General features: G+C 45.9%; 47 protein-coding genes (1 of these 47 running past the window's edge). 20 read left to right on the forward strand and 27 right to left on the reverse strand.

The window, feature by feature from the left end:
- Together QUA34_RS00005 and QUA34_RS00010 are read left to right on the forward strand one after the other, a co-directional pair.
- Positions 1-1106: calcium-binding protein (locus QUA34_RS00005; RefSeq protein WP_333332621.1), on the forward strand; the 1106-nt coding region annotated here is incomplete at its 5' end.
- 635 nt (positions 1107-1741) lie between these two features.
- Entirely contained in the window at positions 1742-4249 is a 2508-nt protein-coding gene (locus tag QUA34_RS00010; RefSeq protein ID WP_333332619.1) for a heavy metal translocating P-type ATPase, read from the forward strand.
- 197 nt (positions 4250-4446) lie between these two features.
- Here QUA34_RS00010 and QUA34_RS00015 read toward each other — a convergent pair whose 3' ends face one another.
- Entirely contained in the window at positions 4447-4794 is a 348-nt protein-coding gene (locus tag QUA34_RS00015; protein WP_333066630.1) for a hypothetical protein, read from the reverse strand.
- 105 nt (positions 4795-4899) lie between these two features.
- Here QUA34_RS00015 and tmk point away from each other — a divergent pair, with 105 nt between their 5' ends.
- The 4 genes from tmk to QUA34_RS00035 all read left to right on the forward strand — a co-directional run bounded on the left by tmk (position 4900) and on the right by QUA34_RS00035 (position 8809).
- Complete coding sequence (gene tmk / locus QUA34_RS00020) at positions 4900-5568, forward strand: dTMP kinase (protein WP_333383077.1); 669 nt, start codon at positions 4900-4902, stop codon at positions 5566-5568.
- A gap of 373 nt (positions 5569-5941) precedes the next feature.
- Positions 5942-6904 carry a DNA polymerase III subunit delta' gene (locus tag QUA34_RS00025; RefSeq protein ID WP_333332627.1) on the forward strand — a complete coding sequence of 321 codons (963 nt, stop codon included), beginning with the start codon at positions 5942-5944 and terminating at the stop codon, positions 6902-6904.
- A gap of 39 nt (positions 6905-6943) precedes the next feature.
- A complete protein-coding gene (gene msrA, locus QUA34_RS00030) occupies positions 6944-7417 on the forward strand; it encodes a peptide-methionine (S)-S-oxide reductase MsrA (RefSeq protein ID WP_333383080.1) in 474 nt (157 codons plus the stop codon).
- Between the two features lie 555 nt (positions 7418-7972).
- Entirely contained in the window at positions 7973-8809 is an 837-nt protein-coding gene (locus tag QUA34_RS00035; protein WP_333323997.1) for a metallophosphoesterase, read from the forward strand.
- A 94-nt stretch (positions 8810-8903) separates the two neighbouring features.
- Here QUA34_RS00035 and rppA read toward each other — a convergent pair whose 3' ends face one another.
- The 3 genes from rppA to QUA34_RS00050 all read right to left on the reverse strand — a co-directional run bounded on the left by rppA (position 8904) and on the right by QUA34_RS00050 (position 10683).
- Positions 8904-9590, reverse strand: a complete 687-nt coding sequence (gene rppA, locus QUA34_RS00040; RefSeq protein WP_333323995.1) for a two-component system response regulator RppA — start codon at positions 9588-9590, stop codon at positions 8904-8906.
- Between the two features lie 52 nt (positions 9591-9642).
- Positions 9643-10293, reverse strand: a complete 651-nt coding sequence (locus QUA34_RS00045; RefSeq protein ID WP_333323993.1) for a glutathione S-transferase family protein — start codon at positions 10291-10293, stop codon at positions 9643-9645.
- Between the two features lie 132 nt (positions 10294-10425).
- On the reverse strand, positions 10426-10683 hold the full coding sequence (locus QUA34_RS00050) for a hypothetical protein (protein ID WP_333323991.1): 258 nt from the start codon (positions 10681-10683) through the stop codon (positions 10426-10428).
- Between the two features lie 198 nt (positions 10684-10881).
- Here QUA34_RS00050 and hisG point away from each other — a divergent pair, with 198 nt between their 5' ends.
- Complete coding sequence (gene hisG, locus QUA34_RS00055; RefSeq protein WP_333076539.1) at positions 10882-11526, forward strand: ATP phosphoribosyltransferase; 645 nt, start codon at positions 10882-10884, stop codon at positions 11524-11526.
- A gap of 401 nt (positions 11527-11927) precedes the next feature.
- Here the strand turns inward: hisG and QUA34_RS00060 are convergent, their stop codons facing one another.
- The 3 genes from QUA34_RS00060 to QUA34_RS00070 form a co-directional block, all read right to left on the reverse strand.
- Positions 11928-13385, reverse strand: coding sequence for a response regulator (locus QUA34_RS00060; protein ID WP_333323986.1), 1458 nt, complete (start codon positions 13383-13385; stop codon positions 11928-11930).
- A gap of 226 nt (positions 13386-13611) precedes the next feature.
- Positions 13612-15825 (reverse strand): ATP-binding protein, encoded by a 2214-nt coding sequence (locus QUA34_RS00065; protein ID WP_333383084.1) that lies wholly within the window; start codon positions 15823-15825, stop codon positions 13612-13614.
- An 841-nt stretch (positions 15826-16666) separates the two neighbouring features.
- Positions 16667-17380 (reverse strand): DUF1997 domain-containing protein, encoded by a 714-nt coding sequence (locus QUA34_RS00070; protein ID WP_333383087.1) that lies wholly within the window; start codon positions 17378-17380, stop codon positions 16667-16669.
- Positions 17381-17501: 121 nt separating this feature from the next.
- Between QUA34_RS00070 and QUA34_RS00075 the strand changes: the two genes are divergently transcribed.
- Positions 17502-18161 carry an NAD(P)H-binding protein gene (locus QUA34_RS00075; protein WP_333053110.1) on the forward strand — a complete coding sequence of 220 codons (660 nt, stop codon included), beginning with the start codon at positions 17502-17504 and terminating at the stop codon, positions 18159-18161.
- A gap of 297 nt (positions 18162-18458) precedes the next feature.
- On the forward strand, positions 18459-19745 hold the full coding sequence (locus QUA34_RS00080) for a glycoside hydrolase family protein (protein ID WP_333323978.1): 1287 nt from the start codon (positions 18459-18461) through the stop codon (positions 19743-19745).
- Positions 19746-19995: 250 nt separating this feature from the next.
- On the opposite strand, the gene QUA34_RS00085 is transcribed toward QUA34_RS00080, so the two are convergent.
- On the reverse strand, positions 19996-20388 hold the full coding sequence (locus tag QUA34_RS00085) for a hypothetical protein (protein ID WP_333383090.1): 393 nt from the start codon (positions 20386-20388) through the stop codon (positions 19996-19998).
- 265 nt (positions 20389-20653) lie between these two features.
- Here QUA34_RS00085 and QUA34_RS00090 point away from each other — a divergent pair, with 265 nt between their 5' ends.
- Complete coding sequence (locus QUA34_RS00090; RefSeq protein WP_333081539.1) at positions 20654-20854, forward strand: hypothetical protein; 201 nt, start codon at positions 20654-20656, stop codon at positions 20852-20854.
- 254 nt (positions 20855-21108) lie between these two features.
- Here the strand turns inward: QUA34_RS00090 and QUA34_RS00095 are convergent, their stop codons facing one another.
- Both QUA34_RS00095 and QUA34_RS00100 read right to left on the reverse strand, forming a co-directional pair.
- Positions 21109-21357 carry a hypothetical protein gene (locus QUA34_RS00095; protein ID WP_333213079.1) on the reverse strand — a complete coding sequence of 83 codons (249 nt, stop codon included), beginning with the start codon at positions 21355-21357 and terminating at the stop codon, positions 21109-21111.
- 171 nt (positions 21358-21528) lie between these two features.
- Positions 21529-21873, reverse strand: coding sequence for a hypothetical protein (locus tag QUA34_RS00100; RefSeq protein WP_015174589.1), 345 nt, complete (start codon positions 21871-21873; stop codon positions 21529-21531).
- 207 nt (positions 21874-22080) lie between these two features.
- On the opposite strand from QUA34_RS00100, the gene QUA34_RS00105 reads away from it, so the two are divergent.
- On the forward strand, positions 22081-23589 hold the full coding sequence (locus QUA34_RS00105) for an SGNH/GDSL hydrolase family protein (protein WP_333323974.1): 1509 nt from the start codon (positions 22081-22083) through the stop codon (positions 23587-23589).
- Positions 23590-23895: 306 nt separating this feature from the next.
- Here the strand turns inward: QUA34_RS00105 and QUA34_RS00110 are convergent, their stop codons facing one another.
- From QUA34_RS00110 to QUA34_RS00130, 5 genes are all read right to left on the reverse strand, one after another.
- Complete coding sequence (locus QUA34_RS00110) at positions 23896-24708, reverse strand: MlaE family lipid ABC transporter permease subunit (protein WP_333323973.1); 813 nt, start codon at positions 24706-24708, stop codon at positions 23896-23898.
- 225 nt (positions 24709-24933) lie between these two features.
- Positions 24934-25968 carry a patatin-like phospholipase family protein gene (locus QUA34_RS00115; protein ID WP_333323972.1) on the reverse strand — a complete coding sequence of 345 codons (1035 nt, stop codon included), beginning with the start codon at positions 25966-25968 and terminating at the stop codon, positions 24934-24936.
- 93 nt (positions 25969-26061) lie between these two features.
- Positions 26062-26682 (reverse strand): methylthioribulose 1-phosphate dehydratase, encoded by a 621-nt coding sequence (gene mtnB, locus QUA34_RS00120; protein ID WP_333323970.1) that lies wholly within the window; start codon positions 26680-26682, stop codon positions 26062-26064.
- Positions 26683-26931: 249 nt separating this feature from the next.
- A complete protein-coding gene (locus QUA34_RS00125) occupies positions 26932-27600 on the reverse strand; it encodes an HAD-IB family phosphatase (RefSeq protein WP_333323968.1) in 669 nt (222 codons plus the stop codon).
- A 133-nt stretch (positions 27601-27733) separates the two neighbouring features.
- The gene (locus QUA34_RS00130; protein WP_445242779.1) at positions 27734-28564 is read right to left on the reverse strand and encodes a Crp/Fnr family transcriptional regulator; all 831 of its coding nucleotides are present in this window, start codon (positions 28562-28564) and stop codon (positions 27734-27736) included.
- A gap of 363 nt (positions 28565-28927) precedes the next feature.
- On the opposite strand from QUA34_RS00130, the gene QUA34_RS00135 reads away from it, so the two are divergent.
- A complete protein-coding gene (locus QUA34_RS00135; RefSeq protein ID WP_333383095.1) occupies positions 28928-29908 on the forward strand; it encodes a DALR anticodon-binding domain-containing protein in 981 nt (326 codons plus the stop codon).
- 33 nt (positions 29909-29941) lie between these two features.
- Here QUA34_RS00135 and QUA34_RS00140 read toward each other — a convergent pair whose 3' ends face one another.
- Positions 29942-30088, reverse strand: a complete 147-nt coding sequence (locus QUA34_RS00140) for a hypothetical protein (RefSeq protein ID WP_333383097.1) — start codon at positions 30086-30088, stop codon at positions 29942-29944.
- A 192-nt stretch (positions 30089-30280) separates the two neighbouring features.
- Between QUA34_RS00140 and QUA34_RS00145 the strand changes: the two genes are divergently transcribed.
- Positions 30281-31816 (forward strand): MFS transporter, encoded by a 1536-nt coding sequence (locus QUA34_RS00145; RefSeq protein ID WP_333323962.1) that lies wholly within the window; start codon positions 30281-30283, stop codon positions 31814-31816.
- A 405-nt stretch (positions 31817-32221) separates the two neighbouring features.
- Here the strand turns inward: QUA34_RS00145 and QUA34_RS00150 are convergent, their stop codons facing one another.
- From QUA34_RS00150 to QUA34_RS00160, 3 genes are all read right to left on the reverse strand, one after another.
- Complete coding sequence (locus QUA34_RS00150; RefSeq protein WP_333383100.1) at positions 32222-33382, reverse strand: ATP-binding protein; 1161 nt, start codon at positions 33380-33382, stop codon at positions 32222-32224.
- Entirely contained in the window at positions 33379-33750 is a 372-nt protein-coding gene (locus tag QUA34_RS00155; protein WP_333081550.1) for a response regulator, read from the reverse strand. Before QUA34_RS00155 ends, QUA34_RS00150 begins: the two co-directional genes overlap by 4 nt.
- A 435-nt stretch (positions 33751-34185) precedes the next feature.
- Positions 34186-35649, reverse strand: a complete 1464-nt coding sequence (locus QUA34_RS00160; RefSeq protein WP_333081552.1) for an ATPase domain-containing protein — start codon at positions 35647-35649, stop codon at positions 34186-34188.
- A gap of 97 nt (positions 35650-35746) precedes the next feature.
- Between QUA34_RS00160 and QUA34_RS00165 the strand changes: the two genes are divergently transcribed.
- The 4 genes from QUA34_RS00165 to QUA34_RS00180 all read left to right on the forward strand — a co-directional run bounded on the left by QUA34_RS00165 (position 35747) and on the right by QUA34_RS00180 (position 40458).
- Positions 35747-37195: an FAD-binding oxidoreductase gene (locus QUA34_RS00165; RefSeq protein ID WP_333383102.1), complete on the forward strand. Its 1449-nt coding sequence runs from the start codon at positions 35747-35749 to the stop codon at positions 37193-37195.
- Positions 37196-37274: 79 nt separating this feature from the next.
- A complete protein-coding gene (locus tag QUA34_RS00170; protein ID WP_333216702.1) occupies positions 37275-38567 on the forward strand; it encodes a transposase in 1293 nt (430 codons plus the stop codon).
- Positions 38568-38764: 197 nt separating this feature from the next.
- A complete protein-coding gene (locus tag QUA34_RS00175; RefSeq protein WP_333383104.1) occupies positions 38765-40174 on the forward strand; it encodes a heterodisulfide reductase-related iron-sulfur binding cluster in 1410 nt (469 codons plus the stop codon).
- A gap of 65 nt (positions 40175-40239) precedes the next feature.
- Positions 40240-40458 carry a hypothetical protein gene (locus QUA34_RS00180; protein WP_333323952.1) on the forward strand — a complete coding sequence of 73 codons (219 nt, stop codon included), beginning with the start codon at positions 40240-40242 and terminating at the stop codon, positions 40456-40458.
- An 84-nt stretch (positions 40459-40542) separates the two neighbouring features.
- Here the strand turns inward: QUA34_RS00180 and QUA34_RS00185 are convergent, their stop codons facing one another.
- Positions 40543-42783, reverse strand: coding sequence for a hypothetical protein (locus QUA34_RS00185; RefSeq protein ID WP_333383421.1), 2241 nt, complete (start codon positions 42781-42783; stop codon positions 40543-40545).
- Between the two features lie 696 nt (positions 42784-43479).
- Here QUA34_RS00185 and QUA34_RS00190 point away from each other — a divergent pair.
- Positions 43480-43995: a phycobiliprotein lyase gene (locus QUA34_RS00190; protein WP_333383107.1), complete on the forward strand. Its 516-nt coding sequence runs from the start codon at positions 43480-43482 to the stop codon at positions 43993-43995.
- A 111-nt stretch (positions 43996-44106) separates the two neighbouring features.
- Here QUA34_RS00190 and QUA34_RS00195 read toward each other — a convergent pair whose 3' ends face one another.
- The 4 genes from QUA34_RS00195 to QUA34_RS00210 all read right to left on the reverse strand — a co-directional run bounded on the left by QUA34_RS00195 (position 44107) and on the right by QUA34_RS00210 (position 49887).
- Positions 44107-44778, reverse strand: coding sequence for a hypothetical protein (locus tag QUA34_RS00195; protein WP_333323948.1), 672 nt, complete (start codon positions 44776-44778; stop codon positions 44107-44109).
- A 118-nt stretch (positions 44779-44896) separates the two neighbouring features.
- Positions 44897-47428: a DUF3769 domain-containing protein gene (locus QUA34_RS00200; RefSeq protein ID WP_333323946.1), complete on the reverse strand. Its 2532-nt coding sequence runs from the start codon at positions 47426-47428 to the stop codon at positions 44897-44899.
- 299 nt (positions 47429-47727) lie between these two features.
- Entirely contained in the window at positions 47728-47844 is a 117-nt protein-coding gene (locus QUA34_RS00205; protein WP_106151135.1) for a photosystem II reaction center protein I, read from the reverse strand.
- A 78-nt stretch (positions 47845-47922) separates the two neighbouring features.
- Entirely contained in the window at positions 47923-49887 is a 1965-nt protein-coding gene (locus QUA34_RS00210; protein WP_333383110.1) for a hypothetical protein, read from the reverse strand.
- A gap of 182 nt (positions 49888-50069) precedes the next feature.
- Here QUA34_RS00210 and QUA34_RS00215 point away from each other — a divergent pair, with 182 nt between their 5' ends.
- Positions 50070-53810: an alpha-mannosidase gene (locus QUA34_RS00215; RefSeq protein WP_333383114.1), complete on the forward strand. Its 3741-nt coding sequence runs from the start codon at positions 50070-50072 to the stop codon at positions 53808-53810.
- Between the two features lie 57 nt (positions 53811-53867).
- Here QUA34_RS00215 and QUA34_RS00220 read toward each other — a convergent pair whose 3' ends face one another.
- The 3 genes from QUA34_RS00220 to QUA34_RS00230 form a co-directional block, all read right to left on the reverse strand.
- Positions 53868-55052 (reverse strand): anion transporter, encoded by a 1185-nt coding sequence (locus tag QUA34_RS00220; RefSeq protein ID WP_333383117.1) that lies wholly within the window; start codon positions 55050-55052, stop codon positions 53868-53870.
- Positions 55053-55232: 180 nt separating this feature from the next.
- Entirely contained in the window at positions 55233-55823 is a 591-nt protein-coding gene (locus QUA34_RS00225) for a cytochrome b (RefSeq protein WP_333383119.1), read from the reverse strand.
- 128 nt (positions 55824-55951) lie between these two features.
- On the reverse strand, positions 55952-56164 hold the full coding sequence (locus tag QUA34_RS00230; RefSeq protein ID WP_333383122.1) for a hypothetical protein: 213 nt from the start codon (positions 56162-56164) through the stop codon (positions 55952-55954).
- Positions 56165-56460: 296 nt separating this feature from the next.
- On the opposite strand from QUA34_RS00230, the gene QUA34_RS00235 reads away from it, so the two are divergent.
- A protein-coding gene (locus tag QUA34_RS00235; protein ID WP_333383125.1) for a PAS domain S-box protein crosses the window boundary here: on the forward strand, positions 56461-57671 show its 5' end (the start). It continues 2743 nt past the right edge of the window; 1211 of the gene's 3954 nt are visible here — the first part of the coding sequence; its start codon is at positions 56461-56463; its stop codon lies beyond the right edge, outside the window.

Below are 57671 nucleotides of genomic sequence, written 5' to 3' on the forward strand. Positions count from 1 at the left end.
CGACACCAGAGGTAACACCAACTCCCACGCCAATTTCGACACCAGAGGTAACACCAACTCCCACGCCAATTTCGACACCAGAGGTAACACCAACTCCCACGCCAATTTCGACAGCAACTCCTACACCAGAGGTAACATCAACTCCCACTCCAATTCCTATAACAACTCCTACACCTACACCGACACAGACGCCAATTCCTCTAGCAGATCCGACACCAATTCCTACAGCAACTCCTACCCCAGAGGTAACACCACCTCCCACACCTACACCAGCGGTAACGCCTGACTCAACTTGTTTTTGCGATCGCATTCCTCGCCCCGATCTCAATCAACCCAATGCCACCGATAATGTAATTAATGGCAATCCTAATATCCGAATAGGCACTAACCAAAATGATGCTTATTATGGCAACAATTCCTCTAGCTTTTTTGATGCTTTGCCAGGGGATGATAACTTATTTGCTGATGACGAAGGCGACACACTGAATGGCAATGAAGGTAATGATTTTATTGTCGGTGGTACTGGCAATGATTACCTCTTGGGTGGCAAAGATAATGATATTATTCTCGGTGGACAAGGGGAAGATGTAATTCGGGGAAATCAAGGGAATGATTCTCTGAATGGGCGAGAAGGAAATGACCTGATTTATGGCGATGCTGGTAATGATTTTATTCAGGGTGGCAAAGAAAATGATACCTTATACGGGGGCAAAGACAATGATATTCTACTGGGGGAACAAGCACAGGATTTATTGTTAGGACAAGAGGGAAATGATACCCTGTGTGGAGGCAGTGAGAATGATACACTCCTTGGAGGCAAAGGAAATGATATTTTGTCTGGGGTTGGTGGATTTGATAGTTTACTAGGGGGGGTAGGAAATGATATATTTGTCTTGTGTCCTGAAGTGGAATTTAATCTAATTGCAGATTTTACTAAGGGGGAAGATGCGATCGGATTGTCAGGAGGATTCACGTTTGAGCAGTTGCAGATTACACAGGGAAATGATGGAACATTGCTGACGATTAAGCAAAGTGGAAGAACACTTGCGAATCTTGTGGGTGTTAATGCTTCGCTAATTACTGCTCAAGATTTTCTCTTAGTTTAAGATAGCGAATTCTAAGGCTCGCGAATTAAATAATTTACACAAGGAAAGTGGGGTGTCCTGCCCGCCCTTTTTGGACGGGCGGGACGCCCATCCCACAATCACAATTAAAATGGTAAGTTATTTAATTCACGATCCTTAAGTTAGTAATTCATTAGACCTTTGGCAAAAATAATTAGGACGGGCAAGATGCCCATCCCACAAGAAAAAATAACTCTTGTGGGATGGGCCGGAGAGCCCGTCCCATCAATTGATGAAAAGGATTTTTGCAAGAGGTCTACTATCTAAAATTTGGAGATGTTCCAATTCCCCATTAAAACCCCAGAAATCATTTTCGGCTCCCCTCTCGTATTTTTGCCCGTATCATACCCTAATTCAGCAACGCCATTATATCAAGTAGGGAAACGGCACTGCCGTGTCCAAGGCGTGTCTTAGCATTAAACCCGCAGTCCCCGATTAATTTCAACCCCTGCCAAAATGCGGAATTAACCGCCTGCAACTAATAAGAATTAAAAAAAACTAACACTTTTGGAAGATGCCACAATATTTATCTATGATCAAAATATAGACATTTGTCTAAACAGGGCATTAAACCATTTCATAAGTGGCGAAATATTCTAATCAATACCAAAAAAACCATGCAATTTTTGCCCAAAACACTCCCCGAAATTCAACCTGAAATCCTACCAGTTAACGAATCACCGCCAGAACTTGTTACTTTCGATGTCGGCGGGATGAAATGTGCCGGCTGCGCTAAAGCTGTGGAACGCCAACTCATGCAGTATTCAGGCGTAATTTCAGCTTGCGTTAACTTGGCCGTAGAAGTCGCGACTGTTGAGTGTCAACCGGGGACTGTCGATGCAGAGGCTTTAGCGAAAAAGTTGACTGATAATGGATTTCCCTCTCAGTCTCGTTCTGGTGAAAATCAGCAGGAAGCAGAAGCGGCAACAATTGAACGGCGGGGGCAAGAAATTCGACAGCAAATCAAGCAATTGACGATCGCCCTAATCCTAATTATTCTATCCGGTTTAGGTCACGTACTCGGCACACAAGCCCCAATTCTCAGCAATATTTGGTTTCACTGGGGACTCGCCACCCTAGCTTTGGTGGTACCTGGCCGCCCGATTATCGTTGACGGGTGCCGCAGTTTGTGGCGAAATGCACCCAACATGAATACTTTGGTAGCTTTAGGCGCTGTCACAGCTTACACCGCTAGCAACGCGGCGCTGCTGTTTCCAAGGATGGGATGGGAGTGCTTTTTTGACGAACCGGTGATGCTTCTGGGCTTTATTTTGTTGGGCAAAACTCTCGAACAGCAAGCCAGACGCCGCGCTGCATCTGCTTTGCAAGCTTTAATCGCATTGCAACCGGCGAAAGCCCGCTTAGTTGATTTTAAACTTTCGACTTTAGATGTGCGATCGGAAGAATTGCCTTTAAACTCGACATCAGAGGTATACGATCCACAATACATTGAAATTCCTGCCGATCGCGTCCGAGTCGGAGAATGGCTGCAAGTTTTACCAGGGGAAAAAATTCCGGTAGACGGTGAAATTAGCGAAGGCAAAACAACGATAGATGAGTCGATGCTGACTGGCGAATCGATGCCGGTTTTGAAGCAACCAGGAGATACAGTTGCCGCCGGAACTATCAATAAATCCGGGGCAGTTGTGATGCGCGCAACTCGCACCGGTAAGGAAACAACTGTAGCTCAAATGGTGGCTTTGGTGCAGGCAGCCCAAACTCGCAAAGCGCCGATTCAAAATTTAGCTGATACTGTGGCGGGATATTTTGTCTATGGGGTAATGGCGATATCGGTTTTAACTTTCCTATTTTGGTATTTTGCCGGGACTCATATTTGGCCTTCTGTGCTTTTAGGACACGGGGCAATGGATATGGGACACGGGGCAATGAATATGGGAAATGAATTGCCTATTATCCATTATCAATCGCCTTTGCTCTTAAGTTTGAAATTGGCGATCGCAGTTTTAGTTATTGCTTGTCCTTGCGCTTTGGGACTGGCTACCCCAACTGCAATTTTAGTTGGTTCTGGCATCGGGGCGGAGCGCGGGCTTTTAATTCGCGGTGGTGATGTTTTAGAACGGGTGCATCAATTAGATACGGTGGTTTTTGACAAGACTGGCACTCTGACAACCGGAAATCTCACACTCACAGATTATTTGCCAGTTTTCCAGAATTTGGAGTGGGATTTGAACTCAGATATTCATGTTGGCAACAAACAAGATGTTTGTTCCACAATTGATGGAGTTTCTGGCACAGTTGACTCAAAACTGCTGCAAATTGCGGCGGCGGTGGAAAGGGGCGCTTGTCATCCCATCGCCGCAGCGATTTTGCAGGAAGCTCAACAGCAAGGTTTGCCGCTGCTAGCTGCTGAGGATTTCTGCACGGAACCGGGATTCGGGGTTTCGGCTTTGGTGGAGGGCCGGCGGGTGTTCGCAGGCAATGCTGAGTGGATGAAGCAGCAGGGGGTCGCTGTGGCGACGGAATTGTCGGAGTCTTTGCAAGGCAAAACGGCGGTTTACGTGGCTTCTGGGGGCGTTTTGCTGGGGGTAATCGGGCTAAAAGATACTCTGAGGCCGGATGCTAAGGCTGCGGTGGAACGTTTGCGGGGCATGGGATTGCGGGTGATGATGCTGACGGGGGATACGGCGTCTGCGGCGGCGGTGACGGCGCAGCAGCTAGGTTTGGCGGCGGCTGATGTTTTGGCCGAGGTGCGGCCGGAGGGGAAGGCGAGGGCGATCGCAAGTTTGCAAGCTCAAGGCTGTAAAGTGGCTGTGGTGGGGGATGGCATCAATGATGCGCCGGCTTTGGCTCAAGCTGATGTCGGTATCGGTTTGCACTGTGGCACTGATGTCGCTGTTGAGACTGCTCAAATTGTGTTGATGCGAAATGCTTTGATGGATGTTGTTGAGTCGATCGAGCTGGGGCGCGCTACTTTTAATAAGATTCGCCAAAATTTATTTTGGGCTTTTGGTTACAATACTCTGGGAATTCCCGTTGCAGCGGGTATCTTGCTGCCTGCAACCGGAATTCTACTCAGTCCTGCGGCGGCGGGAGCATTTATGGCGTTTAGTTCTGTTAGCGTTGTGACAAATTCTTTGTTTTTGCGTCGGGGATTTCGAGCTTAAATTTAGGGATGACAGATAAATGTCGGAGGTCATCGGTCATTAGTTAGTAATTAATGACTGATGACCTCATACCAAGAGGGAAACAAACCCCTCACACCAGGAGTCGAGAGCCAAGAAGTTTCCACGTTAGTTAGAACCCCCTGATTCATCTGTAGAGTCAAGCGAAAATCTCACACCTCAAATTGACTGACTGATGGCTACAGTGCCATACTTTCCAAAAGTCGCCAGTTATTGTTGTTCATAATTGAACGACTCACTAGCTCGAACATTTGACGGCAGTGGTTGTTGGTTTGCAGGGGCAGTTCTTCGTTTTTAATCACGAAGTTCATGCGAACCTCTGAGTCGCTGGCCGTGTTTTTCTCAATTAGGACTTCTGCGGTGACAAGTTTGGCAAGGGAAACTTGACCGGGAAGTTCGCGAGCCATGACGGAATCTCCTGTATTGTAGATAATATCAAGATTGCATGACTCTAAAATTTCAATCAGGGATTGACGGAGACGGTCGATCGGAACGGCAACGATAAAAAAACCAGTATAGCGAGCCATAGACAACTCCAGCCGTGAGGCATTTAGACTTTATTATCATACCGAACATAGAACAGATGAACAGAACAATATGGATTTATTTTATTCAGGTGGAAAGTTAGGGCAATGAAGGGCAAACTTATCGTGTTTGAGGGGGTTGAAGGTGCCGGTAAAACTACGCAAATGCAGCGCTTGATACAGTTCCTGCAAGCAAGTTGCTTTCTGAGTGTCCGCTTGGTGGCTACTCGCGAACCGGGGGGTACTGAGCTGGGAAGGGGACTGCGACATTTGTTGCTGAAACAAGATGGGGGCGAATCTGTATCCGATCGAGCAGAATTACTCATGTATGCTGCCGATCGCGCTCAACACGTCGAAACTGTTCTCAAACCAGAGTTATTGAAAGGAACGATTGTTTTATGCGATCGCTTTACTGACTCTACGATTGCTTATCAGGGCTACGGCCGCGGTCTTAAGCTTAATTTAATTAAGCAGTTGAATGACATTGCCACCGGAGGCTTGGAAAGCGATCTGACTTTGTGGCTGGATATTAATGTGGAGGCGGGTTTGGCGCGGGTAAGGGCCCGGGGAGGGTGCGATCGGATCGAGCAAGCTGATTTGAAGTTTCACCGCCTTGTGCAGCAAGGTTTTGCGGAGTTAGCCGAGGCAAATAAATCTCGAATTGTCCGGATAAATGCCGATCGGCCTGAATATGAAGTCGCTCAGGAAATTCAAACTATTGTAACTCGCAGGTTAGAAGCTTGGGGATATTTAAATAATATCAATTCTGAAAAGTAAGCTTACATAGATAGCCAGAAACCGGGTTTTTTACGAAATATTTGCTAAAAATCCTCAAGTTCGAGGAAAAACCCGGTTTCTTCGTTGTAAGTAACTCACCATAGGGTAGCGAGCAGGGCAAAATTCTTGAATAGGTAGTCATTACATTCAGCGCCCCTGACAAGCGAATTTCAAAGGTGGTACCCGCCACGTGATTTATCCGTAGAATCAATCCCAAATCTCAAATCGAAAATCCTCAAGCCCCCGCATTTATCCGTGGGGTCGCCTCTAAAATCTAAAATCTAAAATCTCAAATCGATTGACGCACCCTACAATAACTTCCTTCTGTCAACTGTCAACTGTCAACTGTCAACTGTCAACTGTCAACTGTCACATGAATTATTTCACATCCTTAATCGGACAAGAGCGACCAGTAGAATTGCTAACACAAGCAGTCGAGCGAAACCGAATTGCTCCTGGTTATTTATTTGTCGGCTCTAACGGCATCGGCAAAAGTTTAGCTGCTCAATGTTTCATCGAGCTTTTATTCTCAGCCAATCTTCCCGAAACCAGACTCATAGCCTCGGTACAAAATCGCGTGCAGCAGCGAAATCATCCAGACTTACTTTGGGTAGAACCCACTTACATGAACCAAGGCAAACGGCTTACACCAAAGGAAGCAGAGGAAGCCGGTTTAAAGCGGAAAGCACCACCACAAATTCGTTTAGAACAAGTTCGAGAAATCGGTGATTTTCTCAGCCGACCGCCGCTAGAAGCTGCGCGTTCTGTCGTAGTTTTGGAACAAGCAGAAACAATGGGCGAGGGAGCCGCTAACGGCTTGTTGAAGACATTGGAAGAACCGGGAAAAGCAGCCCTAATCTTAATTGCTCCGACAGTGGAAGCTTTGCTGCCAACTTTGATTTCCCGTTGCCAAAAAATCCAGTTTTCTAGGCTGAATGGCGAAGCAATGGCACAAGTTTTGCAGCAAGCGGGATTCTCGCAGATTTTGGATCATTCCGAGGTACTGGGGATGGCTCAGGGTAGTCCTGGGGAGGCAATTGCTATTTGGCAGCAACTGCAATCAATACCCGAGGATTTGCTGCAAAAGGTGAAGCAGTTGCCTCAAAATCTGCGGTCTGCTTTGGAATTGGCCAAGGAAATTGATAAAACTTTAGATACTGAATCTCAGTTGTGGCTAATCGATTATTTACAACACTGTTACTGGCAGCAATTTTTGGCAGGGGGAATTAGTCGATCGCCCTTAGAACCCTTGGAGAAAGCACGACAATATTTGCTAAACTACGTACAGCCGCGATTAGTTTGGGAATGCACACTGATGGGAATATGTCAAGCATAATTTATTGCCAAGTTTGAACCCAATACGATGAGTAACACGATGGAAAAAGCCACATTTGCCGCCGGTTGTTTTTGGGGAGTTGAACACAAGTTTCGCGCCGTTGCGGGTGTCGTCTCAACGGCTGCGGGCTATACAGGAGGTCACTGGCCCAATCCTTGCTACCTCGATGTTTGCGCCAGAGTGACTGGTCACGCTGAATCTGTGCTGATAGAGTACGATCGATCGCAGGTGAGTTACGAAGCACTGCTAGATGTATTCTGGAACTGTCACGATCCTACCCAAATCAATCGCCAAGGCCCCGACAGAGGCGAACAGTACAGGTCTGTGATTTTTTATCACAATTCCGAACAAGAAAAAGCCGCTCGTCTCTCCAAAAACAAATTGCAAAGTTCCGGTAAATACGACAAAGATATTGCCACCGAAATCAAACCTGCTAGTGAATTTTATATGGCAGAGGATTACCACCAGCAATATATTGAGAAGAAGCGGCTTTCGTCAGAAGTTATTAGTTAACAAGTAGGCAGACGCGACAAAAAAATAAAATATCTTAGGGGCGGGTAAGGCAATAATATATACTAGCCACAGTTTATTATTAATGCAAAACTCGGCTTCCCCCACGCCATGTTTATTTCCACCTACTCAATAATAAATCATTAGTAATGAGATAGTGTTTGGTAGGATTAATCCCCCTGTGGTAAGCCGATGCGATGGGGATCGGCACCAATCTCAGCTTTGACAATTGCTAAAAGAATATAGATGCGGGGCGGGGAATGCCAGTCTGAAGAGAATTGATCGCGTTTTAAACAGCTTGTTACGGAAGTCATAATTTTATAATAAAAATGCTGTATTAGTTGGGCGGGTAATACCGAAACAATTTTGCAAGAAAGTCTAACTAAAAATTGGGCATTTCTGTTTGAATTCTCTTGAGGAAATTCCACTTTTTGCGTCCCGGACTGTAGTCATTAGTCAGAGGATATAAGGAAAAGGGAAGAATATCTAGTTTTGCAGTCTTGCCTGTTTATTTGCTAAGCTAGAGGTGGCGCTCTGTAACCAATAAACCTTAGATTTATGCACAGGTTATTAACTGGAAAACTGCGAGTAGAGTATTTAACAATACCCATCGCCAATCTTCCAGCAAATCTATCCGGTACTAAAATTGTACAGCTTACAGACTTTCACTATGACGGGGTGCGACTGTCGGAATGGTTGCTAGAAGAGGCGATTGCAGCAGCCAATGAAGCCGAACCAGACCTGATTTTTTTAACTGGTGACTTTATTAGCTATGACCCCGCACCTATTTACGGCTTAGTGCAGCGATTGAAAAACTTGCAAAGTCGGGTGGGAATTTACGCGGTTTTGGGCAATCATGACCACTATTGGCCGGAGGCAAAAAGAGAGGTTACTAAGGCTTTAAATAGCGTCGGAATTCGGGTTTTGTACAACGAAGCAATCTATCCTTTGGGCTCTGAATTGGCTTTAGTTGGGTTAGCAGATTTTTGGTCGGGCGATTTTGCGCCTAAACCTGTAATGACATCCCTAAATCCCGCGATTCCTCGGATTGTTTTGTCTCACAATCCTGATACTGCTGAAAAGCTGCAAAATTGGCGGATTGATTTGCAGTTTTCTGGGCACACTCACGGTGGTCAAATTGTTATTCCTGGTATCGGCCCTTTGTACGCTTGGGTCAGAAAAATTGGCTATTTTATTCCTAAACGAATCCGAAAGTTCATTCCTTTTGTGTCGGCTTGGGATCGAGTAGTTACTCACTGGGAATGGGCTAGCGGTTTGCATCGGGTTGGGAGTAATTTGCTGTACGTGAATCGCGGTTTGGGGACTTATGCGCCGGGAAGGCTATTTTGTCCGCCGGAGGTGACAGTAATTACTTTGGTTTGTCAAGATACGTAAAGGCTTGTGTAGGGTGCATACTTTCCCGATAAAGGAAGAAGGAAGAGGGAAGAGGGAAGAGGGAAGAAGGATTTTTGTACAATTTCTATGATTTTTAATTGGCTTCTCCAAAGCGATAGCCTCTGCCGTAGACTGTGTGAATTAGCACCGATTCGCCCGGGGCTTCTATTTTGCGGCGCAGCAGGCGAATTTGAGCGGCTAATACATTGCTGCTGGGTTTTTCTGTTTCACTCCACAAATACTGGTGGATTTGTTCGTGTGTTAGCAATTGACCGGTATGGCGCATTAAGTATTCTAATAACTGACATTCTTTTTCTGATAAGTCAATTGTACGATCACCCCGATAAGCTAATTGATTGTCGTAGTCTAGCTGTAAATCTGCAACTTGCAGCCGCCCGACAGCAACCTCGGCATCAAAAGTAGGAGGCCGCCGCAGCAAGGCGCGGACTCTGGCTAGCAGTTCTCGCAGTTCAAAAGGTTTGACTAAATAGTCGTCTGCACCGGCGTCGAGTCCTTGTACGCGATCGTCTACGGTATCTTTGGCGGTGAGAAATAGCACTGGCGTACTCCTTCCTTGCGATCGCAACTTCTGGCAAATTGCCAGTCCGGTTTGTCTCGGCAGCATCCAATCCAAAATTAGCAAATCGTAATTGCCCTGCATTGCTAAATTGCTGCCACTTGCTCCGTCAAATGCCACATCAACTGTATAACCTTCGCGGCTTAAGACTCGACTCAAAGGGTCAGTTAACTCAACTTCATCATCAACTAAAAGAATCCGCATCCTGATTTCAAATTTGAGATTTGAGATTTTAGGTTAAGTAAACTGATTTTTCCTAGATTTTAATGTGTGGAATACTTTCCGTTTCGCTGTAAGCTGCTGCTACCCATTCCTGGATGGCAGGCAAGAACAAAATCGCATCCGCATAAGCTTTTGTTACTGAATCTAATTTAACTCCGTAGGTGACAAAACGCATCACAACGGGGGCAAACATAGCGTCAACAATTGTGAATTTTCCGAACAGCATATTACCACCTGTTCCGAATTTTTGACGGCATTCGCGCCAAATGGAAAAGATGCGATCGATCTCTGCTTCTACACCGGGAGTCATCCCTTCTCCCGGATAGCGGTTGCGGCAGTCCATCGGCATATTTTCGCGCAAATTTGAGAAGCCCGCGTGCATTTCGGCGCAGATGGAACGGGCGATCGCCCGTTGGGCTACATCTGTGGGCCACAAATCATGTGCAAAGCGTTCTGCAACGTATTCGCAAATTGCTAAAGATTCCCACACTTTCAGATCGCCGTCGATTAAAACTGGCACTTTTCCCGAAGGAGAATAGCGCCGAATTTCCTCATGCGTTGTCGGCCAGTCTAAGGGGATTCTCACCTCGGCAAATTCCAGTCCAGCTTGTTTCATCGCCAGCCAAGCGCGCAGCGACCAAGAGGAATAATTTTTGTTGCCGATTACCAGAGTCAATTTGGTCATAATGTAGCTGTTAGCTATTTCCGATCGCCCGTGCAATTTTAAGTTTTAGAGTTGAATATACAAAAGCGTGACACACAATGGCGATCAGGCGATCGGCTCGTTGTCTGCACCAGTCTCTGCAAGCATTTTACATTAACAGCCTCCCAGCGTTCCGCGTTTTTCTGCAAACTGCGATCGGGGGGCGCGATCGAACACGCTGGATTTCATATGAGATGAGAAGCCTCTGTCCCTGGGGATTCTGGCGTGGTTAGCGCTAGGTACAGCTACTGTATAGTCCATTTCGTCCCTCTCTACACCACCGCCTGAGAGGATTTCATCTACTGTAATCTTTTTCAGGGAATCGGGGTCTACACTGTGAAAATTCCCGTCAAATTCTTGATTGTTTTCCATACCGACCGCCCTTGAAAAACGTGACGAAATAAAAACTTACTAAATATAATATATACCCAAACAAAGGATAGAGCAATACCCGAAATTTATTTTTCCCTAGGAACTCTATGTGTTATTCTGAGTTTGGTAAAAGCTGTTTATGCTTAGGCCGCGCTCTCCCCCTTCCAAAATTAAGAAATTTACCCTCTAAAAATTGACATGATTACTGTTGCACTTCCCAAAGGCGGATTGTTAGGAGATAGCATTCGGCTGTTTAAATCGGTTGGATTAGACTTCAGTGCTTTTCTCGATTCATCTAACCGACAACTTCAAATATATGACCCGACAGGCACTGCCAAAGCTTTGCTAGTAAGGACGCATGACGTGCCGGTTTATGTGGAATACGGTCAAGCGGATTTGGGGATTGCTGGCTATGATGTTTTGCGGGAAAAAAAGCCGAAAGTTGCTAATTTAATTGATTTAAAGTTTGGCAAATGTCGGCTGTCGGTGGCGGTGAAGGAATCTAGTTCTTATCGACGAACTGTGGATTTGCCTCCTCACGGTAGAGTTGCTTCTAAGTTCGTACACTGTGCCAGGGAATATTTCCACAATTTGAATTTGCCGGTGGAAATTGTGCCGCTTTACGGTTCTGTGGAATTGGGGCCGATTACGGGTATGTCGGAGGCAATTGTGGATTTGGTTTCGACTGGCAAAACTTTGCGGGAAAATGGTTTGGTGGAAATTGATGTTTTGTTTGAAAGTTCCGCTTATTTGATCGGTCATCCTCTGAGTTACCGTTTGAATGCGGGGGGGGTGAATGAGTTGATCGGGAAGTTGAGAGAGCAAGTTTTGACGACTGTTTGATGCGAACTCCAATTACAGTAGACTTATTGCATAAATCCTTCATTGATAGGGAAACCATAGACGCAACGCAGGATAGTGGGGGACTTTTGCAATAAGTCTAAACTATTGTAGGGTGGGCTTGTAGCTGGGAGCATCTCATATTTGTAAAAACACTTCTTCTGGCTCCTTCTTTCTTCCTTCTTCCTCTTTCCTCCTGATATCATTTCCGGTTACACTCATACATGATGTTGACGGTTGACGGTTGACAGTGGACAGTGAACAGTCAACCGTCAACAGTGAACAGCGAACTTGAATTTACTATTCCGATGCTAACGGATTTGATATGACTCCTAACTCCAATTTCTAGCTTAGCTGCTTTCATTGAGATACTCCCCTTGTAGCCCGCTCTAAAAGTTAAATCTTTATGAAGTGCTATTTGCAGGTAGTAAACCTAGTTTTTCCTGGCAGCGATTTATATAAAAACGGACGACTGTATCAGCAGGGTTTTGTTCGATTAGTTGCTGAAAATATCCCAAGGCTGCGACAAATCTTTCGGATTGCCATCCTTGAATTCCTTTGTCAAATAAACCCTGGGTAAGCTGCTTTGCCTCCGAGTCGGGACAGGAGGCTGCCCAGATTTCGTAGATTTCAATAGCTTGCTGCTTGCCGCGCGGGGTTACTCGATCGATCCAGCGATAATAATAATTGTTGCTGGGCAAATGGCTGTCAGCAGCAGTCGCCCCAGAAGTAGAAATAATACTCTCCTGTGTTTCCACTTCTAAGTCGCACTTTAATAATAGACTTTCTTTTGAGTAGGAGTTGGAACTTATGCCATTTAGAAATTCTCTCGCACGAACGATCGCATTTTCGCTAACAATAATTTGGCAACCGTATATTTTAGTTAAATTTTCTAACCGAGAAGCTGTATTTACCACATCACCGATGACTGTAGAGTCCATGCGGCGATCGGAACCCAAAGTGCCGATCATGCCGATACCTGTGTTAATTCCCGTACCAATATTGACGGGAGATTCTAAATTGTATTTATGGCGACTGGCATTAAATTCTTGCAAAGTTTCTTGCATTGCTACTGCGGCTTCGATCGCATTCATGGCGTGAGAATGAGGCTTGTCAAATACTGCCATGATTGCATCGCCTAGGTATTTGTCAATAAACCCGCCGTGAGACGTTATGCACTCGTTCATTTTAGTAAAAAAAGCGTTCAACCATTCAAAAGTCTCGCGAGCTTGTTGAGATTCGGCGATCGTAGTAAACCCGCGAATGTCGCAAAATAAAACAGTCAGCTCTTCTTCTGTGACATTGCCCAACTGAATAGATTCTATTCCTTGCGGCGCAATTCGTCCGAGAAGTTGCTCTGGCACAAATAGCTGAAATTTTTCTGAAAGATATTCGTTGGCTTCCCAAGCTGCGGCGATTTGGCGTTTGCTTTGCTCTTTTACCTGCTGGTGGAATTGGGAAGATACAGCTTGCGATCGCATTTGACTCAACTGCAAAATATTTTCAACTTTTGCCAGCAACAAACGACTGTTAAAAGGTTTTGTCAAATAATCATCGGCCATCATTTCTAACCCTTTGATGCGAGACATATCGTCATCGAGGGCAGTTAAAAAAATCACCGGTACAGTTTGCAATGCCGTATCCTTACGCAGGCTCTCGCACACATCAAAACCGTTCATCTCCGGCATCATAATATCTAATAAAATTAAATCGGGTCGAGATGCGCGGGCAAGGGAGAGGGCTTCAGCGCCAGATAGCGCTGATACTGTAGCGTATCCTTTCATGAGCAATAACTCTTCCAGTAAAATCAGATTAGCTGGCTCGTCATCAACCAACATGATGCAGGGCGACTTGTTTGACATGGAATATGATATAATATATTGAATTTAGCTCGGGAGTTGCGCGTGGGGAAGCTCGAAAACTGGTTGATTCCTATATTTCTCCTTACTAAACTCGATATTTTTGGTAGGAACCGGATTTCGGAGGCAAGTGCGGGCAAGTCATATAGATATTTATCTACTATTGAGTTTAACCTTTCTTGTTATCAATTATCATAAAGGGCAGTGCTGGAACTGCAAATAATTATTGTTAGCCAAGAAAAGAACGGACTGTAGCGATCGTCAAATTCAAATCCAGTGGCTTACTCAAATAAGCAGAAGCGCCAGCTTCCAAACATCGCTCACTGTCACCGGGCATCGCCATCGCCGTCACCGCAATCATCGGTACCGAATCCCAGACAGGATCTGCTTTCACTCGGCGCATCAACTCAAAGCCGTCAACATCCGGCAACTGAATGTCCATCAAAATTAGATCCGGCAGCAACTCCGGGGCTGCTGAGGCGGCGAGAATACGATCGGCCATCGCCTTCCCATCCGCGAGTATCTCTACCCCGTACCCCTCCAATTCCATCACCTCAGAAATTAACATTTGGTTAAAAGGCTGGTCTTCGACAACCAAAATCCGCTTCCTGGCAATTGGTAAAGCAATCGCAGAAGCAGGAACTAACTTGGTATCCAAAGCACAAGAAGCAAAGTTTCCCAACTGTTGACGCATCTCCGTCAAGGGCAGCCAAACGCGGAAAAGACTTCCCCGATCGCAAACAGATTGAAAAGAAACAGTTCCCCCGTGCAATTCTGCCAGACGCTTAGTCAAAGCCAAACCCAAACCTGTACCTTCGTGCCGCCTAGTCAGCGAAGAATCCACCTGTTGAAAAGGTCGAAATAGCAAGTGCCAGCGGTCTTGAGGAATGCCGATGCCGGAGTCTTTAACCTCAAAACAAAAATAAGGAGTGCTGGCATTTACAGGAGAACAATCCGGCCGGTAGTCGCCGTTTATTTCACTGCCGTAGACCAGACGCCCGCTGAGTTTAACTTGTCCCTGTTCAGGGGTAAATTTGATGGCATTGGAAAGTAAATTAATTAGAATTTGTCGCACTCGCCGTTCGTCGAGCAAAACGTTAGTAATGCGGTAGTCGAGTTCTAAAGACAAACTGATCCGCTTTTTGTCTGCCCGTGGCTGCATCATTTTCATACAGTCTGTCGCAAGTTCTTGAACGCGAACAGGCTGTAAGTTTAGTTCTACTTTCCCGGCTTCAATTTTAGAAAGATCGAGAATATCGTTGATTAGCTGCAACAAGTGCTGGCCACTTTTTTCGATCAGTTCTACATAGTTGATTTGTCGATCGCTCAACTGTCCGGCCGTTTGCCGCAGCAGCAAGTCAGAAAAGCCGAGAATGCTGTTGAGAGGCGTCCGCAGTTCGTGGGACATTGAGGCTAAAAACTCGGATTTCAACTGAGAAGAATACTCTAATTCTTCGTTAACTTGGCGCAGGTTCTCTTGTGTCTGAGCCCGCTCGATCGCCGCCCCCAGAGTCCGGCAAGCAGCCTCCAGCACTTCTTGGTGGACGGCGGCTTGCAGTTTTTTGATGTTGCGGGACTCCAGCGTCAGCACTCCGATGATCGTGCCGTTGGTAGCTGCGATCGGAAAAATGCCGAGTTGTCCGATTCCCGGATGCCGAAATTCCGGCACGGCATTGGGATGTTGGGCATAATCCTCGACAAACACAGGTTTACCAGTTTTCACCACTTCCCACAGCAAACCGATGCCGTAGGGAATGCCTTGGTCGAGCAATTCTTGCATTCCTGCGACTACGGGTTCCCCGTAAGTAGCCAAAAATTGACTAGAAACTTGGTTGGAAATCGCCGACGCTTGGCGATCGTTTCCTTTGCCGTTAATCACCTTAACATCTCCGAAAGCTGCATTCATTGCCTCAACTAAATAGGTGAGGGCAAACTGACCTATTTCTTGCAAACTGTCAGACTTTTGCAGGCGTTCGGTTAAACCTAAAAGAAAGCTCAGCCGCCTGACTTCTGCGTTCAAGCTAGCTTGGGAGTTTCGGTATACCGTAACGTCTCTAAAGGTAAACAGCCGTCCGCCGCTGTTGGTAATCGTGGCGCACACCTCCAAACAAACCGCATTGGATTGCTCGAAATAAAATGATAAACTTTCATGCTGAGATTTTTCGAGTGCTTGCTGAAACTCTTGCCACTGTTGAACAGACAAATAACCCCGATCGACAATTTCCGCAAACAGTAAGTGGCACTTCGGCTTTGTTTCCAGCCATTCTGGGGACAGTCCCCAGATTCCCGCCAATTTTTTGTTAAACAAAACTAAGCAGTCAGACGAGTCGAACAGAGCGATCGCATTGTCTACTTGGTTGAGAATCAGTTCTTGGTCTGCCCTCAACTGGTGCAAGTCTCTCTCCATTTTCTCTGTGTGTGTAGCTCTTAGTTTCGTTGTCATAACTTTCTAGGGATATGGCAAGAGTTATTTTATAACCCCTTACTTAAGGTGACATAATTTTAGGTTTTTGGGCAGTGAGGGCGATCGATCTGCCTTGTGATCTGAGACACTTGCTGGTTTCGGAGGGCGATCGGAACCCGCTTTGAACTGCGTCGGCTACATTGCTTAATCATGAGGAAATAAGGAGGGAAAGCATTATGACAGAAGCAGAATCTTTTAATAACAATGCTCTCGAACTTGATGGCATCTGACTTGAAACTATTGTGTCTAACTCTGTGCTAAATTGACCCATAATAAAAACTAATTCCGGTGATAAGAAATCAGCATATAGCAATTGTAAATCATTTGTGAGTTTCTTACGGACTCCCAGCGGGTTCGGGGAGGGTTGGAGTGGGTAAAAAAAATACGACTCCTGCAAGGATTGCTATATGTCAAATGCAATCATGACCTTACCCTTAAATTTTATTAGCAATAACTTGATGATAGGGATTAACTGCTCAAGCAAGTATTGGATTCAAAAACATAGGCATAAGGCGCCCCCTAAGCATCCGGAGACAGTGATATCAGTTTCAAAAAAGCAACTGTAGACTCGTGATCCCAACCATACACAATCAGTTATTCCCAATAATTTAATCTACAATTGTGCGAGTGAAAGTTCACGCAGAAGTCTAACTTATGAGTAGTGTGTGCAGTGCAGACCCTACAAATGTGAGTTAAGCTAATCCGCATTTAAATTGCAGAGTAAAATAAATCTTTACTCTTGTGGGGAGTAGGGGTTGGGCAGGAGATCCCGCACTTAACATACAATTTAAATGCAGTACAGCTTAGAGCGTAAGTCTCGTTAATGTTTCTTAGGATTTTTCGGAAAAGGAATGCCCAAACTTTCGTGAAAAACAACCTGAGTTTTATAAGTCAAGCGCCGGTTAACTTGTTTGATGATTTTTTCCAAAAGCGCATCGCCGGTTTTTTCTATTAAAGGTTGAGACATCGATCGAATAAACTTAGGAAAGCAAACTCCCACAGCCAAATCCAGCTTCCACGTAGTAATGGTAATCGCAGGCGGCAGCTTAGCACGTTCCGAGCTCGGCCAATCGGCGGCAAATTCCTGAGACGGTATCTCCACTAGCTTCATTGCCGATCGAAAATCCACTTCATACCCAGGCGAGGTATAATCCGGAACCGGAATAGTCTTAATCAAATAGCAGCCTTCAGCATCCGGCGGCAGCAACTCTAAACCAATTCTCGCTTCCACACGGTAGCCGAAAGCCCCAAAACGCCCGATTAATAAATCATAGCCGTTTTCTCCGAGCGGCTCGGCCTTCATCGGCGAAGCGCACTGGCAAAACCAAGTCTTGTGGTTGTTCAAATGCTGCGCCACCGTCTCCGCATCGGCGTACATCTCCATGCTGTCTTCAAAATGCGTGTGAAACCAAATCGGCTCAACTTCCTCTGCGGCATCCGCGCTTCCACTTTCCGGCTGTTGGAAACTCCCATCTGGGTAGTAATTTTCGTCAGAAGCTTCAACAGTTTGATATTCAGCGGAATCCTGCTTCATCGTATGCTCTCCTGTTATACACGCCAATCAATCTGGTTGGGGATGTGTTAAGGAAGTTTCCTCCCTACAATTGAGAAATTGATAGTAACAAAACTTACCCTAGTTCAGCATAACTCGACTTATGAAAGCATTTGTAGCAGGAGCCACAGGTCAGACTGGCCGCCGTATCGTCGCAGAATTGGTGAAGCGAGGTATTCCCGTGCGCGCCTTAGTCCGAAATCTAGACACAGCGAGACAAATTTTACCACCGGAGGCTGAGTTAGTTACTGGTGATGTATTAAATGCGACTTCCCTGGGCGATGCTATCGGCGATAGTACGGTATTGCTGTGTGCGACAGGGGCGGCCCCTGGTTTTGACCCGACAGCGCCTTACAAGGTGGATTTTGAAGGTACTAAAAATTTGGTGGATGCAGCTAAGGCTAAGGGCATTGAGCATTTTGTGCTTGTGACTTCTCTGTGCGTCTCTCAGTTTTTTCACCCACTGAATTTGTTCTGGCTGATTCTGGTTTGGAAGAAGCAAGCCGAGGAATATTTGCAAAAAAGCGGCTTGACTTATACGATCGTCCGTCCGGGCGGTCTCAAAAATGAGGATAATTCAGATGCGATCGTCATGACTGGTGCCGACAAAATGTTTGAGAGCAGCATTCCCCGCACCAAGGTAGCCCAAGTGTGCGTGGAGGCGCTGTTTCAGCCCACTTCTCGCAACAAGGTTGTGGAAATTGTGGCGAAGTCGGAGGCTCCGCAAAAGAGTTTTGAGGAGTTGTTTGCCAGTGTGATTTGATTGAATTAGCCTCGCTTGGGTTCGGTGCGTCAGACCAAAAACACTTTGATTTGGATCTGAGATGTTGCACCATTGTCAAGAACAGGCTTTCCGGCCTGTTCCACAAAAAGTGCATTTTCTTGTGGGGAGTAGGGGTTGGGCATCCTGCCCGCCCAAAAAAGGCTTATCGAGAATGGTGCAAGATGTGAGTTGGGTCAAAGATTGGGGCTGACGCACCCTACAACAATTTTCCGATCGCCAAATCTGGCAAAATCTTAATAGTTTTACGATTCGCCGTTAAAATTTCCCTCTCTCAGCATGAAAACTCTCAAGTGGCCAGCTTGGTTCCCCTATCCGATTTCGTGGTTAAGGGCATTTGCTCTCGCTCAGAGTTTTAGTTTTGTCCTTCGCCGGGGCATTCCTTTTGTCAGCGACTATATCGGCTTTCTGACTCTACTGCTGGCGGCTTGGCTGATTCAGTTGCCTTTGTTTTTTGTGTTTCATTTGTTCGCCGTCAAAATATTAAATCCCTTACTAATTATGCTGCCGGGGCGCTTTCGCGTGGCGCGCAAGTTCAAGCGCCGGCATACGGGTATTCGATCGCACTTGCGAGAAGGCTTGAATGCTGTTGTAGTGATTTTTTTTGCCTTTAATCTGTCGCTGTTGGTGCAACTTGCGATTTTTTATTGGCCAGCGCGATCGATCGATCCGGCCCAGTTGCTAACAGGAATATCTACTCTGACCAATGTTGCCGTAGCGGGTGAATTAGATTTCTGGTTGAGCAAATTGGCGGGGGTTTTATCGAGTCTAACGCTGGTAGCCGCGCCGCTATATCAATACGATTTTCGGGTGCGCCGGATGCGGGCGGCGCGAAAATGGGTCGAAATTTCGGAAATGGAAATGACTTTGCTGGAAGCTGAGAAATTCGGCCGTCGAAAAATAGGTTTGCTGAGGCGATCGGAGATTCAAATCCTCGGATTTATACTTTTAATCGGCGCTGTGATTGGCGGCGGTGTTTTTTTGGTTGACAGTTTGCGGGGAAATCAGCAGTTATCGCAGTCGGTAAGCGGGGTGGGAAAATTTCCGCCGCTGGCTATAAAAACCGGAGATCCTTACATTCGAGCTCTGATGCGTACTATTTCTGCTAGCGAGTCGAATGTTGCTCGACCTTATCACGTTGTTTACGGTGGCAAATATATATTAGATTTGAGCCGCCATCCTGACTGGTGCGTGAAGATTGTTAATGGCCCGAATCGAGGCAAGTGTACTACGGCAGCGGGCAGGTATCAATTTCTGACTACGACTTGGAAGGAGAAGGCTAAGCGCTATCAGGCACGTCGTGCTAATTTTTTATTCTGGGAAGATTACAGTTTTGAACCAGAAGATCAGGATGCTGTGGTTTATGCTTGGTTGAGCGATCGCAAGTTTTGGAAAGCTGATATTCCTGAGATGTTGCGCCAGGAAAGATTAACTGATGTATTGCGGATGCTTTCGGGAACTTGGACGAGTTTGGGATATGGAATTGAGAACAATTCTATGAGTTCTCGTTTGCCGAAAGTCTACCGGGAAATGCTGCGGGAAGAATTGGAAAATGCTGGTTCTTAGGGAGTTAAATGTTGGCTGTTGACTGTTGACTGTTGACTGTTAACGAATGTTATTGGTTATTAACAAGCCAAAGCGATTAAGAAATAACCACTAACAAGTAACGAATAATATCGTTTCCGGTTGCATCGGGATCATAAAATCGAGTCAACAGTTAACACTCAAATATTCAGTTTTTCGACACATCCTTCAACAGTCAACAGTCAACAGTCAACAGTCAACAGTCATTCCGGTGTAACCGGAATTGATATAACTAATCCTTCAATTGTGGTAAAAATGCGGTCAAACATTTGTACAAGTCTAATCCCGGCCCTGCTTGCAGGGGATAAAGCCTGTCGAAATTAATGGGGTTTCCCGCTGCTAATTTCCACTCGGTTTCCTGTGCTGTTTTTGGGGAAATTTCGATCGCTACCGTGATGTTAATAATGTTGTTGTGCTGGGGGATGCCCCGGAAGCAGTAACTTTTGCCCGTGCGTTTGTCGGAATCGCTGCCGGTGATGTATCTGTCTTGTTTGCGAAATTGGATTTCTCGAAAAGGTCGATCGATCGCAAAGGAGTCTCGGTAGCGGTAGTCTCCGTCGCGCAAGCTTTCGACAGTCGGTCTGATTTGAGCTATCACTGTTGCTGTACTAAGAGTTAGCATCATTGATCCGCGTTCCTCCTGTAAAATCGGTGATTTTGATTGCTGGTGTCTGTGTCGTCGCGGGCGATCGGCTTAAACAAACCAGCCGTGTAACAAATTAATAAAAGCCGTTAAGCCGTTTAAGTTGATCCCTAGCTATCGTGAATAATTATTTCATGGTTTCATCTCTGTTACCTATCTGAGTAATAATAGAAACATACAGCAAGCCGTGAGAAATTTTACGGGCGCATATTTAGGGATTAATTGACGATACTGCGAGGATACTGCTATGTTGTGCGTGACGCGAGAAACAAGAAATTTAGGGCGGCTGGAAACCGAAAATTCCCAACGGCGAGGCTCTTTCACCTCTGCGTCTAAAAGTACCCGTATTCTGCGATCGCGAGTTTACAAAGATGAGGCTCTGGTGTCGGCTGCGCTAGCGGGACTGCCAGCTCTTTTGGCATCCCTCGAAAGCTTTCGCGAGGAGTAGAACCTGGCATTTTCTATTGCTATATATTGCGCGTGGATGCTTGTGATAGCGGCTGCCAACCGAGCAAGGGCTGTTTTGATTGCACCTAAAATCCTCCTCGATTTGAGTAGAGTTTTGCTGTGCTGAACTATTGCAAGACTCAGAAACCTGGTTGTTTATACAAAAACATTTTTACAGCCCTTTGTTATGGTATGAAAAATGGTATAAAAACCAGGTTTATTGGTATGTGTCCGTACGTCTTGTGTTAACAAAATTTATTTGTCAGTGTCATCGGGTGCGATCGATGCCTCTACCTCTTGGGAGGAACGGCTTAACATAGAGTCGTGCAGGTGTTCGTTGTGCTGCCTTTCTTGAGCCATTAATTCTCTGGCTTTTTCTTCAGCAATTCCCTCGCCATGTGTTTCTAGCTCGTGGGAAGAACGGTTGAGCATAGAGTCGTGCAAGTGTTCGCTATGCTGCCTTTCGCGTGCAATTAGTTGTCTAGCTTTTTCTTCGGCGTTCATGGTAGTCTCTCCAAGTGTTTGTGAGAACTGATTCTTATATTAAAATGCCACAATTCGAGGGTAAATGTAGCAAGATTAACATAAATTTTTACAAAAAATTGTAGAAAAAAATGTCTAAAAAAAATTGAGTTTGCTGGCGGTGGGTATCGGGATCGGTGGTTGCTGAGGTAATTATTGCCAGACGCCGGAAAATATATTCTTGACTGCGATCGCAATTCGATTTAAGTCTTCCTTCAGCAGCGGCGGCCAAGAAACTCCTCTGCGGAGTCCAGCTTCAAATTGCTGCAAACCTTCTACTGACAGTAAATGCAGTGCCGAGATTAATTGTCGATCGAGCATTGGAGATTCTTGCAGCCCTTCAAACAATATTTTTAAAGCTAATAAAATCGATGTCACCTGTCCGGGTACGGGCGGTTGACCTTGTTTGAGACGCATCAGGAAGGCGTCGGGATTTTTCTTGGTTTCCAGGGCGGTTCCTTGGTCGATCAGAAAACTGCGGGCTGTTTTGTAATCCATTTGACGTGCGATCGATCGGAGTTCAATTAATTAGCAGGCATTATATCACTTTTTGTCGCGCTCAATTTGGTAATATATTTCCATACAGCCTACACTACAGCTACTCGTGAGGTTCGCCCATAAGCAGGTTACAGCTACTGATAGACGCGTAGCATTCATCCCACAGCCACCTTAAGCGAAGTGAAACGGACAGGGAAAAATAAAACAATGGCAAAACAAGGAAATAGCAGAAAATCCAAAAAAATTTATCGCTACTTGTGGCTGATTTTTTTGTGTCTGAGCTTTCTGTTAGTTCCGCTCATCAAAAAAATAGCGGCCGATACGCCATTCCCCCCACCCGCTCCTATGGAAAATAGTGCTACTTTTGGAGCGAGGATTCAAAGGACGATGGGGCTACTTGCAGCTAGCACTCCAACAGACCGCCGCCAAGTGCGTATCCTATTCTACGGTCAATCCATCACAGAACAAGATTGGTGGAAAGATGTAGTAAAGGATTTGAGACAGCGATTTCCCAATGCAGATTTGATTGTGGAAAATAGAGCAATCGGAGGATTTTCCGCCCCGATTTTAATCCGTCCCAGCGAACACGATTTGTATCCTTTTTATCCAGACTTGCTCATTTTTCACGTCTACGGAGGCGGTGAAGATTACGAAGCCATAATTGCCAATGTCCGCAGCCGCACTGCTAGCGAAATACTCTTGCATTCAGACCACATCGACTGGATGCCGACAGGCAACAGCGACGATCCAAATTCAGTCAGCAGATACGAATGGCACAACACTCATTCTACTCAATGGCTGCCGGAGTTGGCCGATAAATACGGCTGCGAAATCGCGGAAATTCGCGAACCTTGGCGCAGGTATTTGAAAGATAATCGCTTGCAGCCCAAACAGCTATTGAGGGACAGCATTCACCTCAACGATTGGGGAAACTTTCTCCTAGCTGCTCTGATAAAACCCCATCTGCGATACAAGCCAAATTCTCCTCAACCGCCGCAGGATTTAGTGAAAACCTATACAGTTGGCAGGGATGTTAAGTGGCAAGATGGCAAGTTGGTTTTAGAATTTGAAGGGAATAGAATAGATGCGATCGCCGATAAAACCTTTAACGGCAAGGCAATTTCTGCTAGAATTGCGATCGACGGCAAAAAACCCTCAGAATTTCCTGAACTTTACACCATCACCAGACCTAGCCTTAGCCTTGGCGTCTCTTGGCCGGCAATCATCCAAGTATCCAGCCAAAAACCGCTAATTGTCGAAGATTGGAAAGCCATAATTACTGAGATTAACAGCGACGCTAGCAAGTTTAAATTTGACGTTGTAGGTTCTAAAACAGGTTACGACGGCAGCGGTACAAACGACGAAATGTTTGTCTCAAACTCTGGCCGCGTCGTGATTGAGCCGAGAAACTGGTGGCTGAAAAATTCTTATGAAGAGTCTAAAAAACCGACGCCTAAAGGCTTTGAAATTTCCTGGCAGGTGCGACCAATGTTTGTTGATTCATACGTCCCTCCACAAATTACAGATTCAAGCCGCGAGTATTATACAACATTGGCTCAGAATTTGAGCAACTCCAAACACACCCTCGAAATCGTTACCGAAACAGATGGGAAAGTGCCTATTCAGGCAATTCGAGTGTATCGCCCTCCTTTCTCCAATCTCCCATCGGAAGTTGAGAGTTTTCAACCGCAGATATCAGCGGATGAACACGGATGAACGCTGATAAAATTGCGTCAGCGTTTATTTGCCTTCATCTGTGGTTTAAAAAATCTTTATGTTGATTTTATAGCAATGGCATTGGCGGCGTAGGGCGTTGATGATTGTTCAAATCATTAATATTTAAGCATCTTGACCAAGAATTTCTTGATGGTACTCGCCACGTGATTTATCCATGGAATCAATCCAAAATCTCAAATATAAAATCCTCAAGCCCCCGCATTTATCCCTGGGGTCAATCCAAAATCTAAAATCTAAAATCTAAAATCGAATGACTCCTGACTCCTGCTATAATCGCCAAGATTATCAACTTCTCATAATCCCCAACTCGTAAAACATCAACAGCGATAAAAACAAATCCGCCACAAAAATAAACACCCACGAAGTCACCACCGCAGCCGTTGCAGCTTGACCTACTCCTTTCCCTCCGCCCACCGTCGTCAATCCCCAACCGCAACCGACAAGGGCAATTATTAACCCAAAAATAAAACTCTTAATCGCCACAGTTACTAAATCCCAAGGCCCCAAAGAAGTCCGCACCGATTCCAAAAATACCGATGGTTCCAAATTATAAAAATCAACCGCTACAAATAGCCCGCCCAAAATCCCCACTGCTACTGCAAAAATTGTTAAAATCGGCAGCATGATGCAGCAAGCTATCACCCTCGGCACTACTAAATAATCAACCGGATTTGTCCTCAACATATACAGGGCGTCTATTTGTTCCGTCACCTGCATTTCTCCTATCTCTGCCGCAAAAGCGGAACCGACTTGTCCCGCCACCACGCCCGCTGTTAAAAGTGGTGCTAATTCGCCACAAAATGCCACAGCAAACGCACCTCCCATAGCCCCAACCGCCCCAAAGCGTACCAATTCTCTGGCTGATTGAAATGTAAAAATCATGCCCCCAAAAAAGGCTATTAGTAGCACGGATCGGAAAGAATCCAGGCCTACTGTGACTAAATGTTCCATGATTTTGCGGCTGTCAATTTTGCCTTGGAGTATGCGTAGCAGAACTTGGCCACCCAGGAACAACGTCACAAAAAAACGCTGAAACCACCTGTTATTGAAGGTTTCATCTAAATGTCGATCGTACTTTTCTTGGTCTTTTTTAACCAATGACGGAGGGCTCGCGATTAATTGCAAACAGGGCGAAGCACTGCCACATAGAGATTTTCGGCAATCCTACAGCAATTATTGCACGATTTGTCAACATATATTTTCAGTCTGCCTGCCCTGCGGTTGGTTTACTCTACCTTTTTAGATTTTTGATTGGCAGTGATTGATTCTGTGGTAATCATCACTCATTTCCCAATCTAAAATCTAAAATCTAAAACCCTAGGACTACTCCGCAAGTAATAAGTCGATAAACTTATCCAACTGTTCATTATTCTTGTCAGCTTGCTCTTTGCCAATTCTCAGCAGGTCTGATATTTTCTCTTCCGAGGCATCATCAATCTGCAGCGGTTGTTCATGGCTCAAATCGGGAGTAATTCTCAAATATTGATTCGGTCTTTCAACCGCATCATAAATTTGGATGAGTTGATAATTTACAGTTTCCGCAACTCCCGTCATCATGATATTAATTAAAGGCTCAACCCACTCAACTTGACCCCAATTTTTAACTTTTTCGTAGGGAAACTTTTTCTGAGCTTCTCCAGTTCCCAAGGATAAAATTACCATATCTTTGGCTGTCGGGCTTTTTTCGGGGCTATCGTCAGGAATTCTGAATTTATTTCTAACTTCTGCATAGGCACAAAGTGCCGGATTGTTTGCGAATACTCCCCCGTCAATTAAAGCATAGCATTCATTGCTAAACGAGTAGATTTTAGAAACCTCAAAATAAGAGGGAGCTGCCGATGTGGCTCTGACGATATCTCTAATAAAATAGTCTTCTGCTGGACCTTTTTTAGCATCTATTTGATCGAAAAAGTGAGCTTTTCTCCTTTCGATGTCGTAACTGGAAATTAAACAAGGTTTTAGCAGTTCGCTGAGTTTGTAATCTCTAAAATTTTCCCAAAATAATTTTTCTAAGGGATCGCTGGGATATTTCTCATCTCTCAAACCATCTAGAGATCTGACTTTTTGCCACAATGAAGTCTGGAAAACGTCGCGGCCACTCTTAATCGAAAAATTAACAGCGTCTTGGGCCGCCCACCGAGGCCTGCTGGGATTTTCGGCATCGGGACACAAATAGATGCAAGTTAAAATTCCTCCCGCACTCGTGCCGGCGATTAAATCAAAATAGTCAGCTATTCTCGCATCTGGGTTGCCACTTTTTTGTTGCAGCTTTAACTCAACGCTAACTAAAACTTGCGCGGGAATAATTCCTCTAATTCCGCCTCCATCTATCGATAAAATCCTGGTATATTTAGCCATAAATGTTGTCTATTTTGGACGTTTGCTCGTTTCCTAATTTCAAATTCCTAAGCCTCGGAATTCATGCACAGCTCAATCTCTACTATCAAATCTTCAATCTAAATTTAATTGGCGGGCTGCGATCGTATAGCGAAAAATGTATTCTACAATTTCTACGTAATTGTAGGCAGCGGCTGGCGAGTCTGCCCAGACTGTGATGCCGTGATCGCGAATTAACAAAGCGGGTACAGAGGGCGCACAAATGGCAAAGAATTCGCAAATTTCCTTGGCTATCTTAGGGACTTCTAAATAATTTGTAAAGAGGGGTATCGACACTTGCGGGTTTTCCTCCCACACCCCCAAACCTTTCAGCATTTCGATCGCGGGTAAAGGCACTGCATCTCCTACAGTCAGCCGAGAAACTAAATTTGCCTCGATGGAGTGGACGTGATAGCAAGCTTTAGCGTCTGGAAAACAATTGTAAACGGCTAAATGAATGCTGGTTTCGGCCGAAGGGCGGCTGTCGGCAACAGGTTGCTCGACAATTGCGCCGTCTGAGCTCATTCTGATAAAATCTTGTTCAGTTAACTGCCCTTTCGCACGGCCGCTAGCAGTAATCCAAAAACTGCCATCGGGTAAGCGGGCTGAAAGATTACCAGCAGTCCCAACCATCCAACCGCGATCGTAAAAATGTTTGGCTGCTGCAATTAAATCTGATCTTAAATCGCCACTCATTCTTTACAAATCCTCAGTTTTTAATCTACTTTTTGCGTTAATAGAAATTGTGCTGGCCTATCTAAACGTAGGGTAATCCGTACACACCTTATATCAAATTCGGTAGCATCGGACTTATCTGCACGGGGGCGGGTTTATTATATTGTTTATTATGGGCAATTTATTGTTGGTGAACCCGCCCCTACAAAATTTAACATCATACAATACCGAGGCAAACGGAATTTATATTACCTGAGAAAGGCGATAGTTTCAATTCCATTTTTGGGACAAATTTTCCAAAATGTCAAAAAAATTATCCCATTTAGTATAAGGCTTTTGTTGTTCGTCTAGATACTCGGCAAGCCGATCGCGCGCAAACACCGACGAAGCCTGCAAAGCCATATTAAAGTCCGTCAGCGAATCTCCAATCGCCACCTGTTCCTCGGCCGGGTGCTGGCCCATCACCCGCACCTTAGACACCAATTCTTCATCTCCTTCAAACTCAGAATTGACTTGCAAGCGAGGGCCACTAGCGTCCACATCCACAGCGTAAATAACGCTCGCCCGCTTTACCAAATCGCCCATTACCGTCTCTACCATAATCCGAAGACCGCCGGAAACGATCGCAAAATCTACCTTTTTCTCGTCCAAAAAATCCAGCAATTCCAACAATCCCGGCCGCATCAGCTTTCCCCTAGAAAATTCCACAATTTCCCCGTAACGTTCCGAGGGAATAGACTCTAGTAACTGCCGCACTCCCGATCGCAAACTCAGCCTTCTAGCGTATATTTCAGGCATCAGTTGAGACGACAGTTCCGGTGCGAAATGCTTGAGCATTGCCACAAAAGTTTCTTCAACAGTTATCGTGCCGTCAAAGTCGCAGAATACCACCCGTTGCTGATTGTTCGGGATTGAAGATTTTTGCTTGTCATCGGTCATTGTCAGTCGCACCTTTCAAGAACGGGAAAATTTTACACAATTCATCCTACACTGTCGAGTGATCGAGCGCGACTGCCCAAAACTAATCGTGACGCGCTGTTTGTTAGCAATTTCCCGCCGGATTTTATGCAGATTATTCGAGAGAATCTTCATCATCCAGGGAATCATCCAGGGAATCTTCATCTTCCAGGGAATCTTCATCTTCCAGGGAATCTTCCAAGGAATCTTCTACGTCCTGCTTTTGGTTTTTTGTCTTTTGGGGGTTAGACTTAGCCGGCAAACAGATTAAATTATCATCCTCAGTATTAATCAAACCTTTCGATCGCAACTTACCCATCAGCCGCGTCACCGTCACCCGCGTTGAGCCGATTGCGCTGCCAATTTGAGCGTGCGTCAAAGTCCAAGGCAGCCGGTAGCCCCGAACCACCTCTGGTTCGTCGTCACCTACGTAAGGTTCGCCGAACTCCTCGATCAACAAAGTGAGAAACCCCAACAGTCGGTCGATCGTCCGGCGCTGTCCCAAAGTGCTCAGCCAGAGCAGTTTCCGCTGGTGTTGGTAACGAAACGCATCCAAAATTTCTCTACGAAAGTGAGGCCAATTATCCAAGTCGTGCCAATACATCCACACTACGTGAGTTTGATCGGCATGAGCGTAAGCTTGGAGAGTAAACGGAGACTGAGCAACGAGTTCAAAGGGCTGACCGGCACCGACGAAGCCCAAAAAAGCTTCTTCTGTAGTTTTGTCAGCGGATTTTGACTTTGCCGCTGCGGCGCTAACTTGAGCGCTGCCTACGAGCCGCACAGAACCTTTCTGGACTAAATAGAGCAGTCCGGGTCTTGCCGGAATCCGCTCGTCTTTGCTAAAAGTCCGGCAGCGGTAGTGTTCCTGGGCCCAGTCGATAATTCGCTGCCAAGTGATAAAAGGTCGATCGATAGTCTCTAGATGTGTGGAAGTTGATTGCATAAGTGAGGCTCTGGGATATATTTAATAGTGTAATAGTGAGAAAAACAGCTTTTGCCAGCAATGCGATACCAAGTGAGACAACCAACCCCCGATCGAGCTTGCACGCTTCTTAACTGTGCTGACTTTTCTTAGTTTTACCGAAAAATTCAATGTAGCAAAAAATACATCAAAATGGTAGAGTTCAGCAAAAAATTTGTCGTAAATTATTGTATATTTAGCAAAAAAATCGCTAGAAAACGTATTAATTCGATTTAGCGCCGATCGGGGGAGCCGATCGACTATCTCTGACATCAGCAGTTTAACGTACAAGAACAGTGGAAGTGGTAACAGTCGATCGTTGCTCTTACGGTAGGATGAGCCGATATGGATACAGCAAGTATGGAGCAGTGCCCGGAAGTTACAGTGAAGTGTTTCTTGCTTTCCAGGTTCCAAAGCGCGATCGCCCAGCAAGAGGCACTAGGGAAAATTCCATTAAATCTCATAGGTGACACCATTCTCAAGAACGGGCAAGATGCCCATTCCACAAGAGATGAATTTTCTTGTGGAACAGGCAAGATGCCTCTTGCTAAACAAGTAATTGAGAATGGTGCAATATTTCCGTTAAATCGGAGTAAAGATAGCGCGCGGGTGCTGTACGTGTCTGCGATCGCCCTGAAATTGGCTAAAACTTGGCAGCAGACACCGCAGACAATTGCGACCGAGTTGGCCGAAACTCTCGAACCGCTGTGCTACCCAGATTTCGCCGTTAAAGTCGCGCCGGCGGGAATTATTGAGCTGGAGTTGACTGATGCAGGTTTAGCCGTCTGGTTGCAACGTTTAGCTCAAACGAACCTCCCAATTCCCGAATCTAGAATATTATCTCCTGTTATGTGTGCCGATCGACTGTTTCCCATTCAGTACAGCCACGCGCGCTGCTGTTCCCTGCTGCGAATGGCCCACCGCGATCGCATAATTGTGCTCGCCCAGCCAGATGTCACTACAGCGCCACAAATTTGGTCGCTGGCAAGTCCAAATCCTATCCCTTGGATTGACGAGGGCGATCGACTGCGATTAGTGCATCCAGCCGAACGCAGTTTAATATCGCAACTGTTAACAGTGCTAGACAATATATATCCTATTTTTGAGGTAAAAAACCGCGAAAAACCTGTCAATCATTTCAAATTAGCCAGTAGTTTGAGCGAAGCATTTCAGACTTTTTACACCCACTGCCGAATTTGGGGAGAAGTCAAAATAAGACAGCCAAAACTTGCCCAATCCCGATTAGGTTTAATATTAGCAACTCAATCTTTGTTGCGATTTATCCTAGAAGAGTTATTGAGCGCCCTTGCTCCTTTAGAACTTTGATTTAATCCTCATTATTTTTAGCAACATTTTTTCCTACTCAGAGGTGGCTTTCCCCAAGTTCCCTTGACTTCTTCCATCGGAAAATTTCTCTATTTTATCTGGATCGCGATGAACCATGCAGTAAGCTAATGTCGCATAGAAAATTTCTAAAAAATTAGCTATTTCTTGACAATTTTCCATCACTGATTAATAAAATTAATTTCTTTTATCTAAGTTGGGTCGTCTTATTTTATTTGATTTTTTGAAGTAATCTTTCTTTGGGGTTCTTATACTGAGGATTTTTACCTGACCTCTATGGCTGTGCTCCTTAAAATACTTAATCTTATATTATACAATTAAGCTGCTACACAGCTTATCTATTGGCTATCCAGTATGCTCGAAAAACAAGAAAAAGAATACAGCTTAGTAGGAACGAATCCTCTCCCTCTTCAGGAAGAAATCCAAGAGGATATAGCCTTACCAGAGACGGTACTTCTGACCAATCGACCTCTAAAACTTTCCAAACCGGAAACTCGGTCAAGCCTCAGAGCACTAACTTTGGACGGTGTATTTGCTACGCTTTTTTACAGCATCATCGGCGGCGCGTTGCTCAGTAATTTCTTGCTCGATTTGGGGGCTGGTCCAGTGGAAATTGGTATGCTCGCCTCCATTCCTCAACTGGTAAATTTGCTCCAACCGTTCGGAGCTTATATAGGAGACCGAACACAGAGCCGCCACTGGTATTCCTTCTGGATTTTCGGAATGTCCCGACTGCTGTGGCTGATTCTCGTGCCAGCCCTTTGGTGGGGAGGCTCATTTCATCTGGCCCAACATCAGCTAGTGCAGTTGACATTGGCAATCATCTGGGTAAGTCAAGTCTTAGAATCTTTAGGTCGTGCTTCCTTCTTGAGCTGGTTGGCGGCGTTAGTACCTCAGCGGTTGCGCGGGCGGTATTTTGGCTTTCGCAATAGTGCTGTCAGCTTGACGAATCTCATTGGTGTGCCGTTGCTGGCTCTAGCGGTATCGAACTGGCCCGGTGGAAAGCTCCAAGGTTACAGTGCCATCTTGGTTTTAGGAATTGTGCTTGGCCTCATCAGTCTAGGTTGTCAGTTCTTTATGACCGATGTGAACCCCAAGCTTGTACACGTCACGCATTTAGATACAGGCGAAAAATCATCCACAGGGCCAATTTTTAGCTTTCTCAAGGAAGCCAATTTTTTAAAGTTTTTGCTTTACTCGGGTCTATGGAGCTTTGCCGTTAACGTCAGCGCGCCCTTCTTTAACCTTTACTTGCTGGATGACCTAAAGATAGATGTCAGCGTGGTAACGCTCTATAGCAGCTTAGGTGCTGGTGCTAACTTGCTGATGCTGGTTTTTTGGGGCCAACTGGCTGACCGGGTTGGGAACCGCCCGATCATGATAGTAGTGGGAATCTTGGTGGCTCTGACCCCTCTGCTCTGGCTAGAAGCTGGAACGGCTCCAATTTTCCTATGGGTCTGGTTCCCGCTGTTGCACATCATCGGCGGTGCAACGTGGGCGGCGATCGACCTGTGCAGTGGTAATCTCATGATGTCGGTGACACCACTACGTAATCAGTCGATATACTTTGCGATCGCAGCTGCGGTTCCTGGTGTCACTGGGGCAATGGGAATCACCCTTGGTGGCTTTATCGCTACTTTGACCAATCTCGGTGGCTTGCCAGGGGTGTTTGCCCTCTCAGCCGTCTTACGACTGGCGGCTCTCCTGCCCTTGGTTTTTGTTCGCGAGCAGCGTTCTGTGTCTGTGGGTAAGTTTTGGCTGCTCTTGTTGCCAGCTTGGTGGAGAAGAGTGGCGATTGAACCTGGAGACATCAGGTTTCAACCATTAATTGTTGAAGAGTTGGACTGTCCGCCTGAAAGCTCATGCGATCGCTCTTCAACTCTTGATTGATTGTAGTCCGACAATAATTCATAAAAGAGTTGATTAACCATTTTTAAAGTGTTAAAATACTCATCATATCCTCTAAGATGTGAGGGTTGTTGGGTCGCTTTTTTTCAGAAATATAAAGTCTGGCACCTGGGGATAAGTTTTGTATAGTATGTCATTATTTTTGGGTGCGTTCAACATTTATTACGGTGCCGATCGAGCTTTGACGAACAATCGCCAATTCTCCCGCTCGTCGAGCGCCAGTTATCCCGCTCGTTGATCACTTCTGGAACGACGCTGATCAATTTCATCACTTGACGATCGGCTGTTATCAGTTTTTTGAGGATACATCTCATGGTCACACTATCACCTATAGCCTCACCCAGGCGTCACATTCATCGATGACTATCCCAAATCCCTGCATTTAGTTTAAACCGTTGCAGGCGAGATTTGGTTTTTTCCAGGTTTTGCGATCGGCAGCGTTACTGTAAATGTACTGCCAACCCCTTCTTCACTGGTCAAAGTAATTTCGCCACCGTGCAAGTCCACGCATTTTTTAACAATGCTCAGCCCCAGTCCAGTACCGGGAATTCGACCGACATTTTTAGCCCGGTAAAATGAATCAAACAACCGTTCTTGGTCGGCGACAGGTATGCCAATTCCTGCATCCTGTACTGAAAAAATAGCCTCGGTTTCAGTAAGTTTTAATTCAAAAATTACTTCGGTATTTGGGGGAGAATACTTAATAGCATTGGACAGCAAATTGCCCAGAATGCGCCGGAGCAAGCTTACCTCCAAACACGCCATCGCGGATGGATGGTTATTTACAAAAATCAGCGTCACCCGGTCATTTTCAGGTTTCAACTTCAGACTGTTCTGAAATTCCCCTACCAACTCATTACAAAACTTTGCTAAATCTATCGGTAGCAAGGAAAACCCGGTTTTTCCAGACTCAACACGCCCCAGCAACAGCACATCATCTAATAACAAATCTATGCCTTTTGCGGCGGCTTGAGTTTTGTCTAGAAGTTCTTGGGTTTTCTCCTGTGTTAATGTCAACTTGTACTTGCTAAGAAGTTGTGTAGTGCCGATGATGAAATTCAAAGGATTGCGAACGTCGTGGGCAATCATGTACAGCAAAGATGTTTTCATCTCGTTGAGTTCTTGGGCTGTTTGCAGAGTGCGATCGAGTTGGTCGTGAGACAATTTGAGAGTTAAAGACAACTGGCGCGAACGCAGCAAAATCTCCACCCGTGCTTGCAATTCGATCTTCTCGATCGGAGCGATAATCAAATCGTCAATGCTTTGCCAAATAAATTGCGTTGCCATTCCTACATCCGAGCGAGATGTAATCAAAAGAAAAGGCAAGCATACCGGTTGTTCTGCCTGTTTTTGGGCGGCTACCCATTCCCAGTGGCGTTTCAGGGAAATACCGTCAATTATCGCCAGGTCAAAAGATTGATTAAATGGTAAAAACTCCTCACTATTTTCTGTTGAGTTTGGCAGCAATACCTCATAGTAAACAGCTAACCATTCTAATAACAAGCGGCGATTTTCTTTCTGTTCGACAAGCAATAAAATTTGACTCACGCAGATTCTCCTAGCAATGTGTGCACAATTCCCAGCAAATCTCTAACGATCAAAGGTTTTACCAACATATTCCGAGCACCGTGGCAGAGGCTTTCGTGCTGAATGGCAGCGCTTTGTTTGGGCGAGAGTATCAGAAAAGGGATTTGGTGATTTCGCAGTTGTTCGCAGCACTCCCAAATCCGGCGATCGAAACCAGAAATATCTACTAAAGCCATCCCGATCCTAGCAGGCTGACTGATAGCTTGTGCAACATCTTCAAAGTTATAAGCCGCGATCATCTGGTATCCTTCTTTATTCAGAAATTGTGCTAATAGTTCCAAGTTTCGATGATTGCGGTCTACGGCTAAAATTATTGAGTTTTCATTCATCTATCAGCTTCCTTTGAATACGGGTTATACCATTTTAGATTTTAGATTTTAGATTTTAGATTTTAGAATGGGTAGTGACTGATTATATATGGGTTGGGATGTGGCCTAAAGTTGGATTCTTTTTTTATCTGGTATTAGCTTACTTTTCGGCGAGGGATTACATTGGTTTTCAGTTGAGTGAAGTACAGATGATCTGACACAGGACACGGCTCCGCGCCCTGTGCCCTACTCTATTTCATACAAGTGAAAACTGCTATAAAAGTCGAAAAATACACAAATTTACCAATATATTTAAGTTTTCCAGAACTTAGGCTAGTGGTGAGGTGCGCGGTGCGCCCCCTACAGGTAGTGGTGAGCTGCGCGCCCTACTCATTAGTAGATTCACGACTCCAAAATTAGCTGCACTTGCCCCAAAACAGCAAGACAAACCCCGATTCAATCTTGATCAGCTTCCCCCTCAATCCACACCGGCGCCGAACTCAAAATGCCCCGCAGCCCCGCTATCGGTTTGCTGACTTTGATGCCGTAGCGAGTAATCTCGAGTTCTCGCAGAGTTCTCTCGAAATTGCTGACTCGTTTTTTAATTACTCCGATCGCCTTGCGGATTTCTGTCCTATTATGCAGTTGGCGTTCCAGATAGCGTATAAACAGAAGATTATCCGCTAAATAGCTAATCCCGATCTCGGTCAGCCGAAAATCTCCGCTAATGGCTTCTACCTCATTAATCAAGATAACGGTGACTCCCATATTCTTCAGATACTTGCACAAAGCGTGCAAATTGTTCACCAAATCTTGCCCCTGCATCGAAAGCTGATAGCCAGAAATACTGTCAATCATCACAATCTGCGTCTTTTCCTGCTCCACCTCCTGGCGAACCATACAGGCAAACTGATCTGGCGAGTAGAGCAAAGGTTCCACAGGTATCACCGAAAGACTTCCTTGCCCCATCATCGCCCCAACCGGGATGTTAACTGATTCACAGCGCTTCAGCAGAGTAGAACTTGACTCCTCAAAAATGTAAACTACCGATCGTTCCCCCCTTCCTGCGGCTTCCTTCATAAACTGAACCCCCACCGTCGTTTTACCCACGCCGCTAGGCCCGCTAATCACCGTCACAGTCCCCCGTTCCAGTCCCCCGTGCAGTAGTTCGTCGATTTCTGGAACCCCAGAAGAAATCGCTTCCGCAACAAAATCCTGCTGATAATTGTCTGGCAGCAATCGCGGAAATACCTCCATACCAGCCTGAGTCAGGCGCAGCGAATGGCGGCCGCTGCGGAAGTTAGAGCCTCGCAGCTTGGTGACAGACACAGCGCGTCCTTCAGGGCGCAGTTCTAAATAAATTACTCCGTCGCTGATGAATTGCAAATCGTCGTCTGGAACACTTGATGTGCCTTCGGAGGTGAATACCACCGTCGCCCCCCCTTCCACCAAAAAGCGCAGAAAAGACAGAACTTGCTTGCGAAACTGAAACTCATCCGCAGCTAAGTAGCGAAATTGAGTTATCGCGTCCAAAAACACCCGATCAGGTTTGAGCGCCCGTACCTGTTCGATAATCTTTTGTGTAGTCGGTTCTCGCTCAACCTCGGAGGGGGAGAAAATGTCATAAGTCTGAACTTCTGTAAAGAATTCTGACGATGGGCTCAAATCGAGGAACGCCATCGCTTCCATATCAAAACCGAGACTTGTGGCATTGGCCCGCAATTGCGCTTCCGGTTCTCCTAAAGTAATAAACAGGGGCGTTTCTCCCAGAGCCACACCTGCTGCCAAAAAGTGAAAGCCCAGTGTAGTCTTGCCAGTACCGGGGCCCCCGCGCACTAAATAAGAGCGTTGAGGAATTAGGCCGCCGCCAATCACTTCGTTGAGACCGGTAATTCCCACAGAAAGTCGGTTTTGAGACATTTGTTTTTTCATGTTTTGAATATCGGGCCCGTATTAATATTTAATGGTTTTAGGCAGTGTTTTGATAATTTTTTTTACCGGGCGTCTCATAACCTTGATGAAATCTTTTTCTACCGAAAATTACGTAAGCATACAAGAATTAGAAAGTATTGTCGGGACTGCTGGCATCTGTCGCTGGCAAGATACAGAGCCATTTTGGCAAGAACGAGTAGAAAAAGCAGTTGCCCCCGACACGAAAATAGATTGTACCGTTTACCCGAATACTCAGGAAGAACTGGCGGCTGTCATTGCTTGGGCTGGGCAAAATCGCTGTGCCGTCTTGCCCTGTGGCAGTGGCAGCAAACTTGATTGGGGCGGTTTAGTTAAATTCGACTCCGATCCCCCCCAGCCCAGGGCGGGCACGGGGGCACCGCCCCTACCAAGGGGGGAGCAAGATGTTGTCAAAGTGGGTATTTTGAAGGGGAATTTAGGGGTATCTCCTGATGCAGCGGGGCTTGTGGCTGTCAGCACTTCGCGCCTCAATCGACTTGTACAGCACGCTGTGGGCGATTTAACCGTGACTGCGGAAGCGGGGATGAAGTTTGGGGATTTGCAACAAATTTTAGCTGCAGCAGGTCAATTTTTGCCGATCGATCCAGCATATCCGCAAGAGGCAACTTTGGGCGGCATTGTCGCTACTGCTGATGCGGGTTCCTTGCGGCATCGCTATCGGGGGGTGAGAGATTTGCTATTGGGAATTACCTTTGTGCGATCGGACGGTAAAATTGCCGTAGCCGGAGGTCGAGTTGTTAAAAATGTCGCCGGCTACGACTTGATGAAACTGTTTACTGGTGCTTACGGCACATTGGGCGTCATAAGTCAAGTAACTTTCCGAGTTTATCCGCTGCCTGAATCGTCGGGAACCGTAGTGCTGACAGGGGAAGTTAATGCTTTGTCCCAAACGGCTCAAATCTTATTATCCTCTGCTTTGACACCAACAGCCGTTGATTTGCTGTCACCTGAATTAGTCGCAAAATTAGGCTTAGGAAAGGGCACGGGATTAATCGTCAGATTTCAAAGTATCGCAGAAAGTGTTAAACAACAGTCAGCCCGCTTGCTGGAAGTTGGCGAAAAGTTAGGTTTGCAAGGCACTAGCTGCTGCGAGAATGATGAGCATCAGTTATGGCAAAGATTGCCAGAAACAATGTGGGATTCTGGCACAAAGTCGGCAATTATTTGCAAAATAGGAATCAGACCGTCGGAAGCTGTAACGGCTATTAACGAATTGCCGGTACAGGACGCTTGGATTCATGCAGGCAGCGGTTTGGGGGTTTTGCGGTTTGAGAATGCGACGGCGGACAGGTTGTTGCAGGTACGCAGAGGGTGCGAAGCGAAAGGCGGTTTTCTGAGTGTTTTAGCAGCGCCGACCGACATCAAGCAACAGTTAGATGTTTGGGGCTATACTGGAAGTGCGATCGATTTAATGCGCCGGATTAAACAGCAGTTTGACCCGGAAAATATTTTGAGCCCCCATCGTTTTATAAGCGGTATTGTAAAACTTCATTGAGTTTATAAGCAATAATGGTATTATATTGTTGTGAGTGTTGAATAAGGAATACGCATAGCCCAAAAAACGCAAGTCTCAAATGCAACTAACAGAGAGGCACATCATTAAATCAACGGAACACCGTTTCGCCCAAATAGACGAACTAGCTTTCAAGTCCAAAAACCTCTACAATGCCGCCAATTACGTCATTCGTCAGAGTTTTATTTATGGGTGGGGCTATGTCAATTACAACGAAATGAACCGATTGATGAAGTCTCACGAAGCATATAAGGCTTTGCCTGCTAAAGTAAGTCAGCAAATCTTGATGGTGCTAGACAAGAATTGGAAATCGTTTTTTGAAACCGTTAAAGCTTACAAAGCTGACTCTTCAAAATTCACGGGTCGCCCAAAATTGCCAAAGTACAAAGATAAGACTAAAGGGCGAAATCTTCTCGTCTACACGATTCAAGCAATTAGCAGCAAACAGTTGAAGAAAGGAATCATTAAACTTTCCGGCACTGAACTTTCAATTAAAACCCAAGTCAATCCCAACCAGATTTGTCAAGTTAGACTGGTTCCGAAATGTGATTCCTATGTAATTGAGGTGATTTATGATGCTTGTACTGAGCGTAGTCGAAGTGAACCGGAGTCCACCCTTGGCAATGCCAACTCTGTAGCTAGTATTGATTTGGGACTGGATAATTTAGTGGCGTTAACTTCAAATCAGCCGGGATTTATCCCTTTGTTGATTAACGGGCGACCATTAAAATCGATTAACCAGTTCTATAACAAACGCAAATCCCGATTACAATCCCAGTTAAAAGGGAATCGTCAAACCTCACCCAGGATTCAGCGATTAACTCGCTGTCGCAATCAGAAAGTTGATAATTACTTGCATCATGCTAGTCGTGTGATTGTTGCGATTTTAAATACAAAACAAATTGGGACGCTAGTAATTGGCAAGAATGCACAGTGGAAAACTGAAATTGATCTAGGGAAGCAAACCAACCAAAACTTTGTTAGTATTCCTCACTCTCGATTAATTGAAATGTTGGAGTACAAAGCTCGGTTGGTGGGAATCACAGTAATTGTGCAGGAAGAATCCTACACATCGCGGGCAAACTTCGTGGGTCTAGACCCAATCCCTGTCTACGGGAAAACAGAAAAAGAGCCAATGTTTACTGGTAAGCGTATTAAGCGAGGTTTGTACAAAACATCGACTGGTCAGTTAATTAATTCTGATATCAACGCTTCGTACAACATCCTCAGAAAAGCAATCCCAAATGCCTTCAGCGATGGGATAGGGAGCTGCGTAGTTCAGCCGAGGCGGGTTAATCCGCTCAAAGTAAAAGTGAAGGGGGAGGGACTTGAAGCCTCCCATGCCTATAAATGACTATACTTTTACAAGCTATTTAGTTTAAAGTTTGTAGTCAGGACTTGATTCGTTCAGGACTTCTGTAAAAAGTGGTTTTACACGCTACTTCTAGCGGAATTTTTCGCGCGGCAAACCTACAGATAAAGCTTCTGCCTAAATTCCATTAAACTGACTAAAGTTCTGGGTACGAAGAAAAACAATTAGGTAATATATATATGCAAACTTCAGAAAAATCTCAAGTTCCCAGCGACGATTTAAGACCTGCCAAAGAAAGCAATTTTCTAGCACAAAATCCCCACTTACAAACCCTCGAAATCCCCGGTTTCGACGCCAACAATCCGCCCGATCCGAAATTAATCGATACTTGCGTACACTGCGGCTTTTGTTTGTCAACTTGTCCAAGTTATCGCGTACTCGGCAAAGAAATGGATTCGCCCAGAGGCCGCATTTATTTAATGGATGCAATCAACGAAGGCGACGCACCATTAAACGAAGCAACCTCCCAGCATTTTGATACTTGTTTGGGCTGTTTAGCCTGCGTTACAACTTGCCCTTCTGGAGTTCAATACGACAAATTAATTTCCGCAACGCGCCACCAAGTTACTAGAAATCAGGAACGCACTTTTTCGGACAATGTAATTCGCACTCTGATTTTTAATCTCTTCCCTTATCCTCACAGATTGCGACCTTTGCTTGTACCGCTGTTTATTTATCAAAAATTAGGACTGCCAAAACTTGTCCGCAAAACAGGTTTGCTGAAAAAAGTATTTCCCCGCTTGGCTGCGATGGAATCAATTTTGCCGAAAGTTACTGTCGATTCTTTCCGGGATAATTTACCAGAGGTAATTCCGGCAGAAGGGGAGAAACGCTATCGAGTCGGCGTGATTTTAGGCTGTGTCCAGCGGCTGTTATTTTCGCCAGTTAATGAAGCTACTGTGCGTGTTTTGACGGCTAACGGTTGCGAGGTTGTGGTTCCTAAAAGTCAGGGATGCTGTGCTGCTTTGCCGGAACACCAAGGCCAAGCGGAACAGGCGAAAGCTTTGGCGAGACAAATGATTGATAGCTTTGAAAATACGGGTGTTGATTTTGTGATTATCAACGCTGCTGGCTGCGGCCATACTTTGAAAGAATACGGTCATATTTTAGCAGATGACCCTGATTATCGGGAGAAAGCTGAAAAATTTGCTGTTAATGTTAAGGACGTGCAAGAGTTTTTAGCAAGTGCGGGAATTACGGCGAAACTTAATCCTTTGATTGATGGAGATTTGACAATTGTTTATCAGGATGCTTGTCATTTGTTGCACGGGCAAAAGATTAGTTTGCAGCCGCGTCAGTTGCTGCAACAAATCCCTGGGGTGAAGTTAAAAGAGCCTGTGGATGCGGCTTTGTGCTGCGGGAGTGCGGGAGTTTACAATATGCTTCAGCCGGAGATTGCTGATGAATTAGGAGTGCAAAAGGTGGAGAATTTGCTGAATACTGGGGCGGAGTTGATTGCTTCTTCTAATCCGGGTTGTTCTTTGCAAATTAAGAAGCATTTGGAGTTGCAGGGAAAGGAAGTTACTTTAATGCACCCTATTGAGCTTTTGGATTATTCGATTCGCGGGGTGAAGTTGCTGAGGAAGTAGTTTTGTAGGGCGGGCGGTGTCTGCCCTATTTTGGATGCGCCCCGCCTGTGAATGAGATTTTTTTAATGAATTGCAGGAATTCACAAACGGGACACCTGTTCCACAGAGGAGCGGCGGGTGAAGAGTGGCAAATTTATCGCCCTGACGGTCCACCGTTTACAAGTTATGAGGAGGTTTCTCGCAGCTTGGAACAAGCCGAACAGCGGGCAGAACAAGCCGAACAGCGGGCTGCTTTACTGGCAGAAAGACTGCGAGCGATGGGAATTGACCCGGAACAATTGTAAACTAGATTGGGAAAAGAGCGATCGCACTTTTAAATTTTAGCAAAAGTGCGATCGGCATAATAACTAATAACTAATGACTGATGACTATTTCCCCTCTTCTAACCTCAAAAAATGCACCTGTCCCGAAGCTTCCGCCACTACGATTGTCACCCCATCAGGTGCAATAGCGCAAGCTTTCAAAGCACTATCTCCCCTGAAACTAGCAATTACTTCTCGACTTAACAAATCCCAAACTTTGAGAGTATTATCGTCCGAAACAGAAATTGCCTTTGTTCCCATAGTCGCCACAGATGTTACCGCATCAGCATGACCTACCAAAGTAAAAACTTCTTTTCTACTTGACAAATCCCAAACTTTCAAATTGTGTTCCCGCCCGCCAGAAATCGCCCCTTTGCCATCCGCCGTAACTGCCACAGCATTCACAAAACTCTCATGACCTTTGAGAGTAAAAAGTAGATTTTTGACGGCTAAATTCCATAAATTTGCCAAAATATTCTTTTCTTTTCCCAAACTCCAAATTTTCAGAGTTTGGTCGCCGGAAGCCGAAATAACCCGCTTGCTGTCGGGAGTAACTGCCACAGCTTTTATCCCGTCCTCATGACCTGAAAAAGTAAAAAGTTCCTCTCCTGTTTCTAAACTCCAAACTTTAATAGTTTTGTCTCCCGAACCGGAAATCGCCATCGTTCCGTCCGCAGTCACTGCCACAGAATTTACCCAGTCTGTATGACCAGTGAAAGTAAAGATTTCTTTTCCGGTTTCTAGATTCCAAACTTTCACAGTTTTGTCGCCGGAACCCGAAACTACTCGCTTGCTATCCGGTGTAGTTGCGATCGCTTTTACCCAATCTTGGTGTCCAGAAATAGTAAAAATTTCCTGTCCGTTTTTGAGATTCCAGACTTTAATGCTGTTGTCTCCTGAACCGGAAATCGCTTTCGTACCGTCCGCCGTCACTGCTACAGCATTTACCCAGTCATCGTGACCTGCAAATGATAAATTTTCTTTGCCTCTTTCTAAGTGCCAAACTTTGAGAGTTTTGTCAGAGGAACCAGAAACTATCCGCTTGCCGTCGGGGGTAACAGCCACAGCATTCACTGGGGCGATGTGATTGGTAAAAGTGAAAAGTTCTTCTTTTGTTTCCAGATTCCAAACTTTCAGCGTTTTGTCACCTGAAGCCGAAATTACCCGTTTGCCGTCGGGACTGACTGCCACAGCTTGAACGAAACTGCTGTGTTTTCCTAAAGTGAAAAGTTGCTTTCTTTCTGACAAACTCCAGACTTGAACAGTTCCGTCGTAACTGCCGGAAATTATGAGTTCGCCGTCGGGAGTAACTGCTACACTTTTTACCCAGTCTTCATGACCCGTGAGAGTAAAAAGTTCTTTTCCAGTTTCTAGGTTCCAGACTTTCATGCTGTTGTCTCCCGACCCGGAAATCAACCGTTTGCTATCAGGAGTTACGGCTACGGACTGGACAAAACTGCTGTGACCTTTGAAGTTAAAAATTACTTCTCTGCTTGTCAAATCCCAAACTTTAATACTGCCATCCCAAGAACCTGAAATTACTCGCTTGCCGTCGGGAGTTACTGCTACTGCTTCTACGGCAAAAGTATCGCCTGCAAAGGTAAATATTTCTGTCCCTGTTTCTAAATCCCAAATTTTAATCGTATTGTCCCAAGAACCGGAAATTACTTTAGTGCCGTCGGGGGTGACAGCTACAGCATTGACGTAGGTAAGATGACCTTTTAGGGTGGCAAGTTCTTCTCCTGTTTCTAAGTGCCAAATTTTGAGATTGTGGTCGGAGGAGGCAGAAATTGCCCGCTTGCCGTCGGCGGTGATTGCTACAGCTTGTACCCAGTCTGTATGTCCGGTGAGGGTACGCAACAATCTCCCGCCAGGAGGGGTAAAGCTGGGCGTTAGCGGTCGCAGCCAGGGGGTTGTTTGGTGTTGTGCCTGTGCTAGCATTGCTTGAATTTCTGGACTTTCAAAGCACATCAAGCGGGCTATTAGTTGGGTGGCTAGTTGGCTTTTATCTGTGGCTAGAATGTGGGCAGACAGCCGAATTGCTTCTTGGATTAATTTGAGTTGGTCGGCTTTTTTGTCTGAGATAATATCGGGACTTGTTGCTAAATCGTAATCTTCTATTAGCGCCTGTACTCCCGATGCTGACAGCTTGGCTTTAATAAAGTTGTAATCTGTTAGTAAGCTGTATAATTTTTCTGAGTCTGAATTCGCTGCTAGCTGACTGGGCACGATTCCCAGGTAGTGCGTCTGTTCTGCGGGCTCCATTTTATCCAGCCCTTGTTTAAACTCGGTCATAAATTTACGGATGTGTTTTTTAAATGTATGCGATCGCTAGCTGCACCCTACCGAAAAGCCGATCGAGAATCTTGTCTCTTAGACTTAGCATGACATATTTGAATGCTATGTGCTACGGGCTTGCTGTCCTCGGTTTGGTGATGGTTCGATGAATTGCTTGTTTTTTAGTCGGAGTCTGCTTTGAGAATTTTCAAGCAGTGCGATTACAATAAATCGTCGCTAATATAATTAAACTCAGCAACGCCCAATTTACCGATCAATTGACAAAAGCTCACATATATCGTTGCTTTTCTTAACATAGCTGGTGTTTGGGCGATGATGGTCGATCGATAAACACTCTCAAAGCTAAAAATTTTCAGCTATCACAATCCTATTTAATGTGCGAAAAAGACTTTTTATAACGAAATATGATGGCGGATGCTCTAATTTGCTGTCAAGTCGGCCGCATCAGCGAGGCAGATGTCCCCCCTGGTTGGGTTTCGTACCAGGGCGGCATCTGCAATCTGTTTCACCCAAAGCTCTCAGAAAGCTTTGCAGGTGCGCCCCCTTCCTCTAAAATATAGAAAAGGACTTGCACTCTTAAACCGGGTTTCTAGACAAAATCATTGGTTTGACCGCTAGGTACGTAGGAAGAAACCGGGTTTCTGACTCCATAGCGCGCAAGTCACGATCGCAAATAAAGCAGTATTGACTTTAGAGACAAATTTCATGGATGTTATCGAGTTTTTCGAGTTAAGTGCAGGCAAATGGTTTTCTCAGCGTACCGTACACAATCTCAATTCTGGGGAATTGCAGGCCGGTAAATCCGACATCAAAATAGAACTACTGACAGCTAGCGATGCAGCAGTCGTCAAACTTTGCCAACAACACTCGATTAACCCGGCTTCAACTGGGCTAACCAGCGTTCGGATTAGTTGGGACGGTATTCCTGATCGCGACAAAGCTAAACAAATCGGTTCTACAATACTAGCGATCGTACCAAATCCCGACAATCCAAGCGAAGGCAAAGTGTTGCAAGACAAGGGTAATAGTCGCTACGTGATGGGCGACGACGTGCTGACATTGATTACAGAATCAGACACCCTCCATGCCGAAGAAAGGCTGTGGTATCTCATGCCCAATTTGCGGCTGCGGACTAGCTTTGTTAAGCAAGCTAACGGTACGGAACAAGCTTCTTTTTGTTCGGAAATTCGGATGGGAGTAAGTGCCCCAAGTGAAAAGTGAAAAATAACTATCTATAGGGGTTCTTAAGCGTTCTGAGGTATGGGGGCGAGTCCTATGCCCTATGCCCTATGACCACCTCATGTTACTGAGAAAGGCTATAGTTCCCAAAGTTTACACTCTATTTCTGCTTTCTCCCTTCTTTCTTCGGCCTTCTCTGGCAATCGCTTTTAACTTGGTATGAAAATCAGTGTGTTTGACAACTGGGAATGATTTTGCCACAGGTTTGTCCGCTAATTTTTGCTCGGCTTCGGCTCGATCGGCGAGGGCGGTAACAGCCACATCTTCATATACAACAAATTCTGTATTTTCTTTTGTGCGATCGTCGGCTGCGGGCAATTTTCCTGTTTCCTCTGCCTCTGTGTTTGGGACTTCTGCATGAAGCGCCACATCAAGTGGCGCCTCTGAGCTCCCAAGCAAATCTAACTCTGCGGCAGTTACTTTGGATTCCGGGTCAGATAAAAGTATATCTTCCTGTGGTAGTTGAGCAGCATTTTCCCCGGTTAAATTTTGAGGAAAATTATTGCATACCAAGCGTTCAAACTCGCGATTGAAATGATAGAGAGGTTGACCTATCCGATGCCACATACTCAATAGCTGTCCCACAGAAACAGCCTTGTAGCGGCCTTGATAAAGCGCTTCAACCACTGCTAAACGCAGCCAATAGCCGGGATACTTGGTCAGCCATTCACCCGCCAATTTCTCGGCTTTTTTGCCACCTAGGTCAAAACCGTAGTGAACCAGCAGAGCCGCTGCTTGTGCAGATATTGCGGTCACTTCTGTCATTTGTTGTCTATTGACTGTTGACTGTTATCTGTTGACTGTTGACTGTTGACTGTTTTCTGTTGACTTTTGACTGTTGGTTCCAAATTCCCAATGACCAATGCCCAATTAGCAAATTGAATTAATCGGATAAACGCACCCCTCCTTCTACAGTTCGCGCGTCCCCGGAAAAAGGTTCGGGAGTCCCATTCCAGTTGAAGTCGCTAACTCTAAAAGTCAGGCTGCCGACTTGACGCTCAGGATTAAAACGCAAAATGATTGCGTAGCTGCGGCGACTGTATTCTAAAGTGTAATTCGTACTGATTGTTTCCCCGCTTTCTAAATTAATAGCACTTTGAAATCCAACTCGAAAGCCTCCGTAAACTTGCTGGACAAGTCCAAAAGACAGGACTCTCAAATCTACTAAGCGATCGAATAAAAACGGCGATATACCGTCCCGTCCCACCTGGGTATAAGTCACGTTAAAACCAGTGTAATCGAGGAAAGGGCGGGAGAAATGGCCGAACTGCCCTTGAATGCCGACGCTGCCGGCGAGGGAATTTTGTCTGTCGCCACTGCTGTAATAAGTTCCAACCCCCCGGAGTCCCAAGGCCAGTTGCAAGAAAGGAACCACCGGCGTCCGCGTATACCTCAAACCCTGGGTGGGAGTGCGAGGCAGCGGTTCGCCCTCCCACAGGTTGAAGCCGCGACTCAAGGCAAAGCTGAGCTGGGAACGCCCCAGATCGACGCGGTTGTTTTCCCGCACTGGTTCGAGCAAGTCTGCTTGATCGGTGTCAGCATTGATAAATTGATACCCAGCTTGGTAGCTGAGATTGATGCCCGTGCCTCCGAGTGGGATGACTGGGGAAGTCAGGACTGCCCCCAGGCTGCTCTGCACGGTTTGATAGCCCAGAGAACCGTTAAACAGTCGATCGCGATAACTGTATTCTGCTGCCAGAGTGTGAGTGCCGATCAACTGTCGCAGGCGCAAATTGCCCCTAAAGCTGTCTTCCGGCAAGTTCGGGAAATTTTCAAAACTCAGAAATATTGCCGATCCGTCCAGGCTGGTGCGCGGGCCGAGACTAGCGCCCAACCTCGCTTTCAGCCCGTAGCTATCGGGAGACAACGGATTGCCACCGTTCTCTGCCACGATCCGCTGCAGGTAAATTTGGGGTGTCAGAGTCAGTCGCACCGGCCCGTTTTGCAACACCTCAAAACCGCACTCGGCATACAAACCGCCTCTTTCGCCCCCGTCGTAGCCAAAGGTCAAACACGGGCCGTTTTGCTGCCGGCTGTCAAACACTTGCCTGCGGGGATACACGGGTATTTTCACCCGGTTGTCGAACACCAAGCGGGGTTTAGTTGTGACCAATTCCTCTGCCGTGGGCGAAATCCTTCTAATCGTCGCCCTCCGGGCCCTGTATTCAAATTCCGGCGGGGAAAACGGGTCGTTAGTAAGCCGAATGTTGGTTGCTACCCTCGCGCCGTCTGGTAGCAGTTCGATGCGTTCTGCTTCAAAGCGGATGCGGTTGACGGCACCAGTAACTTGGGGGGCTGCTAGCTGTCCACCGCCACCGAGAGTCACTGTAGCAGCGCCGGGGGATTTGACTCCGCGCAGGGGCTGCTGGCTGGTAATTCGATCGCTCAGGGGCTGTTCAAGAATCGTCCCGGCACTAATATCTGTCGGCAGTGTGGGAGTCAATTCGCTACCTGCTGCGGGCAGGAATATTTCGCCCCTGGCTTGTTCGACTGCGCCGCTGTTGAGGCCAAGATTGAACTCCATCCGCTGACCGCGCACTACTTGTTGGCCGCGGGTATAGGCGACATTGCCGGATGCTACCACTTGGCGGGTGACTAAGTTGACGATCGCTCGATCGGCATCTATCACAGTTTGCCGGAACCGCACAACGACATTACCAACCGCCGTGACAATTTGCTGCTTGTCGTCGAATTCTTGGCTGTCAGCCTTAACTTCAATAGTATCGGCCGGACTCACCGGAAAAGGCACCGTCCGCTGAGAAGGGGCGGTGCGGACTCCCGGCGGCGCGGCTGGTTTAGGTTTCGGTGTCGGGGCAGCGGGGGTTCTGGGTGCGGGGGCAGTTCCTGGTGTGGGAATGTCGAACTGCTGTTGCCCGCTGGGTGCTGGTTCTAGCGCGGGTTCTGGAACGGGAATCTCCGCAGGTTCGGGAGAGTTATCTTCTAACTGCCGGCCTTGGGTCTGATACCAACTTTCCTGCTTTCGGACAACATTCCCATCCTGTTGTTTCTGCGCCTCTGCGCTTCGTTTTTGATTGCGAATGGCAATGGCATTTTCTACCGAACCCAATGGGTAAGCCGTAAACGAGGAATCTTTCGGATTTTCCGCAGTTTCGGGTTCTCTCACAGGGGCCTGACGCTGAAATCCCACCACTGCCTCGCCGCTTTCCACTGCAGCTAAGGGGTCGGCGATTTCTGGAAGCTGGTCGGTGGCTGGGGTGGTGCCCCGGAGTGTGGCTGCGGGTTCTTCTGGGGCCGGTGTGGGTTCTGGCTGAACGATATCTGGGCTTGGTTCCGGTATTTCTGCGGGGTTGCGGAGGGTGTCTCCATCGCCGGCCGCGACAGTGAGGGCGACTTTTTTTGGCTTTGCGATGTAGATGATGCCAGGGGGTTCTGGCGGCGGTACCGGATAGGGCATAGTTACAACAGGTAAGTCATCCGATTTTAGATTTTAGATTTTAGATTTTAGATTTTATAGGGTGCAAATTATTGAAAATTTTGCATCTAGAAGGCAACTGTTTAAACATTAATCTGATATCTAAAATTCCCCGTGGCTTTGGTGCGCCGGAATAGGGCTGCTTTCAGAAGTTGCTTTCGCCACAAGATAACCTCGCTGGCGGTGCGAGGTCAAGTTTTGTCCGACTAATTTTTGCGGGTTTGTCGGCTGTTGCAGGGGCTGCGGTGGCGCGCCCCTACTCTGCGGGCGAGATAACTTGTTTATTCCATGTCTCTGCGGTTGGGGTTCCGGGCTGGGTCATTGGACAAAAATCCAAATACAAACAGGGAAACAAAAAATAGGACAACTACATTAACTACGATTTTGAGGGTTAGCACTGTGGGAGTCTCCAAAGATGGCATAATACTGAGCTGATTTGCTGCTGTTGCCGCAACTTTTTTATCATAAGCTAAAGATTAGTCAATTTTATCTTTGCTTTTGAGGATTTTGGGCAAGTTGATTTTTGCCCAATTCCAGAGTTGCTCGGCGATGTTTTCTAGCCGCAGCATAACTCGATCGAGCCATTCGAGCACTTGTTCTAGGGGGTGCTTAATGTATCCCATCGATTCTGCTTTTGTTTCTAAGTAGTCGTCTTCTGCTGGGACGCCTGCGCTGGGATTTTTGGCTTCTGCTGTGGGGGGGGTTGCGGCGGTGTATCTGGTAGTTTGGGCGGTGATTGCTGGAGAGTGGTTGTTTTGTCGGGTGTTCGGGTTTGTGTTTTTTGGCACTTCGGTTTCCTGTGCACGCCCTGGGGTTGATTCTGCTGCGAGTGCAGAGCTATTTTTGTGAGTAACTGCTAAATCAGATAAATCAGATGGTGTTTGGGGTTGACTTGTTGGGCTTTTTGTCAGCAAGCTCTGTTTTAGCTGCCCCAGCAGGCGGTGAAGTGCTTCGGGGTATGGGGATATTGAGACTGCGGTCGATCGACCTTCTGACAATTTTCCTAATTCTGAAATTTCTTGCTTGACTTTTGGACTGCTTTGTGATAACACGGGCGCGGAACTTTCCTCTATTAAATGCTGCGGTGCTGGTTCCCCAAATAAGTCTTGCCAATTCAGCCACGGTCGATCGACCTCTTGGCTTATTTGCGTGTTTTCTTGTTCTTGTCGCTGTTTCAAATAATACTGAATAGCGACGGATTTCTCCGTATTATCGCTGGCAGCCGTTTCTTTGCCCAGGAGGTGGTCTACTGACGACCAAATCACTTGTTCGATGTTTCGAGCGTATTTTTCGAGGATGTCGCGGGCGGACAAATCTAAATTGGTTTCGGTGCCCGATGTGTCAATTTTGACTCCGGGGTTTTCTGTGGGTGCGGGGGTTGTTTTTACCGAGGGGGGGAGGGTAAATTCTTCGAGGTTGACGGCGGCGCGATCGAGTAATGTAACAAAGGAGAGAGGACTAGGGGGTCGATCGAACTTTCTGTTAAAATTAGTTTCTAGTTTTGGGGTATTGTGGTCGATCGAATTCGATGCCGCAATTGACTGCTGTGCGGTTTTTGATTCAATCTGGGCGCGGGCTTTTTGGACTAGGATGGCATTGCGGTCGATCGATTTTTTAACTGCGAGGATTGATTCTCCAAACTGATTTCTTTTGAGAGCAACCGGGCTCGTCTGAAGCCATGCCATCAATTCCCAAAAACGACGCATCGGCGGCAACTGCGCTTTTTTGGCAGCCGACTCCAAACCGAGATTAAATTTTAATTCTTTTTGGGTAATTTCCCGCCGTTCGGGCCCACAGTTTGCTACTTCCCAAGTTATGCGACCTTCGAGCAGTTCTTGCTGTTCGGGTGTCAAAATATCTAATATCTGATTTTCTTTTCCGACTAATACTAAAGTGCGGGCTGGGATAAAACTGGCGATTCCCTCAACTTTTGGTTGCGGTTTTAATTCAGTTTTAGCAAGCGGATGTTCTAATACGGAAGTGGTTTGATGCTTTGTGATTTGTCCCTTAAAAGTGATTGCCGGAGGTAAATCGCTAGCAGTATTTCCCTGATTAATTAACAGCGGGAAGCTGGCTAAAGTTTTCGCGGTTTGCGACGAGGTTAGTAAATTTTCGGCTAGGTGCAAAATTTCCGCGATCGAACTTTCCTCGGAAACTTCCCCCTGATACCAATTTTGTGGCAAATCGGGGTTTTCGTCGCCGCCAAATTCTTGCAGTTCCGGTAAATCTACTTTGTGACTTGATTCCCGCAACTGTCGGCCCAGCATTCGGGAACTTTGCACAAGCAAATAAGCTGGATAAAGCAGAATTTGGGTAGCCGTGAGAGTTGTTTCTTTAATTTGACGCCAAGTTCGATCGCAATTGTCAGCGATTTGGCGGGACTGTTTCGATATAAAATTTAATAGTCGGCTTTGGTAGGGGCCGTAGTAACCGTTGGACATAAGTTTTATTCTTGAATTCAGATTTTTGATTCGCGCCGGAATTGCTGAATATTGCTGTAAAATCAAAGCGAGATCTTAATCGCAGCTTCAAACCCTCTGAAACCTTTATTTCTTCGCGTCCTTTGCGTCGGGGCGGTTCAATCCGATTTTTGATTAATACACAATTCCTAGTTTAGCTAAATATGAGCGCTTCTGTGTCACCTGCTAGCAACAATATTTCTGCCACTGTCGAGAAGTTGCGCCGACTCAGCCAAGTGGAGGTTCAGTCTGGTTGGAGGTACTGCGATTCTGACTCTGCTGTCTCTTCAGTAAATATTTGTAACAAGCCGATTGCCGAACTTAACGGCAAAGGACATATTGCTTGGCCGTCGGGGAAGCAAGTTTTGTATTTGGGTCAGCAATTGGTAATTCCTGACAATTTGCACGGCTATCCTGTCGTTGGTTTGCGGTTGCTACTGGGCTTGACTTGGTGGGCGGAAGATGCTCAAATTTTTGTCAACGGCGAGTTAGTCGGACAGGGAGATTTATTTGATTTTGCCGATCGAGTTTTGTTGAGTTCGTCGGCCAATCCCGGAGATGAATTTTTAGTAATTTTGCGGTTGGTAAGTCCGGGTCACGATAACGGTGCTTTAGTGCGATCGATTTGTTTGTACGAAGCTGCGGACTCTTCTTGTTTCGATCCGGGTTTTGTGGCTGCCGAATTAGAGATTTTGCAGAATTCGCTAAATCGAAATTTAGAAAATGTAAATTCCCAATACCTCTCCACTGAAACAATAGCAAGTCGCCCACTGTTTGTCAAGGGGGAAACGCTGAAATCTGAGATTGATTTGGCGATGGATTTGATTGATTGGTCGGCGGTGGGCGATCGCGAAAAGTTCGATCGCTCGCTGTCTGTTTTGCGGCACAATTTACTGGGATATCTGCGGGCTTTTTCTGGGGGTTTAGATGAGGGAACCGCAGAGGCCACAGAGGGCGCAGAGGGAGGAAGAAGAGAGGAAGTTTCTCAGGTTGGAGAAAATAGCAATTCTACATCTATATATATAGGAGAAAGCGGTGAACTGACATCTTTTTCTGGGGATTTAGATCGGGGAACCGCAGAGGCCGCAGAGTCCGCAGAGGGAGGAATAAGGGAGGATGTTTTTGAGGTTGGAGAAAATAGCAATTCTACATCTATATATATAGGAGAAAGTGGTGAGCTGACATCTATATATACAAGTAAAATCTATTTGGTCGGTCACGCTCATTTAGACTTAGCATGGCTGTGGCCTGTCCCGGAAACTTGGGAAGCGGCAAAGCGAACTTTTGAGTCGGTATTGAAATTGCAATCCGAGTTTCCCGATTTAATTTTCTGCCATTCAACTCCCGCACTTTATGCTTGGATGGAAGAACATCGCCCGGACTTATTTGTTGCGATTAAAAAACAGGTGGCGGCGGGTTGTTGGGAAGTTGTCGGCGGGATGTGGGTAGAACCGGATTTAAACTTGATTTCCGCTGAATCAATGGTGCGGCAAGTTTTTTACGGACAGCGTTACGCAAAAGAAAAATTTGGGGAATTGATGCGGGTGGCTTGGCTACCGGATACTTTCGGTTTTGGGTGGCAATTACCTCAGATTTTGCAACAAGGTGGAGTTGAATATTTTGTGACGCAAAAGTTGCGTTGGAATGATACAACGGAATTTCCCCACGGTGCGTTTTGGTGGGAAGGGTTGGACGGTACTAAAATATTTAGTATGATGTCTCCTCCAATTGGTGAAGGCATAGAATCTGTGAAAATGGCAAGTTATGCTTTTGACTGGCAAGCTAAAACTAATTTGCAAGATGCTCTTTGGTTGCCTGGGGTTGGCGACCACGGCGGTGGCCCGACTCGTGATATGTTGGAGGTGGCGAAACGCTGGAAAATGTCGCCTTTTTTCCCGAAGTTGGAGTTTGCGAAAGCGGTTGATTATTTGTCTTTGATTGAGAGTCAGTTTTTGCCGGAAGTTGTGGGAACTAAATCCGAAAGTTATGTTCCCGAATCCGAGAACCAGGAGAATTTACAGGCGCGAGAATTGTCAAAGTTGTCGGCTATTTCGGATGCAAATCCTCCCATCTCACAAATCAAAACTATTCCGCGCACTCTCCCCATTTGGAAAGACGAACTTTACTTAGAATTCCACCGGGGTTGCTACACGACTCGCGCAGACCAAAAACGCCAAAACCGCCGCTGCGAAGAATTGCTCTACCAAGCGGAGTTGTTGTCTTCGCTGGCCACTATTTGTACTGGTGCGGTTTATCCGAAATCTGAGTTAGAATCAGCTTGGAAACAAATTTTGTTTAACCAATTTCACGATATTTTGCCCGGTTCTGCGATCGCCCAAGTCTACGCCGATGCTAATATAGCCTTTGCCGAGGTCGATCGCACTTGTCGCGAAATCCTGCTAAAATCTTTGGATGCAATCTCGGCTCAAATTTCTCTGCCGAATCCTCCGCAGCCCGACGCTCAACCGATTTTGATTTTCAATACTCTCAATTGGTCGCGCTCTGAGGTTGTCGCCGTACCGCTTCCCGATTCTGTTGATTCAGCTTGGCAAATTTACGATTTTTCCCGACGGAGATTGGCTTCACAGATTGTCAAGGGCGATCGACCGCAATCGCAATCTACACTGTTATTCTGGGCAAATAATCTCCCCGCCGTTGGCTACCAGGTGTTTTGGCTGTGTCGTGAAGAGCCTCAAACTGTGGATAATGCGTCCGCGAGTCCAGAAACCGAAAAAAAGACAGAGTTATCAAAACTTACATACGGTATAGCACAAAAAAACACAGCTAGTCAAGAAACGCCTTTTGCAGCCGCACAAATGGTTCTAGAAAATGAATTTATTCGGGCAACAGTAGACGGCAAAACTGGGAATTTATCCAGCATTTGGGATAAACTAAATAACCGAGAAGTCCTGAATGCAGCAGGCGGAAATCAACTGCAAGCATTTCAAGACAGCGGCCAATATTGGGATGCTTGGAACATAGACCCAAATTATGAAAAACATCAACTAGCAGCGCCGATACTCAAAGATATTTCTTGGATAGCACAGGGAGAAATACGGCAGAGTTTGCGCGTAGTCCGACAAATTGGCCAATCGGAGTTTTGCCAAGATTATATAGTAGAAATAGGTTCGCCGCTGCTGAAAATCAAGACAGTTGCAGATTGGCAAGAAACTCACGTTTTAGTAAAAGCAGCCTTTGGGTTAAATGTAGAAGCAGATTTTGCAACTTGCGAAATTCCCGGCGGTGCGATCGCACGCACAACCAAGCCGCAAACACCCGCCGAAAAAGCCAAATGGGAAGTGCCGATTTTGCGCTGGACTGATATCAGCAATGACGGTTTTGGAGTGAGTTTGCTCAACGATTGCAAATACGGTTGCGACCTTCAACCAAATCGCATTCGGCTGACATTGCTTCGGGGTTCGACTTGGCCGGATGAACAAGCAGATGTAGGAGTTTCCGAATTTACTTGTGCAGTCTATCCCCACGCTGGAAATTGGCAAGAAGCCGGCACAGTTCGGCGCGGCTATGAGTTGAATTTGCCGCTGCTAGTAAAGGTGTTGCCGCAGTTAGGAGAAAATCGAAACAAGAGTTTACCCGCAGTTGGTAAATTCTTGAATTTGTCTGCCGACAATTTAGTGTTAATGGCGTTTAAACAATCGGAAGACGATTCTAATGTGTGGATTTTGCGCTGTTGCGAATCCGAGGGGAAGGAGGCTGTGTTAGAATTCAAGAGTGATTTGGGATTAGAGATTGTAGAGCCAGTAGATTTGTTAGAACGACCTGCCAATTTCTCTGAAAAGCTGCCCGAAGGGCGAGGATTTAAGATAGAGCCTTGGAAAATCGCGAGTTTTGGAGTTGTAGCGAACCGCGAAGGCGCGAAGGAAGAAGGGGAAGCGAAGAGATGAGGGGATTATTGGCAGGTTAAATGCTAAAACTTAGGGTAGTGTCGATCGCTCTGCGAATTATATCCAAAAATAAGCTATTGCCAAAGTAACGAAAGTCAGCGGCAGCCCGAACCGCAAATGTTCCTTAAAAGTCAGCCGATCGCCTGATTGTCCTGCGACTTCAGCTACAATTAAATTAGCCACAGAACCCAACAAAGTTAAATTCCCTGCCAGGGTAGAAGCCGCTGCCAACAACAGCCAAGCTTGCGTATCTGTTTTGACAATCACCGATTGCAGAACCAACACTGCCGGTACGTTAGAAATTAAGTTAGAAAGAATTACGGTAACTCCCAACAAACTCAGCGGTGTATTAGTCAAATTAGTTAAATTGTCCAACAAACCCAGTTGTTGAGTGGCTTTAGTCACCACAAACAATCCTGCAAACATTACTAGCAAATTCCAATCGACGCCTTGCAAAATGCGATCGGACTTGACGCGCCTAGTAATTAACAATATACTGGCAGCTATCCAGGCAGATTCTGCTAAAGGTGCACCCGCTAAAAAAGCTACTAAAAGTGCTGCTGTCACCCACAAACTTTTTGCTAGCAAAGGCTTGAACAATCGATACCTGACTTGAGTAACCTGCGGCAAAGATTTGCAAGAACGCAATTCTGGATAAAGCAACCACAGCCAAGCTACTTGAACCAGCAAACAAATTAAAGCTACTGGTGCGAGAGACCGGGCAAATTCCAAATAACTAATTCCCGAAAAAGAACCGACGAGAATATTTTGCGGGTTGCCACTCACAGTCGCCACTGAACCTAAATTAGTACCTCCGGCTAAAGCTAAAAGATAAGGGATAGGATTGAGAGACAAAGAGCGAGTCAGACTCAGCGTTAAAGGGGCCAGCAAAATAGCAGTAGTGTCGTTGAGAAAAAATGCCGATAAAATGCCGCTGCCAAAAGTAACTGCCACCATAATGCCGAAAGAAGAACGAGTAAAGCGAGTTAAAAACTCCAAAGCGAGTTGAAAAAAACCCGATGCTCCCAAAGCCGAATTAACGACCATCATTCCCAGCAAAAAAACGATCGTATTTGGGTCGATCGCCTCCCAAGCAGTTTTGAGGTTAAGTATTCCCAAAGCCACCGCAAAACCTGACCCGACAATTGCAATCGCCGCCCGGTTCATCCGCAGCCCCGGCAAATATCCCAAACCGAATCCCAAGTAGGTCAGTCCCAATACTAGGTATTTGAGTGTTATCATATATACTTAAAATCCTTGATTGCCGCTTTTTTCCATTGTCTGGGATGCTAAAAGTACAGACCGGGTAATTGCAGCTAAACCTGCTGGCATTGCAACTAGCGCTAAATATCGCCGTGGAAAATAGCCAGTTTTGCAGTAAATTTATCAATACCAATTTAGATATAGTACCTCATCGCAACTTTATCCAACCTTTTGAGACTTTGCGAACTTAGTGCGAACAAAATTTTCCAACCTGCGCCAATTAGCCCTCACAACTTTCTTCTGATCTAAAATATGCAAAATCGCGAATGCTAAAAACGTGTACCCTAGCCAAAAATGCAAACTCCTTCCCACCTCAACCATTGCGGAATTCTGCGGAAACATATCCGGCAAAAGAATCCCGAAAAATTTCACATTGTTACTTTTGTAAGAGTTAGAAAGTAAGAAACCAGCAACCGGAACTAGCCACATAAAAACGTACAAAGTTGCGTGCAGAGCAAAATTTTTGTACCATTCCTTCGTAAACTTTGGCAGGCGTTTAGTATATTTTTTCCACCATACCCGCAGCAGAGTTAAAATCCGCCAAGTCAGTAAAGCCATTGTCAGCACTCCTACGGATTTGTGAAAATCGTAAAGGGGGCCTCGAATAAACAATTCTCCTGGCAATTGAGCCATAGAAGTACCGGTAATAAACAGCACTAAATAGCAAGCTGACATTACCCAGTGTAAAGACATCAATTGTTTGAACGCAGAATTAAGTCTGGGTTTCGCAGCGGGTTTTACGGTACTCACTCTTTCTTACCTCCTTAGCGTTTGCTGCACAAGATTAAGTATAAACTATAGGACTAAAGCCCGTGGTCGATTGTGCCTTATAAGATTTACTTAACTTAATTATTACAAATATTTATTAAACAGTCTAATTAACTATATTCACGATCGTCATTCCCAACACAAAACATCGTACTTGGGTCGATCGCCTCCCAAGCAGTTTTCAGGTCGAGTATCCCCAAAGCCACCACAAAAGCTGACCCGATAATTGCAACCGCCGCCCGGTTCATCCGCCGCCCCGGCAAATATCCCAAACCGAATCCGAAGTAGGTCAGTCCCAATACTAGGTATTTGAGTGTTATCATATATACTTAAAACTATTGATTGCCGATTTTTTTTATTGTCTAGGATGCTAAAAGTACAGACTGGGTAATTGCAGCTAAACCTGCTGGTATTGCAACTAGCGGGAAATATCGCCGGCAGACGGTCTACCAACTACAAACAAACACAGTGGTTGCATTGGGAAGCGAAAATCAGGGTGCTGGACAAGTGGTATTTTTGTTACAAATTGTAACTTTTTTCAAACAACAGGTTTAATTTAGTTTCACAAAAAAGTTAAATTCCAGAAAGTAAAATTAATTACAGTCGAGTTAAGCTAAAAGTGTTTGCTAAAAAAAGTAATTCAAGCAACCCCGAAACCAACTATTCTCACTTGATCGACACCGACGGCGACTTCGCGACAGCAAAACTTTCGTGTAGCCAACAAGTCGAACAAGATTGGTATGGAACTCTCTACGAGAATTTTCCGGGCATTTACTTCGTTCTAGATGCTTTGGGAAGAGTTTTTTCGCTAAATGAATTCGGCGCGTCTCGCCTCGCCTACAAATCGCAGGAATTAATTTGTCATTCAATTTTTAACATATTTTACTGCCAAGAGCAAGGGAAAATGCAGGCAGAATTTGCCGGATTGGCCCAGCCGGAAAACGGTACGCCAACTCCAAAAATTGCCTGTTGGGAAGGCTGCTTGACTTGCAAAGACGGCAAGATTATTAGGGTAAAAGCAACAGCGCGACCAATGCCGGCGGTAGATTGGAAAATAGATGAAAATACCAAGGGTCGCTCACTTGCCAATTTCCAACGACCGGCTGTACTGTTAGTTTGCGAAGAAATTAAGGCCACTTCGCAGTCACCCATGCCGCCCAACCAGAGAGGAAATTGGCGCAGTCCAACTTTGGCGATCGCAAAATTAGCCAAAAGTCAACTTAAAGAACGCCACAATATAGAAGACTTCATCCGCGAAGTAACAGAAACCGCTGTCAGTATTGTCAACTGCGATCGAGCTAGTATTTGGCTGTATGGCGAAGACAAAACGCAGCTTCACTGTATCGACCTTTACGAACAAAATACTAAACTCCATTCCGTACAAATCATCATCACAGCATCCGACTGTCCGGCATATTTTCAAGCTTTAAAATCTGCAAGTGTGATCGCTACTGTGGCAGCAGAAAATGACCCCAGAACACGAGAACTTGTCGGCCTTTATTTGCTCGATCAGGCAACGACCTCCCTGTTAAACGTACCGATTATGCTAGCAGGTCAAAGGTTGGGAATAGTCAGCGCCGAACGCCAGGGTTCCGACGGTGATTGGACGGAAGAAGAACACGAATTTACCCAAATATTAGCAGATTTTGTATCCTCAAGTTTGTCAGCTAGCGAAAAGTTAAAATTAGAAGCAATGCGGCACGAACAGCAGCAAAACTTGCTGACCCAATACTACGATCAACTAGAAGAAAGAGTAGAAAGACGCACTGCTGAACTCAAAAAAGCTAATCAAAAACTGCAAAAAGAAATAATTAAAAGAAAACAAGCAGA

This window comes from Microcoleus sp. POL10_C6, assembly GCF_036701585.1.
Classification (GTDB): Bacteria; Cyanobacteriota; Cyanobacteriia; order Cyanobacteriales; family Microcoleaceae; genus Microcoleus.

Bases quoted from the DNA above. Each gene is read 5' to 3' on its own strand.
- QUA34_RS00010 (WP_333332619.1), top strand. From the start codon at position 1,742: ATGCAATTTTTGCCCAAAACACTCCCCGAAATTCAACCTGAAATCCTA.
- QUA34_RS00100 (WP_015174589.1), bottom strand. From the start codon at position 21,873: ATGGATTACAAAACAGCCCGCAGTTTTCTGATCGACCAAGGAACCGCC.
- QUA34_RS00035 (WP_333323997.1), top strand. From the start codon at position 7,973: ATGCACAGGTTATTAACTGGAAAACTGCGAGTAGAGTATTTAACAATA.
- QUA34_RS00105 (WP_333323974.1), top strand. From the start codon at position 22,081: ATGGCAAAACAAGGAAATAGCAGAAAATCCAAAAAAATTTATCGCTAC.
- QUA34_RS00160 (WP_333081552.1), bottom strand. From the start codon at position 35,649: ATGTCTCAAAACCGACTTTCTGTGGGAATTACCGGTCTCAACGAAGTG.
- QUA34_RS00180 (WP_333323952.1), top strand. From the start codon at position 40,240: ATGAATTGCAGGAATTCACAAACGGGACACCTGTTCCACAGAGGAGCG.
- QUA34_RS00065 (WP_333383084.1), bottom strand. From the start codon at position 15,825: ATGACAACGAAACTAAGAGCTACACACACAGAGAAAATGGAGAGAGAC.
- QUA34_RS00195 (WP_333323948.1), bottom strand. From the start codon at position 44,778: ATGACAGAAGTGACCGCAATATCTGCACAAGCAGCGGCTCTGCTGGTT.
- QUA34_RS00090 (WP_333081539.1), top strand. From the start codon at position 20,654: ATGTTGTGCGTGACGCGAGAAACAAGAAATTTAGGGCGGCTGGAAACC.
- QUA34_RS00210 (WP_333383110.1), bottom strand. From the start codon at position 49,887: ATGTCCAACGGTTACTACGGCCCCTACCAAAGCCGACTATTAAATTTT.
- QUA34_RS00165 (WP_333383102.1), top strand. From the start codon at position 35,747: ATGAAATCTTTTTCTACCGAAAATTACGTAAGCATACAAGAATTAGAA.
- QUA34_RS00175 (WP_333383104.1), top strand. From the start codon at position 38,765: ATGCAAACTTCAGAAAAATCTCAAGTTCCCAGCGACGATTTAAGACCT.
- QUA34_RS00045 (WP_333323993.1), bottom strand. From the start codon at position 10,293: ATGACCAAATTGACTCTGGTAATCGGCAACAAAAATTATTCCTCTTGG.
- QUA34_RS00075 (WP_333053110.1), top strand. From the start codon at position 17,502: ATGAAAGCATTTGTAGCAGGAGCCACAGGTCAGACTGGCCGCCGTATC.
- QUA34_RS00135 (WP_333383095.1), top strand. From the start codon at position 28,928: ATGGATACAGCAAGTATGGAGCAGTGCCCGGAAGTTACAGTGAAGTGT.
- QUA34_RS00170 (WP_333216702.1), top strand. From the start codon at position 37,275: ATGCAACTAACAGAGAGGCACATCATTAAATCAACGGAACACCGTTTC.
- QUA34_RS00060 (WP_333323986.1), bottom strand. From the start codon at position 13,385: ATGTCAAACAAGTCGCCCTGCATCATGTTGGTTGATGACGAGCCAGCT.
- QUA34_RS00070 (WP_333383087.1), bottom strand. From the start codon at position 17,380: ATGAAGCAGGATTCCGCTGAATATCAAACTGTTGAAGCTTCTGACGAA.
- QUA34_RS00080 (WP_333323978.1), top strand. From the start codon at position 18,459: ATGAAAACTCTCAAGTGGCCAGCTTGGTTCCCCTATCCGATTTCGTGG.
- QUA34_RS00140 (WP_333383097.1), bottom strand. From the start codon at position 30,088: ATGGAAAATTGTCAAGAAATAGCTAATTTTTTAGAAATTTTCTATGCG.
- hisG (WP_333076539.1), top strand. From the start codon at position 10,882: ATGATTACTGTTGCACTTCCCAAAGGCGGATTGTTAGGAGATAGCATT.
- QUA34_RS00015 (WP_333066630.1), bottom strand. From the start codon at position 4,794: ATGGCTCGCTATACTGGTTTTTTTATCGTTGCCGTTCCGATCGACCGT.
- mtnB (WP_333323970.1), bottom strand. From the start codon at position 26,682: ATGAGTGGCGATTTAAGATCAGATTTAATTGCAGCAGCCAAACATTTT.
- QUA34_RS00215 (WP_333383114.1), top strand. From the start codon at position 50,070: ATGAGCGCTTCTGTGTCACCTGCTAGCAACAATATTTCTGCCACTGTC.
- QUA34_RS00190 (WP_333383107.1), top strand. From the start codon at position 43,480: ATGGATGTTATCGAGTTTTTCGAGTTAAGTGCAGGCAAATGGTTTTCT.
- QUA34_RS00145 (WP_333323962.1), top strand. From the start codon at position 30,281: ATGCTCGAAAAACAAGAAAAAGAATACAGCTTAGTAGGAACGAATCCT.
- msrA (WP_333383080.1), top strand. From the start codon at position 6,944: ATGGAAAAAGCCACATTTGCCGCCGGTTGTTTTTGGGGAGTTGAACAC.
- QUA34_RS00230 (WP_333383122.1), bottom strand. From the start codon at position 56,164: ATGATAACACTCAAATACCTAGTATTGGGACTGACCTACTTCGGATTC.
- QUA34_RS00125 (WP_333323968.1), bottom strand. From the start codon at position 27,600: ATGACCGATGACAAGCAAAAATCTTCAATCCCGAACAATCAGCAACGG.
- QUA34_RS00155 (WP_333081550.1), bottom strand. From the start codon at position 33,750: ATGAATGAAAACTCAATAATTTTAGCCGTAGACCGCAATCATCGAAAC.
- QUA34_RS00050 (WP_333323991.1), bottom strand. From the start codon at position 10,683: ATGGAAAACAATCAAGAATTTGACGGGAATTTTCACAGTGTAGACCCC.
- QUA34_RS00025 (WP_333332627.1), top strand. From the start codon at position 5,942: ATGAATTATTTCACATCCTTAATCGGACAAGAGCGACCAGTAGAATTG.
- QUA34_RS00085 (WP_333383090.1), bottom strand. From the start codon at position 20,388: ATGATGCTAACTCTTAGTACAGCAACAGTGATAGCTCAAATCAGACCG.
- rppA (WP_333323995.1), bottom strand. From the start codon at position 9,590: ATGCGGATTCTTTTAGTTGATGATGAAGTTGAGTTAACTGACCCTTTG.
- tmk (WP_333383077.1), top strand. From the start codon at position 4,900: ATGAAGGGCAAACTTATCGTGTTTGAGGGGGTTGAAGGTGCCGGTAAA.
- QUA34_RS00115 (WP_333323972.1), bottom strand. From the start codon at position 25,968: ATGGCTAAATATACCAGGATTTTATCGATAGATGGAGGCGGAATTAGA.
- QUA34_RS00130 (WP_445242779.1), bottom strand. From the start codon at position 28,564: ATGCAATCAACTTCCACACATCTAGAGACTATCGATCGACCTTTTATC.
- QUA34_RS00220 (WP_333383117.1), bottom strand. From the start codon at position 55,052: ATGATAACACTCAAATACCTAGTATTGGGACTGACCTACTTGGGATTC.
- QUA34_RS00200 (WP_333323946.1), bottom strand. From the start codon at position 47,428: ATGCCCTATCCGGTACCGCCGCCAGAACCCCCTGGCATCATCTACATC.
- QUA34_RS00095 (WP_333213079.1), bottom strand. From the start codon at position 21,357: ATGAACGCCGAAGAAAAAGCTAGACAACTAATTGCACGCGAAAGGCAG.